At 68.4% G+C, this 42,792-nt stretch carries 60 protein-coding genes; 5 read left to right on the top strand and 55 right to left on the bottom strand.

The features are described from left to right. The first annotated feature begins 92 nt into the window (after positions 1–92). The 3 genes from G6028_RS01460 to G6028_RS01450 are packed head-to-tail and all read left to right on the top strand — an operon-like array spanning position 93 to position 1,883. Complete coding sequence (locus tag G6028_RS01460; RefSeq protein ID WP_182657825.1) at positions 93–362, top strand: hypothetical protein; 270 nt, start codon at positions 93–95, stop codon at positions 360–362. A 56-nt stretch (positions 363–418) separates the two neighbouring features. Then, complete coding sequence (locus G6028_RS01455; protein WP_241730456.1) at positions 419–1,273, top strand: tyrosine-type recombinase/integrase; 855 nt, start codon at positions 419–421, stop codon at positions 1,271–1,273. A 49-nt stretch (positions 1,274–1,322) separates the two neighbouring features. Further along, entirely contained in the window at positions 1,323–1,883 is a 561-nt protein-coding gene (locus G6028_RS01450; protein ID WP_182657823.1) for an Ltp family lipoprotein, read from the top strand. A gap of 56 nt (positions 1,884–1,939) precedes the next feature. Here G6028_RS01450 and G6028_RS01445 read toward each other — a convergent pair whose 3' ends face one another. The 7 genes from G6028_RS01445 to G6028_RS01415 all read right to left on the bottom strand — a co-directional run bounded on the left by G6028_RS01445 (position 1,940) and on the right by G6028_RS01415 (position 6,156). Continuing rightward, the gene (locus tag G6028_RS01445; RefSeq protein ID WP_182657822.1) at positions 1,940–2,812 is read right to left on the bottom strand and encodes a tyrosine-type recombinase/integrase; all 873 of its coding nucleotides are present in this window, start codon (positions 2,810–2,812) and stop codon (positions 1,940–1,942) included. Between the two features lie 258 nt (positions 2,813–3,070). Continuing rightward, positions 3,071–3,466, bottom strand: coding sequence for a DUF3450 domain-containing protein (locus G6028_RS01440; RefSeq protein WP_182657821.1), 396 nt, complete (start codon positions 3,464–3,466; stop codon positions 3,071–3,073). Further along, a complete protein-coding gene (locus G6028_RS01435; protein WP_182657820.1) occupies positions 3,463–3,891 on the bottom strand; it encodes a hypothetical protein in 429 nt (142 codons plus the stop codon). Before G6028_RS01435 ends, G6028_RS01440 begins: the two co-directional genes overlap by 4 nt. Next, complete coding sequence (locus G6028_RS01430; protein ID WP_182657819.1) at positions 3,891–4,130, bottom strand: holin; 240 nt, start codon at positions 4,128–4,130, stop codon at positions 3,891–3,893. The genes G6028_RS01435 and G6028_RS01430 overlap by 1 nt, the downstream gene beginning before the upstream one ends. A 2-nt stretch (positions 4,131–4,132) precedes the next feature. Then, entirely contained in the window at positions 4,133–4,894 is a 762-nt protein-coding gene (locus tag G6028_RS17540) for a peptidoglycan recognition protein family protein (RefSeq protein ID WP_241730455.1), read from the bottom strand. 134 nt (positions 4,895–5,028) lie between these two features. After that, positions 5,029–5,817, bottom strand: coding sequence for a cutinase family protein (locus G6028_RS01420; protein WP_182657818.1), 789 nt, complete (start codon positions 5,815–5,817; stop codon positions 5,029–5,031). Between the two features lie 78 nt (positions 5,818–5,895). After that, the gene (locus G6028_RS01415) at positions 5,896–6,156 is read right to left on the bottom strand and encodes a hypothetical protein (RefSeq protein ID WP_182657817.1); all 261 of its coding nucleotides are present in this window, start codon (positions 6,154–6,156) and stop codon (positions 5,896–5,898) included. Between the two features lie 134 nt (positions 6,157–6,290). Between G6028_RS01415 and G6028_RS01410 the strand changes: the two genes are divergently transcribed. Then, on the top strand, positions 6,291–6,983 hold the full coding sequence (locus G6028_RS01410; RefSeq protein ID WP_182657816.1) for an SGNH/GDSL hydrolase family protein: 693 nt from the start codon (positions 6,291–6,293) through the stop codon (positions 6,981–6,983). On the opposite strand, the gene G6028_RS01405 is transcribed toward G6028_RS01410, so the two are convergent. The 48 genes from G6028_RS01405 to G6028_RS18000 all read right to left on the bottom strand — a co-directional run bounded on the left by G6028_RS01405 (position 6,984) and on the right by G6028_RS18000 (position 42,373). After that, positions 6,984–9,014 carry a GDSL-type esterase/lipase family protein gene (locus G6028_RS01405; protein WP_182657815.1) on the bottom strand — a complete coding sequence of 677 codons (2,031 nt, stop codon included), beginning with the start codon at positions 9,012–9,014 and terminating at the stop codon, positions 6,984–6,986. A gap of 70 nt (positions 9,015–9,084) precedes the next feature. Beyond that, entirely contained in the window at positions 9,085–9,735 is a 651-nt protein-coding gene (locus tag G6028_RS01400; RefSeq protein WP_182657814.1) for a hypothetical protein, read from the bottom strand. A gap of 209 nt (positions 9,736–9,944) precedes the next feature. Further along, positions 9,945–10,526 carry an NUMOD4 motif-containing HNH endonuclease gene (locus tag G6028_RS01395; RefSeq protein ID WP_182657813.1) on the bottom strand — a complete coding sequence of 194 codons (582 nt, stop codon included), beginning with the start codon at positions 10,524–10,526 and terminating at the stop codon, positions 9,945–9,947. Positions 10,527–10,638: 112 nt separating this feature from the next. After that, the gene (locus tag G6028_RS01390; RefSeq protein WP_182657812.1) at positions 10,639–11,028 is read right to left on the bottom strand and encodes a hypothetical protein; all 390 of its coding nucleotides are present in this window, start codon (positions 11,026–11,028) and stop codon (positions 10,639–10,641) included. Positions 11,029–11,037: 9 nt separating this feature from the next. Next, positions 11,038–12,657, bottom strand: a complete 1,620-nt coding sequence (locus G6028_RS01385; protein WP_182657811.1) for a Gp37-like protein — start codon at positions 12,655–12,657, stop codon at positions 11,038–11,040. A gap of 3 nt (positions 12,658–12,660) precedes the next feature. Next, complete coding sequence (locus tag G6028_RS01380) at positions 12,661–13,464, bottom strand: hypothetical protein (protein ID WP_182657810.1); 804 nt, start codon at positions 13,462–13,464, stop codon at positions 12,661–12,663. Between the two features lie 19 nt (positions 13,465–13,483). Next, positions 13,484–17,728, bottom strand: coding sequence for an aggregation-promoting factor C-terminal-like domain-containing protein (locus G6028_RS01375; protein WP_182657809.1), 4,245 nt, complete (start codon positions 17,726–17,728; stop codon positions 13,484–13,486). A 16-nt stretch (positions 17,729–17,744) separates the two neighbouring features. After that, positions 17,745–18,074, bottom strand: coding sequence for a hypothetical protein (locus G6028_RS01370; RefSeq protein ID WP_182657808.1), 330 nt, complete (start codon positions 18,072–18,074; stop codon positions 17,745–17,747). A 65-nt stretch (positions 18,075–18,139) separates the two neighbouring features. Next, entirely contained in the window at positions 18,140–18,526 is a 387-nt protein-coding gene (locus tag G6028_RS01365) for a hypothetical protein (protein WP_182657807.1), read from the bottom strand. Between the two features lie 123 nt (positions 18,527–18,649). Further along, a complete protein-coding gene (locus G6028_RS01360) occupies positions 18,650–19,243 on the bottom strand; it encodes a phage tail tube protein (RefSeq protein ID WP_182657806.1) in 594 nt (197 codons plus the stop codon). 65 nt (positions 19,244–19,308) lie between these two features. Next, positions 19,309–19,692 (bottom strand): hypothetical protein, encoded by a 384-nt coding sequence (locus tag G6028_RS01355; protein WP_182657805.1) that lies wholly within the window; start codon positions 19,690–19,692, stop codon positions 19,309–19,311. Between the two features lie 3 nt (positions 19,693–19,695). Next, entirely contained in the window at positions 19,696–20,037 is a 342-nt protein-coding gene (locus tag G6028_RS01350; RefSeq protein WP_182657804.1) for a hypothetical protein, read from the bottom strand. 2 nt (positions 20,038–20,039) lie between these two features. After that, a complete protein-coding gene (locus G6028_RS01345) occupies positions 20,040–20,306 on the bottom strand; it encodes a hypothetical protein (protein ID WP_069388564.1) in 267 nt (88 codons plus the stop codon). Further along, a complete protein-coding gene (locus G6028_RS01340) occupies positions 20,306–20,659 on the bottom strand; it encodes a hypothetical protein (protein ID WP_182657803.1) in 354 nt (117 codons plus the stop codon). The genes G6028_RS01345 and G6028_RS01340 overlap by 1 nt, the downstream gene beginning before the upstream one ends. Further along, a complete protein-coding gene (locus G6028_RS01335; RefSeq protein ID WP_182657802.1) occupies positions 20,656–21,024 on the bottom strand; it encodes a hypothetical protein in 369 nt (122 codons plus the stop codon). Before G6028_RS01335 ends, G6028_RS01340 begins: the two co-directional genes overlap by 4 nt. 69 nt (positions 21,025–21,093) lie before the next feature. After that, positions 21,094–21,543: a hypothetical protein gene (locus G6028_RS01330; protein WP_182657801.1), complete on the bottom strand. Its 450-nt coding sequence runs from the start codon at positions 21,541–21,543 to the stop codon at positions 21,094–21,096. Positions 21,544–21,547: 4 nt separating this feature from the next. Next, positions 21,548–22,486: a phage major capsid protein gene (locus G6028_RS01325; protein WP_182657800.1), complete on the bottom strand. Its 939-nt coding sequence runs from the start codon at positions 22,484–22,486 to the stop codon at positions 21,548–21,550. 22 nt (positions 22,487–22,508) lie between these two features. Beyond that, complete coding sequence (locus G6028_RS01320) at positions 22,509–22,940, bottom strand: hypothetical protein (RefSeq protein WP_182657799.1); 432 nt, start codon at positions 22,938–22,940, stop codon at positions 22,509–22,511. Then, a complete protein-coding gene (locus G6028_RS01315) occupies positions 22,940–24,334 on the bottom strand; it encodes a phage protease (protein WP_182657827.1) in 1,395 nt (464 codons plus the stop codon). Before G6028_RS01315 ends, G6028_RS01320 begins: the two co-directional genes overlap by 1 nt. After that, positions 24,327–25,649, bottom strand: a complete 1,323-nt coding sequence (locus G6028_RS01310; protein ID WP_182657798.1) for a phage portal protein family protein — start codon at positions 25,647–25,649, stop codon at positions 24,327–24,329. Before G6028_RS01310 ends, G6028_RS01315 begins: the two co-directional genes overlap by 8 nt. Positions 25,650–25,667: 18 nt before the next feature. Further along, positions 25,668–27,293 (bottom strand): hypothetical protein, encoded by a 1,626-nt coding sequence (locus G6028_RS01305; protein WP_182657797.1) that lies wholly within the window; start codon positions 27,291–27,293, stop codon positions 25,668–25,670. Beyond that, the gene (locus G6028_RS01300) at positions 27,244–27,591 is read right to left on the bottom strand and encodes a hypothetical protein (RefSeq protein WP_069388580.1); all 348 of its coding nucleotides are present in this window, start codon (positions 27,589–27,591) and stop codon (positions 27,244–27,246) included. The genes G6028_RS01305 and G6028_RS01300 overlap by 50 nt, the downstream gene beginning before the upstream one ends. A gap of 108 nt (positions 27,592–27,699) precedes the next feature. Next, the gene (locus G6028_RS01295; protein ID WP_182657796.1) at positions 27,700–28,068 is read right to left on the bottom strand and encodes a hypothetical protein; all 369 of its coding nucleotides are present in this window, start codon (positions 28,066–28,068) and stop codon (positions 27,700–27,702) included. Further along, entirely contained in the window at positions 28,068–28,295 is a 228-nt protein-coding gene (locus G6028_RS01290) for a hypothetical protein (RefSeq protein ID WP_182657795.1), read from the bottom strand. Before G6028_RS01290 ends, G6028_RS01295 begins: the two co-directional genes overlap by 1 nt. A 190-nt stretch (positions 28,296–28,485) precedes the next feature. Next, the gene (locus G6028_RS01285) at positions 28,486–29,133 is read right to left on the bottom strand and encodes a hypothetical protein (protein ID WP_182657794.1); all 648 of its coding nucleotides are present in this window, start codon (positions 29,131–29,133) and stop codon (positions 28,486–28,488) included. 49 nt (positions 29,134–29,182) lie between these two features. Next, the gene (locus G6028_RS18010) at positions 29,183–30,352 is read right to left on the bottom strand and encodes an HNH endonuclease (RefSeq protein ID WP_338404118.1); all 1,170 of its coding nucleotides are present in this window, start codon (positions 30,350–30,352) and stop codon (positions 29,183–29,185) included. A 241-nt stretch (positions 30,353–30,593) separates the two neighbouring features. Next, complete coding sequence (locus G6028_RS01280) at positions 30,594–31,769, bottom strand: RtcB family protein (RefSeq protein WP_182657793.1); 1,176 nt, start codon at positions 31,767–31,769, stop codon at positions 30,594–30,596. Next, complete coding sequence (locus tag G6028_RS17875) at positions 31,766–31,897, bottom strand: hypothetical protein (protein WP_277817553.1); 132 nt, start codon at positions 31,895–31,897, stop codon at positions 31,766–31,768. The genes G6028_RS01280 and G6028_RS17875 overlap by 4 nt, the downstream gene beginning before the upstream one ends. Further along, positions 31,887–32,303, bottom strand: a complete 417-nt coding sequence (locus G6028_RS01275) for a hypothetical protein (protein WP_182657792.1) — start codon at positions 32,301–32,303, stop codon at positions 31,887–31,889. Before G6028_RS01275 ends, G6028_RS17875 begins: the two co-directional genes overlap by 11 nt. 130 nt (positions 32,304–32,433) lie before the next feature. After that, on the bottom strand, positions 32,434–32,739 hold the full coding sequence (locus G6028_RS01270; RefSeq protein ID WP_182657791.1) for a hypothetical protein: 306 nt from the start codon (positions 32,737–32,739) through the stop codon (positions 32,434–32,436). Between the two features lie 181 nt (positions 32,740–32,920). Further along, entirely contained in the window at positions 32,921–33,268 is a 348-nt protein-coding gene (locus G6028_RS01265) for a hypothetical protein (protein WP_182657790.1), read from the bottom strand. A 38-nt stretch (positions 33,269–33,306) separates the two neighbouring features. Further along, a complete protein-coding gene (locus G6028_RS01260; protein ID WP_182657789.1) occupies positions 33,307–33,627 on the bottom strand; it encodes a hypothetical protein in 321 nt (106 codons plus the stop codon). After that, a complete protein-coding gene (locus tag G6028_RS01255) occupies positions 33,624–34,352 on the bottom strand; it encodes a hypothetical protein (RefSeq protein ID WP_182657788.1) in 729 nt (242 codons plus the stop codon). Before G6028_RS01255 ends, G6028_RS01260 begins: the two co-directional genes overlap by 4 nt. A gap of 246 nt (positions 34,353–34,598) precedes the next feature. Continuing rightward, a complete protein-coding gene (locus G6028_RS01250) occupies positions 34,599–34,736 on the bottom strand; it encodes a hypothetical protein (RefSeq protein WP_182657787.1) in 138 nt (45 codons plus the stop codon). Positions 34,737–34,788: 52 nt separating this feature from the next. Continuing rightward, positions 34,789–35,343: a 3'-5' exonuclease gene (locus G6028_RS01245; RefSeq protein WP_182657786.1), complete on the bottom strand. Its 555-nt coding sequence runs from the start codon at positions 35,341–35,343 to the stop codon at positions 34,789–34,791. Then, the gene (locus G6028_RS01240; RefSeq protein WP_182657785.1) at positions 35,340–36,350 is read right to left on the bottom strand and encodes a DNA translocase FtsK; all 1,011 of its coding nucleotides are present in this window, start codon (positions 36,348–36,350) and stop codon (positions 35,340–35,342) included. Before G6028_RS01240 ends, G6028_RS01245 begins: the two co-directional genes overlap by 4 nt. Further along, positions 36,347–36,925, bottom strand: a complete 579-nt coding sequence (locus G6028_RS01235; protein WP_182657784.1) for a hypothetical protein — start codon at positions 36,923–36,925, stop codon at positions 36,347–36,349. Before G6028_RS01235 ends, G6028_RS01240 begins: the two co-directional genes overlap by 4 nt. After that, entirely contained in the window at positions 36,922–37,089 is a 168-nt protein-coding gene (locus G6028_RS01230) for a hypothetical protein (protein WP_182657783.1), read from the bottom strand. Before G6028_RS01230 ends, G6028_RS01235 begins: the two co-directional genes overlap by 4 nt. Further along, positions 37,079–38,506, bottom strand: coding sequence for a ParB/RepB/Spo0J family partition protein (locus tag G6028_RS01225; protein ID WP_182657782.1), 1,428 nt, complete (start codon positions 38,504–38,506; stop codon positions 37,079–37,081). Before G6028_RS01225 ends, G6028_RS01230 begins: the two co-directional genes overlap by 11 nt. Before the next feature lie 301 nt (positions 38,507–38,807). Next, positions 38,808–39,047: a hypothetical protein gene (locus G6028_RS01220; RefSeq protein WP_182657781.1), complete on the bottom strand. Its 240-nt coding sequence runs from the start codon at positions 39,045–39,047 to the stop codon at positions 38,808–38,810. A 349-nt stretch (positions 39,048–39,396) separates the two neighbouring features. Further along, positions 39,397–39,651 carry a hypothetical protein gene (locus G6028_RS01215; protein WP_182657780.1) on the bottom strand — a complete coding sequence of 85 codons (255 nt, stop codon included), beginning with the start codon at positions 39,649–39,651 and terminating at the stop codon, positions 39,397–39,399. Beyond that, a complete protein-coding gene (locus tag G6028_RS01210; protein ID WP_241730454.1) occupies positions 39,648–39,992 on the bottom strand; it encodes a hypothetical protein in 345 nt (114 codons plus the stop codon). The genes G6028_RS01215 and G6028_RS01210 overlap by 4 nt, the downstream gene beginning before the upstream one ends. A gap of 8 nt (positions 39,993–40,000) precedes the next feature. Beyond that, the gene (locus G6028_RS01205; RefSeq protein WP_182657779.1) at positions 40,001–40,225 is read right to left on the bottom strand and encodes a hypothetical protein; all 225 of its coding nucleotides are present in this window, start codon (positions 40,223–40,225) and stop codon (positions 40,001–40,003) included. After that, positions 40,222–40,485 (bottom strand): hypothetical protein, encoded by a 264-nt coding sequence (locus G6028_RS01200; protein ID WP_182657778.1) that lies wholly within the window; start codon positions 40,483–40,485, stop codon positions 40,222–40,224. Before G6028_RS01200 ends, G6028_RS01205 begins: the two co-directional genes overlap by 4 nt. Before the next feature lie 223 nt (positions 40,486–40,708). Next, the gene (locus G6028_RS01195; RefSeq protein WP_182657777.1) at positions 40,709–41,098 is read right to left on the bottom strand and encodes a hypothetical protein; all 390 of its coding nucleotides are present in this window, start codon (positions 41,096–41,098) and stop codon (positions 40,709–40,711) included. After that, on the bottom strand, positions 41,095–41,370 hold the full coding sequence (locus G6028_RS01190; RefSeq protein WP_182657776.1) for a hypothetical protein: 276 nt from the start codon (positions 41,368–41,370) through the stop codon (positions 41,095–41,097). The genes G6028_RS01195 and G6028_RS01190 overlap by 4 nt, the downstream gene beginning before the upstream one ends. Continuing rightward, positions 41,367–42,122, bottom strand: a complete 756-nt coding sequence (locus tag G6028_RS18005; protein WP_182657775.1) for a BRO family protein — start codon at positions 42,120–42,122, stop codon at positions 41,367–41,369. Before G6028_RS18005 ends, G6028_RS01190 begins: the two co-directional genes overlap by 4 nt. Positions 42,123–42,178: 56 nt before the next feature. Continuing rightward, positions 42,179–42,373, bottom strand: a complete 195-nt coding sequence (locus G6028_RS18000; RefSeq protein WP_182657774.1) for a helix-turn-helix domain-containing protein — start codon at positions 42,371–42,373, stop codon at positions 42,179–42,181. Positions 42,374–42,478: 105 nt separating this feature from the next. Between G6028_RS18000 and G6028_RS01175 the strand changes: the two genes are divergently transcribed. Then, positions 42,479–42,792: helix-turn-helix domain-containing protein (locus G6028_RS01175; protein WP_182657773.1), on the top strand; the 314-nt coding region annotated here is incomplete at its 3' end.

Raw genomic sequence — 42,792 nt, 5'->3', positions numbered from 1 at the left:
GGATTAAAAGTCCGTAGCTCTACCAAACTGAGCTATAGGGGCGTGATCGAGGATAGCAACGTGGTCCCGATGCGCCGTCAGGCGGTGGCGGCATGAGTGCGCCGCTCAGTGAACCCACCCGGGACGCCGCGATCCAGGCCAAGGTCGACCGCGAGTTCGCCGGACACGACCTACGCCACGCGCACAACGAACTCGACCGACTCCTGGTGGAGATGCGCCGCGATGCCGAGTTCCTCGACGAGCGCGGCAACTACGCCGGGGCTTCGCTGATGCGACACAAGGCCAACTGCATCACCGAGGCCTTGGGGCGAGTCCGGGACGCTGAGGCGATCCTGAATCACACACCTGTAGTACAACAATGACATCACGCGGAGGCAACACCGGCCCCACTCTCGTGGCGGTTCGTGACGATGCTGACATGCCCCCCATTCCTCTGGTCCACCTCGACGACTTCGAGCTGTGGCAAGTGTCGAGCCGCCTGTCTGAGCGCACCATCACCGAACGACGCCGCATCCTCGCCCAGTTCTACCGCGAAACCGGCATACAACCAGCCCACGCCCAACCCATCGACATCACCCGATGGATCGCCTCACACGACACCTGGTCCGACTCCACCATTGTCAACTACGTCGCCTGCCTCACAGCCTTCTACAAGTGGCTGAACGTCCAAGACCGGCGCGTCGACAACCCGATGACCAAGGTCGGCCGACCCCGCGCCCCGAAGCGACTACCCCGCCCGGTGTCCGCCCGCGACGTGCAGATGCTCCTGTCCGCACCGACGCGCATGACCACCCACGCCATGATCCTGCTCGCCGCCCTCCAAGGTCTGCGAGTCCACGAGATCGCGAAACTGCGAGGCGAAGACATCAACCGCGACAGACAAGTCCTGTACGTGAAGGGCAAGGGCAAGAAACCCGCCGAGCTCCCCCTGCACCCGATGGTGGCGGACTGGTCCCGCCGGATGCCCGACCGCGGCTGGTGGTTCCCGTCCCGCCAGTTCCCGTCCGATCCCGTTCAGGCCAAAAGCGTGTCCCGCACCATCTCCGACCACATGCGCCGGTGCGGGGTCGCCGGCACCCCGCACCGGCTCCGCCACTACTTCGCGACGCAGCTCCTCGCCGACGGCGCCGACATCTACCTCGTACGGGATCTACTGCGGCACGAGAACGTCGCCACCACCGCGATCTACACCCAGCTGCCCGATGCGATGCGGCGGGAAGCGATCGACCGACTCGACCCGTGGGGCGCGCCACCTCAGCCCAATGCGGCGTGAGTGTCGTTCACACCTGATAAGAATATGTGAACCCGACGGAAGGCTCGACGTGACGAACCCGCAGTACCAGCCCCAGCAGCCCGGCCAGCCCTACCCGCCCCAGGACCAGCCGAAGAAGAAGCGGGGCGGCTGCATGAAGTGGGGCGCGATCATCGTCGGCGCCCTGATCCTCATCGCGCTCATCGCCAGCATCGCCGGCGGTGGCGACGACGAGGAAGGCGTGGCGCCCGCGGAGACGACCACGACGCAACCCGCCGCAGACACGGCGGCGCCCACCGATGAGCAGCAGCCCGAGCCGGAGCCCGAGCCCGCAGAGCCAGAGGTACCGCGGGAGCACCAGAACGCCCTCCGCGCCGCCGAGCGCTACCTGAGCGTGTCCGCGTTCTCCCAGCAGGGCCTAGCCGAGCAGCTCCAATTCGAGGAGTACAGCCCCGAGGCCGCTCAGTACGCCGTCGAGAACGTCGATGCCGACTGGAACGAGCAAGCCGCGAAGAAGGCAGAGCAGTACATGGAGATGACCCCGATGTCCCGCCAGGGCCTGGTCGACCAACTGCAGTTCGAGAAGTTCACCCCGGAGCAGGCCGAGTACGGCGCCACCCAGGCGTACTGACCGCCCCAACGACGAGAACCGCCCCCGACCGTGCAGGTCGGGGGCGGTTCTCTTTCTCAGGCCGCGAGGTACGAGGCGAGGATGTAAGCGCCGTGCCGGTCGATGTCCCGCCGGCCACGGTCGTAGATCTCCGTCGTCCGCGGGTCAGCGTGGCGGGCCATCGTCTGCACGTCCCGCAACGGGATCCCCGAGTCGAGCGCGCACGTGATCGCCGCGGCACGCAGGTCGTGCGGACTGATGTGCTTGTCGATCCCGGCGGCCTTGGCTGCCGCTGTGACGACGCGGGCCGCCGAGCGGCGGGTCATGCGGGAGCCGTCGCGGCGGAGCAGCAGCGGACCGGTGGGGCGGTCGCCGCGGGCGGTGTCGATGCGGCGGCCGACGGGGACCGGGACGGGGATGCCGGTGACGGTGGCGCCCTTGCCGTGGGCGGTGAGGATGCGGTGGCCGCGCTCGTGACGGTCGGCGCAGTCGACGTCCAGGGCGCACGCCTCCGAGACCCGCAGACCGAGGACGCCCATGAGTGAGACCAGTGCGCCGGCCGTGGGGCTGATGTCGTCGGCCGCGACGAGCAGCGTGGACAGTTCCCCGCGGGTGATGTGCGTGTACTGGGTGCGGTCGCGGCGGATCTTGGGCAGGCGGGCGTACTCGGCGGGTGAGACGAGGATCCGGCCGTCGGCGGCCATCGTGCGGTAGAACGACCGCAGGCACACCAGCCGACGGTGCACCGAGGCCGGGGAGTTGCCGCGCGCGGTCTCGAGCCAGCGGGCGAACAGCTCGACGTGGGCCCGCTCGACGGCGAGGACGTCCAGGCCCTGCTCATCGCACCACGAGCGCCACAGGGCGAGGTCGCCGGCGTAGGCGGTGCGGGTGGACTCCGACGAGAAGCGGGCCACGAACCCTTCGACCAACAGATCGAGGGTGTCGAACACGGGGGGAATAGGCGCGCGCACAGGGCGCGCAGCGGTAGCCTGCTGCACAGGTCATCACTCCAGATCAGGTGGTGTGGTGGCTCAGACCCTCGACCGGTGTTGGTAGCACCGTCGGGGGTCGACCGCTTTCTGCGGCCCCTCAAGATATACCTGTCAACTTGTCCGCCCCGCCACACCTTCCCCGCCCATAACGACGAAAGGCCGCCCCCACCAGTGAGGTGGAGGCGGCTGATTCGTGCGATGTGAGGCAGTGGGGCCTCACAGGTCCGGGCTGATCTCATCCGGCGGGGTCTCGATGTCCTCCGGGTCGACGTGCTGCTGCAGCTTGCGGACCAGGCGACGGATGTAGGCGATCGCCAGCCGGTACTTGCGCTCCAGCGCGTCGAAGCGTTCCTGGAGTGACCCAACGCGCTGCTCGAGGCGTTCGATCCGGCGATCGCGTTCGGCTAGCCGAGCCTCCAGCCACTTGCGCTCCTCAGCCCGCTCCGCACGCTGTTCCTGCACGAACGTCGACCAGTCCGCCGTCCGCGCCTGCGCCGCCTGCGTGTCGTTGGCCTCCTTCCCGGTCTTCCGGGTGAACCGAGCCGTGATCCACGTCCCCACCACGAGCAGGATCGCCGCGAGGGCGTTGACCGCGATCTGCCCCCACGTCACCCGTCGCCCCCACGGTTGAGAATCACCGGCTCCCGTGGCGGGCCCGCGGTGTCCGCGAGGGCCGCGATGATGATCATGGTCCCCGCCAGCGTGAGCATCAGTGAGCCAGTCACCCAGCCCCTGGATGCATCGCCCGCGATCGTGGCCCACATGTAGGACAGACCCCAGACTCCCCACAGCATCGCTGTGAACGACAGCGCGTACCTGGCGACAATGCGATGCCACACCCCAGCGACGAGGCATGCCCCAGCCGCGATCCAGACTATGGCCCACACGTGCAGGGGCACGACGGCGTCAACGAAGTGAGTCAGCCGGCCGGTGTCAGGCTGGTCGAGGTATGCCATTCCGCGAGCTACGGCACCGGCGGCGGCGATGACCAGGGCGGCGATCCGCAGTTTGGGGTGGTGTGGCTCGAACGCTCGCATCAGCCGGCGCGATGCTGGCCGACGTACTCGAGCGCGGACGCCGACTCGTGATCACCTCGACCGGACGAGGCGATCGACGTCAGCAGGGACAGCACCGTCGCGGTGGCGGTGATGCCGAGTCCGGCGGTCCAGTCGACCTCCCATATCGGGGTGCCGATGATGAGCACACCGCCGGCGGTCTGGGCGGCGGTCTTGACGGCCCGCTCGGACGCGTCCTTCCAGAATGCTGCGGTCCACATGGTCACTTCTCCTTCGTGTGGCCCTGCTTGCGGCGCGAGTCGGCCACCGCGTCCACGAGGGTGAGGTTCTGGCCCTTGTCGTTCTGCCCGAGCTGGGCCCAGGGGCCGAGTTGGGCGTGGATGTCGCGGGTCTTGGTGAGCAGTTCGCGCTGCTCGGCGTCGGACAGTGCCATGAGAAACCCCTCCTCAGGGATCGGTGCGGGCGCCGGGATTGGCGCCACTGTCGGTGGGATGCCGGACGGGTTCGCGGTCATCCAGTCGAAGTGCTCCTGGGCGATGCGCATCCACGTGCTGTGGTACTTGCCGCCGTTGGCGAGATGGTGGGGGCAGGAGGTCTGCCCGAACTCGCGGTGGTCTCGGACGTTGCGGCCGAATTGGGGGCGGCCGAGCTTGTAGAACCAGCACAGGGCGGCCGCCAGGCGTGCGCCTTCGCGGATGACGGTGTCGTTGATCGGCCAGTCGGCCGCCGCGCCTCCTGAGTTGGAGTGCTCGATTGCGATGGACCGCTGGTTGGATGCGAGGTTGGCGTTCGACCAGGCGGTGTCGCGGTCCCACACGAGCTGCCCGATGCGGCCTGAGTTCTCCACCACGTAGTGCGCGGACGCCTGCCGGGTCTGCCACACCTGCCACGTCTGCTCGGTGGTGAGGATCCCGGCGAGGTGGTGGCGGGTGATGTACTCGATCCGTTGACCGCCACGCCCTGGGGTGAAGTGCTTGTTCATGATGCGGGTGACGTCGGGTTCGACGGTGAACCAGTTCTTCATGCTGTCTCCTCAGATGATCTGTCGTCGGTCACCGCAGCGGCATCGGGCGACCGTCCCCACCGGGGCGTCGTAGGGGCGGCCCAGGGTGACGAGGTGACCGCGAGCGAGATGCCAGACGGCCCAGGCGAGGCCGGTCACCGGACGGCCCACGCGACCGTGTCCGCCAGGCGGTGGGCGAGCGAGAGCCCTCCCGCGTGGGGGCGGGTGTAGGCCAGGGTGTGCGCGCCGGTGAGGTAGCCCTCGATGTCACGGCGGGCGCGGTCCAGGCGCGGGCCCAGGCCGCGCAGGTAGGCGAGCGGGTCGCGCCGCCACAGCTGCATGGCGTTGGCGAGCTGCCAGTCGCCGCGCCGCAGGTGCCCCGCGAGGTCCACGAGCAGAGCGCCGGGGATCTGGTCGGACAGGTCCGCCGCGGTGCGGAGCGGGGAATCAGGCGGGCAGGAGGAGATCACGTCACCGGGCGCCGAGGTCCAGAAGGTGCGGCCTCCGAGCGGTCCGACGCGGCTACCGGCGATGCCTGAGCCGCCGGGGTTCGGCAGTCCGCCCTTCCAGTTGTCCTGCCACCGGGTGGCTGGTCGGTAAGGGTCGGACATCAGGCCGACGGCCGCCACACGGTGGTGCTCCTGGGGGCGGGTGTCGAGCCAGTCGTGGATCACGCGACAGCCGCCCGAGTAGCCGAGCAGCACGAGCGTCTCGTTCGGGTTCTCGGCTGCGATGCGATCGAGGTCCAGCACGCCGATGTGGGCGGACACGGCCCACGATGTACGGCCGCCGATGCCGACCATCGCCGCCGGCCAGTGCACCGGCACGACCTGGTGACGCGCGGTCTTCTGGGCAAGGCGGGCGGTGACGTTGCCGATGATCGACCGGGAGTCCCCGGGCACGATGCCGGCCGATCCGATCCCGTCCGCGGTGACGATGAGCATGGGGCCTCCTGCGGGAATGGAGAAGGCCCCCGTCGATCGGCGGGGGCCGGAGTTGTTCCGAGTTGTTGGCGAGTTGTTTCAGGCGGGCTCGTACATCAGGTCGAACACCTCGGCCGCGCAGATCAGCAGCTCCCCGCTGCGGGCGCGCAGGAGCCAGTCGCCCGGGCGGGCGGTGGTGGTGCCGCCCGACGGCGGGATCTCCAGGACGCCGGACGGGTCGCACTGGCCGGGCGGGTGAACCTCGTGGCCGATGAACTCGCCGACCTCCGCGCAGTTGACGCCGGGCTGGTACTGCACCGCCTCGAAGGCGGGGCGGCGCTGGTGAACCGTGATCGGCAACGAAACCTCCTCAGATAGAGCGGGGCATAATCGGGCAGTATCGGACCTTCTTCGCAATTCTTAACACTTCGTGAGCGCCGTCAACTAACCTTCCGCTTATGCCTTCTCCCTGCCCCCGCCCTATCGCTGCGATATTGCTCGCGGTAGCCACGGTTTTCGTCGTCACCTCCCCGGCCGCCCAAGCCCAGTCGCTCGGCTCGTCTACCCCTGACGTCGAGCCTCCCGTGGTGATCGACCCAGGCCCGGCCCCCACCCCGCCCGAGGAACGCCCGACCTTGGCGGCATTCGTCGGCGACTCCTTCACCGCTCCCGCACAGGTGGGCACCCCGGTCGACAACTGGGCCGAGCACGTCGCATCCTCCAACTGTTGGGCTCCGACCTACCTCGGAAAGCACGGATCCGGGTACGTCAACCCCGCGGGAAGCGCCTGGCAGTACGTCAATCGAGTACCCCAGGTGACCGCCTCGGCCCCGGACCTCGTTGTCGTTCAGGGCTCGACCAATGACCTCTACCTCATCGGAGTGCGGGAGGCAGCCGTGGGGACGCTCGCGCTGATCCGGGCACAGAACCCTTACGCAACGGTCGTCGTGGTGGGCCCGGTGAAGGCCCCCCGCTATGACCTTGTGAGACTGACTGCTCTACGTGACGAACTAGCTGCGGCGGCAGCGGTCACGGGCGCACTGTTCGTGGACCCTCTCGACGGCGACTGGCTGGGCGATGACGACTTTGCTGACGGCCTGCATCTGACAACCGAAGGTAATGCCCGGTTCGGTGCCAAGGTTGTTGACAGGCTCGACACAGTGGGCGTGTCGACGAGTTGCACCTGATTATCCGGCGCGAGTCATGACCGCATGAACCCGCGACCCCGTGACCGTCACGCCCGTCTTGTCGGCGGAGGTCAGCCGCACTCGCAGGCTGACGGTGGCCGCGCGATCCACCCACCTCGTCGTACTCAGTGGGGTAGATCGCTGTTGCCCGGTCGGGCCGGGCAGGAGCGTCTCGTACGTGTAGTCAGAATCGTTCGTGGGCTTGGCGGTGGAGACCTGACAGAGGAGGCGAACGTCGCGGACGGTGGTCGTGTCGGCGGCGGTCGTCAACTGGACGCGTCCAACGATGGTCAGGTTGGCCGACTGCCACCCGGCAGGCAGCGAGACAGGGATCGCGTTCGCCAGGATGAGGTCAGTACCCCCCTCGGGGAGTGCTAGCGCTGTGCCGGTGGAGGAAATGAGGGTGATCTGATCGTGGGGTTCAGTGGACGTTGCGGCGGCGAGCACCGCCGATGCGAAGTGGCGCAGCGTCCCGGACACGAGCCGGATCACGACTGTGTGAGCGGCAGGGGTGAGCCCGACCGCCAGGGGGAGCCAGTAGTCGCCGCGCAGGCCACGGTCCGCGAGATGAACGTCATCCCCGATCACGACCCCGTCCACCAGTACGTCCACGACCGCGTTGTTGGCGAGGGCGGTAGACACCTGCGCGAGCACTTCCGTCCCTACCCCGGCGATTGTGACCGTATCCCCAGGAGTAGAGGTAGCGCCACTAGCCCATCCGGCACCCCCGTAGGTGACCGTGGTACCGGTCTTGGTTCCCGCACCGGAGACGACCACCCAACCATGCTCACCAACCTGGGCGACGTTGGACATTGCCCACAGCCCGTCCTTCGGGGGGGCGGCCAGTGCGACCGGGGCGAACTCCTTATCGGTGAGATGCCCGAGGATCGTCTGCGCGTACAGGTCGTTTCCTGCCGGATTCTGGTGGGTTCCGTCGTACATGAGGTGGGCCCAGTTTCCCAACGCCTCGAACGCGGCGTAGGCGTCCACGAACTCGGCACCCCATGCGGCTGCCACCGCCCGCAGTCGGGTCTCATACTCGACCAAGTCGACGTTCGCGGCGGTGTCCGGCGCGTACGGCCCTTCCCCAATAATGACCAGATCAGTACGGGGGGAGTCTCGGCGGACCGTGGCACAGATGCGTTCAATCTGTGCGAGGGAGGCGTCCATTGGGTAGCCGTTGGCGGCGAACGGTCCGATGGTCTGGGAGTTGATGTCATTCTTACCGAATGAGATGAACAGTACGTCGGCCTTTTCAGCAATAGCCGAGGTGACCCTGCCCATGAGAGCCGACCGTGCCGCCGTATAGCCGGACTGGGCATGGTTGGCGGTGGTGACCTCGATACCGAACCTTGACGCGACGAGGGTGGCTGTCTTTTCCATCGGCCCACCGCCGGCGTTGCCGGGGGTGGTGGTGTCGAAGATGGAGTCACCGACGCAGGTGAAGTGGAGGTTCTGCCCTGCCCGAGCGCGGGACATGGCCCGTGCCACCCCTGCGCCCTTCGCACCGTAGGTGGCCTTAAGGGCGGTTTCAGTGAGGTACGGCGCGACGTTGGTCTGCGCCGCCTCGTCCAGGAGATCGCGGATCGAATCGACGTGGGTGCGGTGCCCCTCGGCGACCGCTGCCGCGCCCTCGGCGTCGGACTTCGCAGTTTGCGCCTCGCTCGCCGCGGTGACCGTGGCAGCGCGCAGCTGCACCATCTGCGACTCCACCCACGACCGGGTCGGAGAGGACTCCTGCAGCGCCTCGGTCAGCAGGGTCATGTCGGCGGTGACGCCGAGCTCGTACACGTCGCGCAGGCCCTCGCCCTCCACGAGCATGACCGCCGGCCCCGGCTCGAGCTCCACGGAAATCTCCCCGGTGGGGGAGACCTCCACGGGGACCGGGACGGAGGCCACGAGGCGCGCCTGCTCGGTCAGCGACGAGCGGCGCGAAGGGGCGCGGACCGTGACACGCAGCGTGGCCAGCGAGACCCGATCGGGCAGCGGGGAGCCCGTAACGTCGTCGATGGTGCCGGTAAGGATGGGCACAAGAGCCTCCAGAGGTTTCAGGGCCCGGTACGAGCGGGCGAGGAAGGAGAGGGCCAGGCAGGGCGGCTGGTCAGGCGGTGTCGTCGATAGTGCCGCCGGGATCGTCACTGGTATCGGTGTTGGCGATGTCGTCGGACCACTGCACCACCGAGAACTGGGACAGGCGGGCGCCACCCTTGACCGTGCGAATGCCGACCAGCACGTTGAACCGCCACCGCACCTGCACGTAGTAACCCGGCGCCGGGGTGACGAAGAACTTCGACAGAGACACCGGCACACCGACGTTGACGTCGGTGACGGTGCCGCCGTCGGCGTGCGGCCGCGGGGCAGGCAGAGTCGTGTACGAGTACGGGGTCAGGTCCGGCTTGAGCACCACGATCTCGCCCTGCGCACGGTCGAATCCGTCCCCGGCGTGAACGAACGACGCGTTGGCGTGCCACAACCCAGCACGGTCCAGGCGGATGCACCACTCGCTGAGGACGGTCGACGGGTTGGTCGCCTCCGGGTGAGGACGGGACACCTGCACCAACTCGGCGTCGTTGTTCGGGCCGATCTGCGAATCGAACGGCAACGCCCGGTTGCGGCCCGGGCCCAGCCGCAGATTGTTGTACATGTACGCCGCGCAGTACGCGGAGGTACCCAGCAACTCGAACCGCTCGTTCAACTCGAGCTGCCCATCGACCAGCGCCGGAATGTCACCGTCGTAGCGGCCCAGGACCATGTCGACGATCCCCGAGATGATGCCGTTCAGCCCGTTGGCGAGCGCCTCACCGATCCCGCCTACGGATTCGACGGCGTCCCGGATCGCCTGCAGGATCCCGCCCGGCGCGCCCGGCGTCGTCGGGACATTGCCGCTTAGATTGATTCCCGTGACTACTGCCCTCCTAAATGGCGGAACCCCCGGCGTTCAACCGGGGGCCCTGGGGTCGATTACCCTCTCACGCGCTTGTTGTAGGTGCGCATGTATTCACGGTTCGCAGCGCGCACCTTCTCGCGGTTCGCGTCCTTCCACGCCTTCCCTCGGAGGCGATGGCACTCTCCGCAGTAGCGGCGATTCCCCGGCTGCATGTACCGAGTGTTGGCCTCGTCGTACAGGTGGCCCCCTGGGCAACGGGTCAGGTTCGCCTGGTGATGCGTCCCGTTCCGAACGGAGTCATGACGATTGTCGGCGTGAGTCCCGAGCGCCAGGTTCTCTAGCCGGTTGTCCGTCTTTACGTCATTCAGGTGCCGGACAATCGCCCCCTCGGGGATCGGCCCAACGAATGCCTCAAAGATGAGCCTATGCACTTTGACGGTCCGATTGCGCCCGCCTTGCGACAAGGTCACGCAGCAATAGCCAGAGTCCCCCACGCGGACGACCTTCTCGCCGCCACGCCTCAGATAGGTGTGCCCGACGCTGTCGGTGATGACTCTGTCGAGTGCCCGAACTCGACCATCAATCATGATCTCGTAGATGCCCTCGTACCCGACTACGGGTCGCCACTCTTCGGGGGTAGGCTGATCGTCAGCCATAACGCACGCTCCAATCGTGTCGTTGTGGTCAGGCCCCGGATGGTGTTAGCGCACCTTCGGGGCCGTCTTGTTGCACCCATTCTAGCAGTGCAGACAGGACTCCGAGGGGCGGTCACGCCTCCTTCGCGGTGCCGGCACGCTTGGCCACCAAGGCGGCCTTCGCGTGGGTGATGTACTCAGCGAGCTCCGCTTCGTCCATCTCGGTGAGATCCTTCTCCGGGGTCGTCACCTGGACCGTCATCCGGTCGTCCTCGGCCTTGATCCACACCCCGAACTCGTGCGGAGCCCCGGACCCGCCGAGAGCGTCGTACTTCACCGTCGGCGGCGCCGCCGTGCCTGGGCCGGCGCAACCGAGATGGTCGAACACCCACTTCGCCATCGCGTGCGCGCCGTCGGCGTCCACCGCGAGGTGCGGCATGTTGAAGAACAAGCACGCCAACGGGTGAAACTTCGGGTCGCGCGGATACGGGTACAGCTCGTCGAGCACCTTGTCGTCGGGCATGGTCTCTCCTCACATGATGAAGGTCTTGACGCGGTCGACCGAGTTCTGGATCGTCTTGATCGACCGGGCGAACAGGGCGGTCGGGTTCTCCCGGACACGCGGGTCGCCGAGCTCGATCGCCGAGCGGAGCCGCTTGTCGCCCTTCTTCTGACTGATCACCGTCTTGGAGGCGTAAGTGGCGAAGATGATCCCGCGGTGCACCACGCCCATCTGGTCGCCGCTGCGGTAGTCTTCGCCCCAACGGAACGGGGCGCCGCCGTCGACGGTGAATCCGATCGAGATGCCGCCGGCGCCCTGGGCGAGCATCTGGTACGCCTGCTGGTACGCCTCGATCGTCCAGCCGTCACCGGCCCCGACCGAGTCGCGGTTCGCGAACCGGCCGTGCCACTCCTTGCGCTTGAGGTCAGCAGCCTCGGACCAAGCGAACAGCTTGTCCTTGAGGCCCTCGCCGACGACGTCGCCAAGGAAGTCCGCCGCGGCGACGATGACCGGGCCGAACACCGGGATCGCCATCGCCAGCGCCGCACCCAGCCCGCCGAAGATCGCCTTCGCGCCGAGACCGAGCATGTTGTTGATCGCCTCGGGCGAGCGGCCACCGACCGTGACGTGCCAGACGTCCGACTTGGCGATCGTCAGCTCGGACGTCACGGCCTCCATGTGCTCGGGCTGCCACAGCACCCACGCCGGCACTCCGGCCGCGGTGGACGGGGTGTCGGCCAGGCCGATGCGCGGGGCGTTGGCCTCGGTGTCGAACGTGCGGATGAGGCCCTTGAGCAGGTCCCCGGCATGTCCGGTGGTGGAGGTGTCCCACTGTCGGGGCACGATGTCGAGGACGATGGTCGGCTTGGTCAGGATCGTGTGATCCGGGAACGGTTGCGGATCGCCCTCGAGCCACACGTCCAGGGTCAGCAACAGGCCGGCGGCGTCGAGGGTCTCCTTCACCGCCGCGAGGCCGGAGTCGAACCGCATGTCGAGAATCGTCATGGCGGTGGTGACCGGGGCGTTGATCGGGTTGACGATGCACGCCCATTGGTCGGCCACGACGTTCTCCCACGACTCGGGGGCCCACAGGTCCCAGCCGTCGATCGCGCCCGGCTGGAACTCGCGCATCGTGTTGACCAGGAAGTACTCCTTGATCACCTTCAAGCTCTGCCCGGCGCGGATGTCGCGGTACTTCGGCTGGGCGATGATCGGGAATCCGGGACTAGCCTGGAAGGTGATGTGCGCGGCGTAGCGATGCAGGCTGACGGCCTCGATCTTCACCCGCGCGCGCTTGGAGCCGTGGCCGTCGGTGATCCGCATGACCCGGTAGAACAGCCGATGCGGCTTGCCCGTGACGGGATCCTGCCCGGTCTCGATGAGCACCCACTGCGCCGCGTGGATCAGCTCGGTCCACGTGTCCTCCGGCTTGGAGGGGTCCAGTGACCCGAGCGGGATGAGCGTGTCGACCACGGGGTGGTTCACCGGATAGGAGCCGACGAACGTCGCCTCCTCGTTCGGCACCTCCGGGCCCTCCCACTCGAAGAACCCGTGCAGATCGTCGACCGGTTCGATGTGCCGGTCGAGGAGCTTCATCACCACGCCACCCGCGGCGGTGGTGGCCAGACGTTCAGCGGACCAGTCCGACACGACTCACCTCCCCCACGGGTTGAGGAACAACGGCTGCACCACTGCGGTGCAGCCGGTGAACGTCCACGGCGCGGTCGTGCCGGGCTCGATCGGGACCGGGGCGACCCGGCCGCGCATCTGCTGGCGCAGCGCCGTGGCGGGCTGGCCGTCGATCGTCACCATCCCGCCGGTCGCGGGATCGGTGTCCCAGACCGCCGGCACCGCAGTGGTCGGCAGAGTGAACTCCGGGATCCCCGGACCGGCCACCGTCGCGCCGGCCCCGGCCCACTCGATACGTGGGTAGTCATCCAGGTCCCCGGCGTTGTACACCTGCACGGCGCCGGTGTACGGCGCCGACTGCGGGCCGATCCACAGCCCGTCGAGGCACTGCACCGACAGCGACAGCGCCACCCGCCGCACCGGCTGCCCCGGCGCCCGCTCGGTCGGGGACCGATCAGGCATCGGGAACCCACCCGAGGCGAGCCGCGCCCGCGTGCGCATCAACACGCCGCGGTCCGAGACCCACGTCAGCTCCCCGTCGACGAGCGGCGACCACGCGAGAGCGAGCGCGTCGAAGATCTCGTCCAGCTCACGAGTCTCGCCGTCGACCAACTGCGAGGACACCGTCAGGTCGAGGGTGCCGGTCATCGGCGGCACCGTGAACCCCGACACCACATGCCCGGTGCGGGCAGGGCGCGCCTCCACCGTCGTGTCGGGGGAGGCGATGAAGCCGGACACCTTCGCCGCCTCCGCGCCCTGCGCGCCCTGCCTCTCACCGACGAGAGTCCATTCCGAGGAGTCGACTCCCGCGTATGCCAGGGTGATCACAGGCAGCCCCCTTCCACGGTCAGACGATCCCGGACACGCCCGCACCGAGCGGAGCGGGAGCGTTGTCGGAATCGGTCACACGGATTTCCAGGTCGTCGACGCGCTGGTCGAGCTCGTCGAGCATCTGCTTGACCTCCTCGTCCGTGTACGCCGTCTTGCCGGCGGGCAGCGCCACGGTCACCGAGGTGCCCGCGGGTAGCTGCTCGGCCGAGATGTCGGCCTCACCGTCGACCGACGGCACCACCGGCGCCGACATGTCGAGGCCGCTGAGGTCGTCCGGCACGGCGGCGGCGGGGTCGTCGAGCTTCGTGCCGATGACCCGGCCGTCGTCGTCGAGGAGTGCGGCCTCGCCGCCGATCGGTCCGTCGATGATCGCGTGCAGCAGGTTCCGGGTGGAGTCGTTGAGCTGACCGCCCAGGATCCCGCCGAGACCGACCATGCCCAGGGCACTGTCGGCCACGTCGAGACCGAGTGCGGTGCCGAAGTGCTGCGCGAACTCCTCCGGCGACCCCATGCGGCCCTGTTCGGTGGTCGCGGCCGCCCACGCGGTGAACCCCTTCTCGGCCGCGTTGGCGAACCGCTCGAGCTCGGCGAGGCCTTCGTCGACCCACCGCTTCATCTCGGGGGTCAGGAACTGCAGCTCGTGCACCAGCGCGGAGACGTCCCGCCACTGCTGGTTGGTCAGGATCGCCTCCGGCTTACCGGACTCGTTGTGAGCCACGGTGATGCCCTCGGCGAGGACACCGCCCTGGTCGTACCAGTTGTTCGCGTCGTGGAACGCGACCGCCGCAGACGGGGTGCCGTACCGCTGCTGGATGTAGCGGATGCCGTACTCGATCTGCTTGGCGGGGTCGGAGGTCTTGGGCCCGTACGGGGCCCACGTGGAGTCGAGGAACTGTGCGATGCCGTACGCAGTCGAGGTCGGGTTCTGGGCGTTGTTGTTCCAGCCCGACTCCCGCGTCCACAACTCCTTGAGCGCGGCCCACTCGCCGCCCGTCCAGCCGACCATCTCGGCCGCGGCCTGCCCGATCGTCAGGTTGTCCCCGGCGATCCCAGACAGGTCCAGCGACGAGCCGCCACCGAACACGCCGGCCAGCGACCCCAGGTGCTCTTTCGCACCGTCTACGAGTTTGCCGATCAGCGCGCCCGGCATCTCGCCCCACAGCCCGCCACCGAAGTCGGGCATCGCCTCGAGGATCGGGTCGATGATCGTCGAGAACGCCCGCGACACCATCGCCCGCACCATCGACAGACCGCCGCCGCCGGCACCGTTCCCGCCAGGCCCGTCGTGCGAGATCACCTCGCCTGTGTACGGGTCGGCGATCTCGGCCATCGCCCAGTGGACGTGGTCGGAGTGCCCACCGATCGCGCCAGTCGGGGCGCCGTTCTTAAGGTTCGGCCCCGGATCCCAGAACAACTCGATCGTGTTCGGGTACTCCCGAGCGATCCACGCCGCGAGAGCTCCCGATGGACCGAAGTCGACCGCCCGCTGCGCCATGTGGTTGTCGTAGCCCGACCCCACGTCCTCGTAGCGGGTGCCCGAGGTGATGACCTGATTCGGGAACGCCGCCCCGACCGCGCGCGCCATTGCGAACTGGATAGGGCTGGTCAGCTTCTCCCAGCCCGGCAGGGTGCCGCCGTCGGCGAACCCACCGAGATTGCCGCTACGCGCGGCCCGGTTCTGCCGGGCAACCTCGGCCGGTCCGCCGATCGCCCTAGTCCACTCCGGCACCATGATCGACTCGCCGCCCGACAGGTCAATGGTCATACCCGTCGACGGTTCGACGAACTGGTACACGTCGTGTCCCGGTGTGTAGCCGGGCAGGACACCGCCGGCTGCGTATGCGCCGAGAGTCTCGGGCATCGGCATCTTCCCGAGTTCCTCTAGACCGAGCCAGCCGGCGACCTTGTTCCACACCTCACGGATGCCGTTGTTGTAGACGTCCTCGATGACGAACTTCACCGGCTTGGCGGTGATGCCCTTGATGCGGTCCCACATCTGGCCGATGAAGTCGACCGCCTTCTGGAACGCGGTCTCCACGAATCCGAGTCCGGTCTTGAGGCCATCGAACACGGGGTGCACGACGTTGTCAGCGACCCAGGCGATACCGGCGCCGAGGGCGTCCCAGGTGGGCTTGATGACGCTGTTCCACACCCAGGAGAAGAAGTCACCGACCGCGCCGAGGGCCCACTTGAGCGCGTCCCAGTTGGGGCGGATGACGTTCTCCCACACCCACGCGATCCCCGCACCGAGCGCGTCCCAGGTCGGCTTGATGACTGAGGTCCACACCCAGCCGAAGAACGCGCCGACCGCGCCGAGCGCGGCCTTCAGTGCGTCCCAGGCGGGCCGGATAATCGCGTTCCAGACCCACGCGATCCCGGCGCCCAAGGCGTCCCACGCGGGCTTGATCAGGGAGGTCCACACCCAGCCGAAGAAGGCGCCCAGAGCGGAGAAGGCGGCCTTCATCGCATCCCACACGGGCTTGATGACGTTCTGCCACGCCCAGGCCGCCGCGTTCTTGATCGAGTCCCACAGGCCGATCCAGAAGCCGCGGAAGGCCTCGGACTTGTTCCACAGGATGACGAACGCGGCGACCAGTCCGGCGATGGCCAGAACTACCCACGTCCACGGGTTCGCGAGCATCGCGGAGTTGAGTAGCCACTGCGCAATCGTCAGGTTCCGGACCCATGTCAGGAGCGAACCGGCAGTGAGGATGCCGGAGGCGATCGCTACCCCGCCGAGCGCGATGGCGGTCACTCCGAGGACGATGCCCAGGTTCTTCAGCAGGTCGATGTTCTCTGACACCCAGCCGATGAAGCCGCCCGCACTGTCGATGGCGAACTGCTGCGCCGACCGCTTGAACTCTTCGAGTCGCGTCGCCGCGTTGTCGTTGAGGGTGTTGCCCATCTCCTCGGCCGCGCCGCCAACGTCCCCGAGTGCTTGGACCGCTGTAGACGGGTCCAGATCGAACAGGGCCCCGCCCAGGTCCTCAGCCTGGGTGCCGAACAGTCCGACCGCGGCGGCGTTGCGCTCGACTGGGTCTTCCATGGCCCGCAGGCCGTCGAGGACCTGATCGAGGCCCTCGCGGGCCCCCTCGCCGCCGGCGGCGATCTTCGCGGTCATCTCCTCGGCGTTGAGACCGATGGTCCCGTACGCCTCCGCCGAGGCCTTCGATCCGTCGATCGCGCGGATCTGGAACTCCTTGAGGGCATCCGCGACGAGGTCGGCGCTACGAGCACCGCCGGCCATGCCCTGCGCGATGAGGCCCGTCGCGGTCTGCCCGTCGATCCCGAGCGCCTGGAACAGCGCCGGGTACTCCGTCATGGTGTCGAGGAGGTCGCCCGCCTTATCGGCCCCCTGCTGGAAGCCGCGTGTGAGGATGTCCATGGCCGCGTCGGCATCGGGCGCGAGCCCGGTCTTGAGCATGGTGCCGATCGCGCCCGTGGCGCCCGCGAGATCCTGATCGAACGCCGTGGTCAGGTCCAGCACCTTGGCGGTGATCGACTCGATCTGAGCGTTCGTCGCGTCCTCGTCGACCAACCCCTGTTGCCACACGCCGCGCAGTGCGTCGTTGACGTCCTCGAATGAATCGCCGTACGCCTGCGCGTACAGGCTGCCCGCCATGTCGCCGAACTCTGCGGCCATCTCAGGGGTCGCCCCGAGCTGCGCTGCGAGCTTGTCGCCCAGGCGGTCCTGGTCGAGGCCTTCCATCATCGCGTCGGCGGAGGCGACGATGCCGCCGAGACCGGCAGCGAGGCCGCCGAGCTTGCCGACGAGCCCGTCGATACCGCCGCCGAAGCTCGCCATCGAGCCTTCGCCCATTTCGAGGGCGTCCGCGTTCTCACGGGCCGCCTGGGCCGAGTCGTCAGTCGCCCGGGCCAGCTTGTCCCGCTTCGACGTCAGGGACTTATCCGCGTTCTCAGCCGCGGTCGTCGCCTCGGACACGCGTCGCTGGGCAGTCGCCAGCTGTTCCTGGGCACGGGCGATCTTCAGCGTGTCGCCAGAATCGCGGGCCCGGGCAAGCTGCTCCTCGGCGATGCGCACCTTGCCTGCTGCGTCCGCAACCTTGTTGTGGGCCTTCTCCGCGACCTCAGAGGCCTTGTCGACCGCGGCCTTCGATCGCTCGACACCGGAAGCGATCTCCTTGCCGACGCGCTCGCCGACCTTGGTGCCCGCGCCCTTGGTGCCCTTGTCGAGCTCCTTCGCGAAGTCCGACAGGGAGGGCAGCGTCGGAACCCATACGACGTCACTGTCCACAGCCACCAACGCCACCCCCTTGCTAGTCGGTTGAAACCTTCACGCCCGCCGCCGGGGCATTACGCCCGGCGCCGCCGCCGGGGCGTAGCGACCGCAGCACTTCGAGTGCCTTGCTGGCCGATTTGCCGCCGAGGTTGCCGAGCTTCTTCTCGTCCTTCGACCACGGGTACGGACGGAACTTCGGCATCTTCGGCTTCTTGCGCTTCTGCCAGACCAGGCGCTGGTCGATCACCTTGAGCAGGTGGATCTGCTGCCACTGCAGCGCCTCGTTCCACGTCCACAACTGGCCGTCGTTCTGAGCCCGATGCAGCGCCGACGTAGGTGGCAGGCCATTGATCAGAGAGACGAGCATCCGCACGGTGATCTCGCCGCGCCAGAAGGCGGCGACGGGATCACCGAGCGACGGATACTGAGCGATCAGCGCCGCTTCACACGCCTCCGGGTAGCGCGCGAGGACCTCCGGGTAGGGTCCGCCTGCGTATCCGCGTAGGCCTCGAGAGCGGCGTTGATGTGCTTCATCTGGCCGCCTGCAGCGCGGAACTTCTCGCCCTGCTCGTCGCCGAGGTACAGGTCAATCAGCGCGGTCCGGAACTCCGAGGAATCGATCTCCCCGTCGTCCAGATCGTCGCGCAGATCCTCCAGGTCGTACTGGAGAGAGTCGTCCGCGAGACGCGGGTCGATGCACCACCACGTCTCACCGAGGGCGATGAACGGGAACCGGTCGGCGCTTCCGACGACCTCCTCGCGCTTGGCGAGCATCGCGTCGATGTCGATGGGCTTGTCGGAGAACTTGTCCATGGCCACGGTGGGCCTCCTTCATGTCGGGCTGTCGGGCATGAGGTGGCCCCGGTCGCGCGTGCCCGACAAGGCGCACGACCGGGGCCGTCAGTGGGGCCGCCCGAGGGCGGCCGAATGGGGGAGGACGGATCAGGGGGTGGCCGGGGTGGGCAGGTCCCAGCCCTCGAGGAACTTGCGCTTGCAGGACCAGCCCTGCGCCGTGAGGTAGCCCTTGATCGTGATGGGGTACCCGATCAGCGAGCCCTTCGTGTACGTCTGGCCACCGCGCTCGGAAATGCCGCCGTTGGGGATCTCGATGCGGCGCCGGTACGGGTCGTCGATGACGTCGATGCCGAAGAACACGCGGTGCTTCTTCGGGATGTTGCCGTCGACGAACTCGATCGAGCCGTCCGCGTTGCGGGTCATGTCCGCTTCCTGCTTGCGGAAGTACAGCGCGACCGTGTCGTACGACGTGGTCCACAGGGTGGTCTCCCACGTGATCAGCACGCTGGTGATGTCCTCGCGGACCTCTGCCGTGGCCTGCCAGGGGGTGAAACCCTCGGAGGACTCGTCGACCGACTCGGTGATCCCCTCGTCGGAGATCCAGCCCAGGTCGATGAACTCCTCGGCCCACTCGGCCATCCCGTCGGGGGCGATCGTGCCCAGGGGTGCGTACATCAGCTGCCCGGTCACGCCCATGCGGACCAGTTCGTCGTCGTAGTTGTCGCCAATCGGGGTGCTCATAGCGTTCCTTCCTGAAATGCGTGAAGCCCCCGAGGATTCGGGGGCTTCGTCGGTGGTGGGTCCCGCTACGAGCGGGCGAGGAAACTCACGGCCGCGCCGTAGCGGCGGACGTTCTCGTTCCTGTCGGGGCGGGGTGTCAGGGCCGGACGACGGCTAATCGTCGCCGCGCGCGAGGCCAGCGGCACCGCCAGTCGCGCTCGCACGGCCTGGCCCACGTCCCGGGCCGTGACCTTCTTGGCCGCGTAGACGTCGACGTCGGCGTCCAGGCGGTCGAGGGACAGCCGCCCGTCCCATGACTGGAGCTCCTGGGTAGCCGGCAGCGCGGTCACCTGAATGAACGGGAGCGGACTGTCCGGGCGCATCTCGGGGCCCACCCCGGCCGCTCCCAGCTCATCGAGGACCGGCTTGAGGTGGGCGACGAGCTCGGACTCGATGTCGACGTCAGCCATGGCCTACCGCTTCCGGGGAGCCTTCGCGGCCGGCTGCGAGGAGTCGGCCGCGGCGACCGCGTCATCCAGGGCCGCCCCATCAGCGTCAGTGTCGGCGGCGGTCTGCGGCCGCTCGGTCGGGGCGGCCTCGTCGCCGTCCTTGCTCTTGGCCTTCTCCAGTGATGCCGCGCGCGTGTGCATCGACGGCCGGGCCGGAGGTACGTCCTTCTCGCTGACGTACTGCGCCTGCCCGGTGCGGACCGCGGCGCGTGCCTCCCGCGGCCGCAGTTCCTCGGTCTTGCCGACCTTGCTCGGGTCCGAGTGGGCCGCCCACTTGACCTTGATCGTCTCTTCCTTCGTTGCCATGGTCATGCCTCTCTGATTGCGCGCCCCAGGGCGCGGATTCTGGGGGTCGACTCCGAGCCGTACTCCTCGATGGGGGAGTCCGACACGATGTTCACGTAAGCGCGGCCACCGGGCCGGATGCCCGACTTGACCGTGATGCGGGCCTTGCCGCCCTCGGCGTTGGTGATCGCCTGAGCGCGGGCCGCCTTCGCCCGCGCCACCTTCATCAGGTGGGCGCGGACCTGCCGGTTGCGGTTGATCTGGTCGAACATCTTCTTCGACATCGCCATCAGCCGGACACCCTCTCGAGCATCGCCTCGACGTGATGGACACCGTCCGGCTTCATCGGATGGGGGAACCGCAGGATGTCGCCGATGACCGCGAACACGAGCCCCGAGGGGATGCGGATCCGGTCGATCGGCCGCAGCGGCAGATCCCTGCCGGGTGGCGATATGAGCTGCCACCCGGTGACGACCTGCGGCCGCTCCGCGGGCCCCTCGGACGAGCTGAGCGGCTGCACCGACACCATGAAGTCGACCGGCACCGGCTCCGGTTCGGACCAGTCCAGCACGTCCGTCCCGAATTCGTCCTCCGCGACCGTCGGCCGCAGGATCGTGATCGTCGTGGTGAACCCCGGCCTCATCCGACCTCATCTCCAAAGTGCCACGACGGGGAGAGCGCACTGGGCGCCCCGAACATGGCCAGATGCCAGTCCAGGAGCCGCAGCGCGCCCGCCGTGGCGACGAGCGTGCCAGAGCCCGCGAGGGCCCCGTTGCGCCACGAGTAGGACTGGTGGCCCCGGTACTCGCCCGGGGCGAGCGCCTCGGCCACCATGTCGACCACGACGATCTTCGCGAGACCCATCTGCTCGGGGTCCGCACGGTCGATCGTCACGTACTGATCCAGTAGCCGCGACGCCGCGACGATCAGGGACCCGGCCCGGTGGGTGTCCACATCCGAGAACGGGCGCTCCACCTCGTACCCGACGTCATGCGCCTCGGCGTACATGCGCGGCTCCTTCCTGTGCCAGCCTCCGGCGCACCACTACGAGGTGATGCGCCGGAGGGGCGCCCGGGGTCACCCGTACAGGGCGATCAGATCGGCGCGAGTGGCGTCGGCCGCCTCGTCGGGGTCGTGCCCCTGGGCGACGGCGTACTCGCGCCAGGCGGCCACGGGGCCGGTCTTGGCCGGCTTCTCGACCGTCTCCTTAGTGGAGTCGTCGGGATTCTGGTCGCCGGTCTCGTCGTCCGGGTTCTGGTCCCCCTGGCCGTCACCGTTGTCGCCGCCTCCGTCGCCGTTGCCCTCGTCGGTCTTCGGCTTCTCCGGGGGCGGCTTCTGCTCGGTCTTGGTCGACTTCGCAGCCGCGCGCTTGATCGGCTCGACGGCCCCGATGCGCTGGAGCCGGGCCTCGTCCGCTCCGGTGATCTCGACGGTGGCCCCCTTGCGGTGCCGGACGAACCGGAACTGCTCGGTGGGCTTGGAGAGCACCTGGTCCCACTGGTCAGCGAGGAGCTTGTACTTCGCCATCGGATCAGCCCCCCTGCACGCCGGTGATCCAGCACGCCGCGAGCGGCTGGTCGACGCCCTTGACCCGCTTGCGGGAGGTGTCCGAGCGCCACGACTCGGTCGGGCCGCCGTTGGGTCCGCCGCCCTCGGGGTACATGTTCGTCGACTGCAGCACGCGGGTGTCGGAGTAGAACCCGACCGTGCGGCGCTCGACGACCAGGACCCGGTCCAGCGGCCACGAACGCGACTGCAGCGCAGCCATGCCCATGATCTGGTTGGGGAGCTTGCCGGTGTACCGGATGTCCTCGGCGGCGAGGGTGTCCTTGTACACGTCGATGAACTTGTCGTTGTCCATCAGGACCGGGGTGATCGAGGCCGGCAGCACGACGGTGTCGGCCACGAACCCCATGGTGTCGTCCCCGTCGGTGTCGCCGGACAGGGACGCCGAGCCGATCTTCTCCATCGCCGCGGCGATGTCGTGCCGCGGGTTGCCGGCACCGTCGGTCCACGCCGCCGACGCGGGGATCTCGGGAATAGCCGAGTTCGACAGCAGGTGACGCAGCGCCCGGTCGTCGTTGCGGATGAACGTGTTGACGAGCTGCGTGATCTGCATCTGCGCCAGATCGAGCCGACCCTCGTCGATCATCTCCTTCGACACGCGGATGCCGCGCGCGATCTTCTGCGAGACCGCGATCTTGGGCAGGCCGATCGCGCCGGCGGTCACCGGGATCTCGGCGAACTCGGCGACCGGCTCCGGGCCCTCCTCGAGGTACAGCGGCGTGGACTCGTTGTACGAGACCAGGCCGTTGACGTTGGGGCCCGCATCGCGCAGCAGCGACTCGGAGAGGAACTGGTTGGCGAGCAGTTCGATGATCTTCGTCGGGACCAGCTTGGGGTTCCCGACGAGATCGTTGATCGTGATGCGGGGACCGTCGTTGACGCTCACCACTCCTGTGGGTGCCATGATGGCGATTCCTTTCTGGGGGTCAGAGGGTCCGGACGAGCCCGGACTGATCGGCCGCCGTGACACCAGCGGGTTCAGTGACGTAGCCGAGGATCCGGCCGGTGGGGGACGCGCCAGCGGGCTTGACCTTGCCGTCACCGGCGGAGACCACCGCCTCGCCAAACGCTGCGGCCGCGGAGAACACGCACCGCACTTCGATGCCGCCGTAGGCCACGGCCGTGTACTCGGGAACCGAGACGGCCGAGACGAGCGGGTTGCCGAACGCGTCAGCGCTCGAGGCGGAGCTCGGCGGGGCGGCATCGCCAATCGACACACCGAGGACGGTGCCCGAGTCGGCAGCGGCGACACCGATCTTGCCGCCAGTGCGCGCCTCGACGACCTGCCCGCCGCGGACGGTCTCGGTGACGTGGAAGGTCTTGGGGCCGTGCTTGGTGACCATGGGGATCGCGGACATCAGAAGCTCCAGTTCTTGAAGAGGTCGGACTCGGTGACGTCGGCAGAGGCGCCGACCTCGTCGCCGTTGTGGCCGATCTCAGCGACCGGCACCATGTTGTCGGGCAGGGACGCCAGAACATCGGCCATGCCGGCGTCGTGCTCGATGACCGAGCACCAGTGGTCCTTGCGCGAGGGCGGGATCTTCCCGGCGCGAATGGCGGCAGCTACCTTGCCTTCGCGGTCCTGGAGCTCGAGCTTCTTCTGCGCGGCGGCACCCGCCGCGGCCTGAGCCTTGATGCTCTCCAGCGTGGAGGCGTCGACCATGGTGAGACCCTTCTTTTCGGCTGCTGCGCGGATCTGCTCGACCCCCAGAGCGGCGGCGGAGACCGGCGCGGCGTCTTCGCCCTCGCCGGCGGCCGCCGCGGTGGAGGTGTCCACGAGCGCGGTGAGCGCCTCGAGGACATCCTGAGCGGTTGCTCCTTCTCCCAGGCTGAGCAGGCTGAGCAGCTCCGCGGCCTGGGTGTCGTCGAATTCCATCGACGTTCCTTCCTCTTCGGTATCACCGACCGCGGCGGTCGGAGCTTCGGGGCGGGACTCCTCACGGGAGGCCCACGCAATGGCGGGGGTCCGGCCGGACGCTGCGACGTACTCGCGCTTGACCAGCTCGGCTTCCCCCCACGTGATGCCGGTGTCGGCAGCGGTGAACGGGACCCGGTACAGGTCCCCGGTCTCGTCGTCGACCGCGATGACTTCGCCCGGGTCGACGTAGATCTCTTCGATCCACCACCAGTTGCTGGCGGCGGGTCCCTCGTAGAAGCTGCGCCGCACGTCCTCCACCGACTGCGACGCGGCGACCTTGATCGCCTGTGGCATGGGGGTTCCTTCCCTCGTGACCGGCATGGTGAACTCCGCCCCGGTCGGATCGGCGGATTCTGCGGCGGACACCCCGTACAGGGCCGCGATGTCCTGGAGACTGCCGAGCGTGCCGACGCCCGGCGCCGTCACTCCCAGCAGGGCTACGGCGGTCAGGACGAACGGGTGCTCGCGTCCGGTCTGATCGGTGAACCCGTACTGGCCCTCGATGGACCGGTCGGGGAACGCGGATGCCAGGACCGTGGCCAGCCACTCGGGGACGCCCTTGTAGTCACCGACGAGAGTCGATCCGTCATCGGAGACCCGCATGTTGTCGACCCACCCGACCGCAGGTTCGCCGTCGAACCGCGAGTCACTGTGGCCCAGCTTGAGCACCGGCCGGCGGATCGCCGGGGACTCGAGCGCGGACACCGCGGCGTACAGGTCGTCGGAGGTGACCGTCCATATCCCTGTCGAGATCGGCCACGTGCCGACCTTGATGAGCTCGACGTTCGGGATCGTCTTGAGCACCGGCCGCGGTGGCACCACCACCTCAACCATCGCCGTCACCCCCGTCCGTCTCGCTCGCCCCGGACCGAGAGCCCGGGTCGGGTGCGCCGAGCGCCCGGCGCAGCCACACCTCGAGGTCGTCGTCGACTGTGATCGCGCCCGAGTCGATGAGCGTGCGGACCGCCTGAGCGACCGCCATGTCGGTAGAGCCGATCGTGTCGAACGTCAGCGTCGGGGCGAGCACGTCGGTGCCGAACTGCCAGTCGACGAGATCGTCGATCACGTGCTGGTTCGTCGTGTCGGCGACCATCTGTGCGATCGCGTTCAGCGACGTGATGAACAGATCCGCTTGCGTGGAGGCCAGCGCGTACGAGCCGCCCTTGCCGTCGAGGTTCAGGAAGTGCGCGAGCGCGGTGCGGGCGATCTGCGCGTCGTGGTACTCGATGACGGTCCGCGCCGGGACCAGCATGCCGTTCACGCCCTTGAGGTCCAGCTTGGCGCCGAACGGCAGGCCCGCACCGGCGGTGTCTCCGGCGCGGTACTCGTTGGCCATCTTGCGGCCCTTGGCGATGTCCTCGGAGCTCGCCCCGTCGGGTGCGGTGTAGACCGGCACGCCGACGCCGTTGCGGCGCACCGAGATCGCCTCGATGCGCAACAGCTGGTCCTTGAGGAGCCAGTGCTTGTAGGCGCCCCGTAGGAGCGAGGTGCCTGCCCAGTCCGCGCCCTCCCGCTCGTTGACGTACGCGACCAGGCGGTCGACCGGGATGAACCGCCGGCCGCCGTCGCGGGCTTTGACGGTCCGGCCCGCGGGGGATGCCTGTTCGATGCCGACCAGGCCGCCGTCGTCGGCGACCTTGATGTCGGTCAGCGTGGAGGGCATCCGGGGGGCCAGCTTGCGCAGCTCGACGTCACCGGTGACGGGGTCCACGGTGACGACCTGTTCGAAGAACATGTGTCCCAGCGGCAGCGACAGCAGCGCGAGCCGCAGGTGCTCGGTCCAGGAGAACCGCGACTTCCGGCGCCGGGGGGCCGGGTTGTCGCCCGTGGTGAGCGGTAGCCCGAGCTGCTCGGCAACGTACGCGGCCACCTCGGGTTCGGCGTCGCCCGGGTCGATCCGCCACTTCGTGGACCGGATCGGCAGCGTGACGGCCTTGAGCACCGAGATCGTCTGAGCATCCGCTCGGCGCATCCGGTTGAACACCGTGACCGACTGGGGCCACCGCAGCTCGGGGACTTCCTCGATGTCGGCGTCGATGGACCAGTAGCTTCCCGGACCCGTGAGCATCGGCGACTGGGCCGACACGACGTACCCGACTTCGCCCACGGGCGCCGCAGCGGGCGCGGCGGCCTTCACAGTCTCGGTCATCAGCGCCCCCTTCCTCGTCTAGAAATTCGCGGTCATGAAGTCGATGCCCTCGCCCGGGCCCGACGCAGAGTCCGCCGACGTCGGCACGTGCTCGGGTGCCGGCGGCGGCGCATCGGCCGCGACGTCGAACTTGTCCAGCCCCCAGGCCGCGTTCGTCAGCACGATCAGCGGAGAAATGTCGTCGTTCTTCAGCCGCTCCCATGCCGCCCCGCCGGACTGCCCCACGTCGCGCAGCTGCGCGTGTTCGAGCAGCGGCGCGACGCGCGGGTCGCCGTCGTGGGTGAGCGTCTGGTTGTCGACCGCCTGGAGGAACCCGTTGGTCGCCTCGGAGAGCTGACCGGACTTGACGAACTCCGGCTCGATCTCCAGATCGGTGAGCGGCTTGGTCAGCAGGTCCTTGGCGATGCTCTTGTCGTCGAGCACGACCGCGACCGGATCGTTGGCCGCGACGGCCGCTGCGACCTTCGCCGCGATCTCGGTGGGCGAACCCGGGCCGCGGTAGCCGATCTGAACGTGCTTTCCGGTCGCGGTGCGTACCGCCGCGCCGATCGTCCACCGCCGCGACTTGCGCATCGCCGGGTCTCGGATCGGTTCGCACTCCACCGCAAGGCACGACGCGCCGGTCGCGACCGCAGTGAGGTCTCTGAGGTCGCCCCAGGCGTCGGGGTCGATCACCGGGGGCAGCTCCTCCGGCCCGTCGGTGGGCCAGTCGCCGAGCCCCATGTACTCGCAGCCGAACGACTTCCGGCCGGCCTCGGTCTTGCGGAACGTGCGCCACTCCGCGCCGAGCTTGGCCTCGGTCTGGATCACCCCATACGACGGATTCCCGACTCTCCACGACTCGGGGTCGTCCATGGCCGAACCGTCCGGTGACCGCCACTCCGCGTAAAAAAGCCCCTCTTCGCGTTCCTGCCCTCGAGCGCGCACCGACGCCAACTGCATCCCGTTCGGGTGTTGGTCGACGTTCACCGCGCTCGAGGTGTAGATCTTCTGCGGATCTTTCGCCGCCATCTGCGTAGGAGACAGCGCCGCGAGGTCAGCGAGGTCCAGGTCGTACGCCTCGTCGTAGATCGTGAGGTCGACGACGTCTAGACCACGGCCGGCGTTCGGCGATCGGGTGGTGAACACGACCTGCGCGCCGGTGGTGAGTACGATCGTGCCGCGCCCTTGCGAGCAGGTGTGCGACTCGTGGAACGCCATGAGGTCCGGCTGTGACCGGACCAGGTTCCACGTGCGCTTCCACAGCGACTTCGCGGTCTCCCACTGCTGCGCCGAGAAGATGATGTTCTCCCCGAGCACGAACATCCGGTAGATCACCAGCAGCGACAGGATCAGCGACTTGCCGTTCTGCCGAGGGACGATTAGGCAGCACTCCGGATGCGTCCAGGTCCCGTCCGGGTCCTTGGCCATGATGTGCTCGATCGACCACGTCTGCCACGGCATCGGGCGGACCTTCATCCGCCGCGCGAGCTTGACGACCTTTTCACCATGCGCCGAGTCGCCGACCGTGAACGACTGCGCCCACGGCGTCTGCCGGCCGGTGAGTTTCGGCCACTCCGCCGCGATGATCTCCGCGAAGATCTCGTCGACGTCCTCAGAGGTCGTCGAGGAGACCGCCGAGCTTCCCAGAGAAGGTGCCTCCATCACGCCTCCTCCGGATCTCCGCGAGCGTCTGCCTGAACACCGTCGTGAGCTGACGTGCTTCCTGCATCACCGAGTCGACCCGGATCTCGAGCACCTTGCCGCTGCGCCCCTCGGTCAGCTGCGCCCACAAGTCGGTGTCGCCGCGCAGGATCGCGTCGAGCTGGTCGAGGCGATCCTTCGTCCGGCCGGCCTCCTCGATCAGCGCCACCAGGTCCGCCGGGTCGTCGTCCTCGGCCAGCGCCGCACGCAGTCGATCGCCGCCCGACCGTTCGTCGGCGGCCTGGTCCTCGTCGGCCACCGCCGCCACCTCCTGCACGTGAGTTTCGAGCCCGGCAAAAACTCCTGACTGGCACCGGCGCAGGGAGTCAGGAGGGCGGGGGTCCAGATATTTTCGGGGTGGGGGGTCCTATCCCCAGTCCAGGACGTGGGCGCGCGGCTCCGGCGGCCCGGTCAGCGCCACCGTGGCCACCGCGGCAGCGGGCGACGGGGGCGGCCACACCCCGGTCAGCGCCGGGCGGAGCTCGTCCTTCGATCCATCCCCACGCTGACGGTTGCACGTCGAATGCATCAGCCGGTCAGCCTTGCGGCCGCCACGACTGCGGGCCTCCGAGTGGTCGCCCTCTAAGGTCTTGCCATCGAAGTTGCGAGCGGGATCCTTGAACATCGGACGCTCACACCACCAGCACGCGGTTCCTTCCACGTGACGACGACGCAGGCTCTCGACGTCCTGCTGGTGCCTCCACCCGAGACCACGCTCGGTCGTCGAGCCGGGCATCAGGTGAGCCGGTCGAGGATCTGTGCCTTCGCGAGGTCCAGCATCCCGAGCATCGTCGTGGCGGCGAGGTCGTCGTCCGCCTCGACGAGGACATACTCGGTGCCGCCGTCGGTCGACAGGGTGATGGTCAAGGCTGCGAGATGCAGCCCGTCGGGTGCGGCGTCCATGATGGCCTCCCGGTGGTTGTACCCGGCCGTGCGCCACGCGGGGGATGCGCGCCCTCGCATCGAAGCGGGGCCAGTTGGGAGATGCGCGCGGGCGACTACGGCCGGGAGATTAGATCCACGCTCGATGCCGCGGCGTGGGCTCACGGGTTCCACACGCCGACCACAGGGCGGGAACGACGAAGCGTCGGCGGTCCTGTGGACCCACCGCGCTCGCAAGGCGAAGCCTAGCACGTCGTGTTGGACAAGCCAGTCACATCTTCCGTTTCGCGTGTCGCACGTGATCGAGCACCTCGCTCACCGCGTACATGCGGCAGCGGGGCGGCCCGTACACCGACACCTTCCCTCGCTGGCCCCACTTGCGGATCTGCTCGGCCGTCGGCTGGTACTGGCCTTCGGTGTACTCGTCGACCAGCTGCGCGCACATCTCGGCCGACACCTGCGCAGTCGCGAGCCCCTGGGCGCGCTCGGCGGTGGAGTACTCGTCCAGGCGCCGAGCTGGCGGCGGGGTGGTGATCCCGAGGATCGTGGCGGCCCACGTGCCGATCTCATCCGCGCAATCCTGGCCCCACGCCTGCTGCGCAATCCGATGAGCATGTACCCGGAGGTGGAGTGCGAGCGACCGGTCGTCGTCGTGGTCGGGGAGATGCACGCCAGTGTTGTCGCGCAGGTTCACCGACCACGACATCAGGCAGGTGTGCATCTCGATAGAGGCCGACAGTGCGGTCAGGTTGAGGGGCGGCCGGGAGTCGGGCACACGCGGATTGCGTGCAGTCCGACCACCGGGCGGGCTGGTCTCCAGCCGAGCGATGCGCAGCAACTCGGCGGACGAATCGGCGATGATCTTGCAGTCGGTCGCCAGCGTGCGCACCGACTGCCGGTCGAGGAACGTCTCGGTCACGAAGTCTCCTGGGATGCGGGGTCGGACAGGTCGAGCAGGAGCAGCGGCATCAGCCCGCCTCGCTCTCGGTCACGCACTTGCGGCACGGCTCGGGCAGCCCATGCCGATCACAGTCGGTATCGGTCACAGTCGACGGGGCGCCCTTCCACTCGGCCCACGGGGATCCGATGCGGCCAGGGACATACACCTCGGGAGGTTGGCCGGCAGCACCCACAGGCCGAGCGGCAGGACCCGGAGCACCACCAGACGACGAGGGCCCGGCACCACGACCACGCCCCCGCCTCCGACGCCGCTTCCTGCCACCAGCCGGGCCCTGACCCTGACCGTGACCCGGCCCCTCACCCCGACCAGAACCCTGTCCCTTACCCAGCCCTGACCCTGACCCTGACCCTGACCCTGACCTGCGCGCGTCGGCACGCGTGCGTGCGAGGACAGCGTTCCGGGCTGATTCCACGTCTGGTTCCAGAGTGGTTTCCGAGTGGTCGGGCGGTGCTGGTCGCTCCTGGGCGGTCGGAGACGGCGAGCCGGGTGTCTGCGGTCGACCGGCCGGCGATCCTGCATCAGCGGCGGCCTGGCCCGGCGAGACGGTGGTCTCAGCGGCGGGCGTGGCCGGCGACGCGGGATCTGCGACGGCGGTCGGCGACACTCGGGGCTCTGCGTCGTCTGGACGCGGCCCGTTGTGAGCGGGAGGGGGGCGGAGCTGCAGCTCGGTCTGCGAGAGCTGCCGCTGGCCCTTGTGGCTGTTGCAGCCGCCGCAGGCGATCACGATGTTCGTCGAGCCGATCGCGAGGGTCGGGTCGACGTGATCGAGATGCGCCCGGTCTTCGGGCGCGCTGCGGTTGTCCTTCTGGCGTACTCGCTTACCGCAGTACCGGCAATCCGCCTCACGAGGACGGTCAGGGCTCACGCAGTCCCGGGCCCACACCTCGGCGCGGATCCGGGGCTCCTTGAGCTCCTTGGCCTTGCGGTCCTTGAGCTGTTTCTCCTCGCGGGTGGCATAGCCGTAGTCGGACCAGTCGTGGAACACGAACGCCCCCGGCGGGGGCTGCGCGCAGCGCGCACACGAGTGGCCGGCGGAGTGCCAGAGCCCAGCGGCGACCAGGAGGCCTGCGAGCTCATCGACCTTCGCCGGGTTCAAGGTGACCCGCACGAGACCCGCACGGGACACGATCCCGTCCAACGTCGACTGATTGATGTCTGACCCGGCCGACACCCACATCCCGAGTGCCGCGAGACCGCGATCATCACGCTCGAGGGAGAGATCGAGCAGCTTGCGGACCTTCGGGTTAGTCGTGAACTTGTCATCGACCTGGAACCACGGCATCAGCGCTCACCACCGGAACGGGGCTGCGCGACACGAGATCGAGACACGGGACACCAACTTTCAGACGAGACCAGACGCAGGACGAGGCAGCGGCGGATGGCGGCGAGCGAGGTCGCCGGGCTGGGCGGGGCACGGCCTACGTGCCCTTGACGTTCATCACCTGGCGCAGCTCGTGCACGACCTCGACCAGATCGGCCGCGTCCTCCATCACCTGGTCGATGTCCTTGTAGGCGGCCGGGATCTCGTCGACCCACTCGTCACCAGGCCGGTACACGATGCCGCGCATAGCCTCGTCCAGGTCGGCCGCGGTGAACCGCTTGCGGGCCTGCGTGCGGGACATGGCCCGGCCCGCGCCGTGCGGTGCGGAGAACAGCGCCGACGGATTGCCCTTGCCGCGCACGATGTACGAGCGGGTACCCATGCTTCCGGGGATGCACCCCATCCGGCCCTCGGTGGCGTCGATGGCGCCCTTGCGGGTCAGCCACACCTTCCGGCCGCCGACCTGGACGGTCTCGGTGTAGTTGTGGTGGCAGTTGACCCGCTCAGTCTCGCCGGCGTCGTCGTCGCCGAACAGGCGGGCGAGCTGGTCCAGGAACCGGTCCATCATCTCGTCCCGGTTCAGCCGCGCGAACGTCTGCGCCCAGTGCAGCTCCGTCAAGTACCGGGTGAACTCCGGAGTGCCCTGCGGGAGGTAGGCGTGGTCCCGGTCGGCGAGCTGGATGTGCCACCGCTTGCACAAGGCTTGGGCGATCTTGATGTGCTTCTGCGCGATCTTGTTGCCGACGCCCCGCGACCCGGAATGCAGGAAGCACCAGACGGCGCCCGTCTCGTCGAGGCACAGCTCGATGAAGTGGTTGCCCCCGCCGAGGGAGCCGAGCTGCTCACGCCACTTCGGAGAGTGAGACAGGTCGACCTCGTTCCTCTCTGCGAGCGCTTCGAGCTCGGCGACCCGATCATGGGTGTGGTCGTGGTGCACGCGGCTGTTGTAGTTGCCCGGCGACAACGGGATGGCGCGCTCGACCTGGTCCCGCAGCTCGGACAGGTCGATGCGCTCGAGGTCGGCCTCGGTGTATCGGGTTCGAGCCGCGATCATGCCGCACCCAATGTCGACGCCGACCGCGGCGGGGATGACCGCGCCCTCGGTCGGGATGACGGTGCCGACGGCGGAGCCCTTACCGGCGTGGGCGTCGGGCATGAGCGCGATGTGCGGGTGGATGAACGGCAGACCAGCGAGGGCCACCGCCTGGTCAATGGTGGTCTGGTCAATGTGGGTTGCCCACGAGAGGACGTTCGGGGCGAGCTGAGTGGTCACGATGTCTCCTTGATGGTTGCGAGTACGGCGTGCACGAGGCCACGCAGTAGTTCCGGAGTGGGGTCTGCGGCACCCCACGCGTCGAGCAGGGACTGCTCGGCCGCCGCCTTGTGCTCGTCACTGGTCATCACGGACCTCCGTCTGTGCTGTCTCGGCGATGGCGCGGGCCCAGGGCTTGGGTGAGATCGGCGGCACCCACCTAGTTATGGCGATCTTGAGGTCCGCCTCTTCGAGGATCTGGCGAATCAGCGGATCGTCCGCCAGCGGCCGGAAGCGGCGGCGTACAGCGTCTTTCAACGCGGTATCGCTGAGCCAGTCCTTGAGGTACCGGCGGTAGGGGTCGCGCATCGCTTCACGGTCGATGCGAGGCGGCTGGGTCAGCTGCGGCCAGTCAGGGAGCTCCCACCCCGGATACAGTTCGGTCCAGCTCGCGTCGAAGATGCGGCGCACGATCGCGGTGTGAACCGCTGCGCTGACCGCTTTTCTCGCGAGGCTCATCGGCTCGGGGGGCGGGAACTGCATCGGCTCGGTCACTGGAACTCTTTCCATCCGTGGACGGGGCATCGGGGGTCGATCCACCAGGGCCAGTCGGGGGCGTGGCGGTGGTCCTGTTGGGGGCAGGGGCAGCCCTTGGCGCGGGCCTCCTTAGAGCCGGGCGGCGGGGTCACGACGTCCACGTCTGACACCGCAGCTCTAGGTCGGCGGGCGCGTACAGCCGCACGTCCTCCCACCTGATGCGGGTCACCGCGACCACCTCGTCGGACAGGGGATTGTCCTGGTAGCACCAGCCGTCCGCCTCAGACACCGTGTCGTCCCGGTCGAGGATCCGGCGGCGATTCGCGGTCGTGACCACGAGTCCGTACCCGCGGTACCAGTCGACCCCGGTGTCGTCGCGGAACCCGTGCTCCACGAGCTGCAGGAGGTCACCGGCGATCGGTCCGCCGTCACGCTGACGATCCGGGGCGGTCACCACAGGGCCCCTTCCCGCTCCGCTGCCCGTTCGGCGGACCTTGTCCACCGGGCCGCGTAATGGCGGCAGTCCGCAGCCTCCCGGGGGTGTCCGTGCTCGGCATACATCGCGGCCTGCCGGGCCATCTCGTCGGCCCACGCTCGACATTCCATGGACGATTCCGGTTCCAGCACCTGGCCGATCACCCCTCGGCCCTCCCGTCGCCCTCGGCATCGTCCATGTCGGCGGGCAGCCAGTCGGACACGAAGCGGTGGACCGCCTCCACCCCGCGCTCCCCGCCAGGGTCCGCGTGCTCTCGACTCTCGGCTTTCATCACCCGGACCTCGCCGGACCGCCGCACCCACCTCTGAGCCCACTCCTCGCGCACCTGGTCCGCGGGGATCATCACCCACTCCTGGGAGGCGCTGACGTCTTCGACGCCCTCGAGGGGGTCGGGGGCGAGGAGGCCAGCCTCGGCCAGTGCGCGGGCGTAGTCGCGGAACATCGCGGCCATGATCGGGTACCGGTCCGGGTTGAAGTTCTTGTCCATCACCCCAGCCGCTTGTTCTATGGCGTGCTCCATGCCGGTCACAGGTCGGCCCCGCGCATCCCCGGCTTCTTGACCCGCTCATAGAGAGCGTCGAAGTCGGCCTTCTTCGCCCATACGACGACCTTGTTCGTCTCTCGCTCCCGGCCCAACACCGGGCCTTCGTGGGTGATCAGGAGACGATGGACCTCCTCGACAGTCGGCACGACGATCCACTTGGCCACGTCGGTCGGATCGCTGGACTTGGCTTCCTCATGGATCTCGCAACCGAACTCGCGAGCGGCAGCGGAAGCGTTTTCCCGCGTCACCTGATAGGCGTACACGCGCTGTCCACGGGGCTGGTATTCGTCCATCACGGTCACTGGTCCGCCTCCTGCCCGAGGAGGTCGGCGGGGAGCCACTTGCCGGCGCGATTCATCCGCCACTCGCTGCCGTCGGCCTCGTTCACCAGCCGGTAGTGCTCGGGGTGGCGCGTGGTCACCCTGGCCTCGACCGGGTCCACGGACTGCTCAGCCTGGATGTCGACCGCCTCGCGCACGGCGTCGACCGCAGACGGGATGTGGATGATGGCGAAGCCCTGGCTATCCGGGCCGCTCGTGTTCCAGCGACGCGACAGGATCGCCTTCTCGATGTCGGCGCGGGACACCGCAGGGGCAGTGGCGGGGACGAGGGGCACGAGGTTGCGGACCTTGTCGTCTGCCATCCAGAACGATCCGTAGACGACGTCAATCAGCCACGTGTTGCCGTCGCGGGCGTCGGGGGAGCGGCGGCGGCCGGACTCGAATCGGATCCACTCGGTGTCGGCGAAGTTGCGGCACTCGCCGGTGTAAACGGTGGTGCGGTCGCAGTCGGCGGGGTTGATGGGGGCATCGCCGACATAGCCGGTGACGGTGATCCCGTGAACGGGCCTGCCCTCCACGATCGGGGTCCGCTCCGGGGCGAGGGCCGCGGCGAGCTTCGCGCGCTGCTCTGCGGTGAGTCGGGCCCAGATTGACGACGGCTCGGCGGGGTTGGGGTTGGTGGCGTCGATGCCGAGGTGGCACACCTCGAGCTCGACGCCGTTGTCGGCTGTGATCTTCGTGCTCATGGTCGGAGGACCCTTCCGGTCTGGTAGTTCCATGTGCGGTTGAGGTGGTCGCGCTCCCGGTCCACGGCCTGTTGTTTTCGGCGGAGGGCTCGGGAGACGCGGAGTAAGCGAACGGCGCCCACGACCAGGAGGACGACCGCGGCGAGGAGCGATCCGACTACCACTGGGCACCTCCACGAGCGAGGCGCCGCATGGTCGCCCAGCCGGACCACGCGGGCAGGCGGGGGACGAGTGCGAGCCAATGCGTCATGCCGGTTCCTTTCGTGTGGTGGCCGCGTCTGCGGCGGCCTGGAGGCGGTTGCGGATCTCGTCCCGGACCGCTGGCAAGAGTGGGGAGTCGGGGCCGAGGACGCCGATCGCGTCGGTCAAGTCGGTGTCGCTCATGTCGGCGGCAGCCTCGGCGCACCCCTTGCACGCCTTCTCGGCACCCACTGCGCTACCTGCCCGCCAGGGAGAGGGCACGGAGCTTGGTGAACGCCTCCGCAGTCGCCCGCGCGTCACCGAGAGCCGAGTGCGCTTCCTGATTCGTGATGCCCAGGGCGGCGAAGATCTCGCCCGACGAAGTGGGCTCGGCCGGGTCAGTACGCAGGACCCCGGCGGCATACGTGGCGAGATCCCGGAGCCTGTAGCTACGGCGGCACTCCACCTCGTGCTTCTCCATCGCGTAGTCGATGAACCGCGCGTCGAACGCCGGGTTCACTGCCGCGAGGATGTTGCCGTCGAGCATCGTGGCGAGCGCCTCCCACCGCTGCCGGGTGGTCTGGACGTCGACCTGCTCGGCGTAGACGCCGCGCTCGAAATAGCGGTTGACCTTCATGGCTGCCGGATGTGCCCGCTCGAGCCAGTTGCCCATGATCGGGGTGGGCACGAAGTACAGTTCCTCGCCCGTGGCCAGGTCCACGGCCGCGACCTCGAGGACGTCATGGTCGAGCGGGTCGGTGCCGGAGGTCTCGACGTCGACGACGATCAGGTGGGGCAGGGTGCTACTCATGCGGCTTCTCCTCGAGGTGTGGCGTCCTCGGCCCGGGCGGCGTCGAGGATCTGGTCGCAGATGATGTCGACGGCGTCGGGCGCCTCGACGAGCTCTGCGTGGACGGGGCGGATCAGGTTGCCCGCGGTGCCGCCGATGACGTCGAACCGGTCGAGCAAGTCGACCAAGCGGGCCGCGTCGCCGAACCCGATGCGCAGCCGCCGCTGGATCACCGAGACCGAGCAGGTGCCGGCGGATGTGACGATGCGGACCGCGGAGATCAGGTTGTCGAGGTCGTCGCCGATCCGGCCGTCATGGACCCGGATCCCGCGGGGTGTAGAGGCGGGGTCGGGCAGGAGTGCGGCCCACTCGGCGGCTCGTTTGGTCGTGTACTGCTGGGAGTTCTCGGGCTCGAACCGGGCCAGGGTGCCCGCGAACCATGCCCCGACCGACACGAAGGCGTCGTCGGAGCCCTCCCGCTCGGTCAGGACGATCTGCTCGTCGTAGCTGCGGGTGGCGGCGGCGAACCGGCCGAGATCCGAGGAGTCCAACCACTGCGACGGCTTCGAGGCCGGCGGCCGGTCGATGTGGGAGGCGAGCAGGAACGGCACGTCCGGGAACCGGTCGGAAGTACGCGCGGGCAAGGGGACGGTGATCTCCTGGCCCGCGAACAATCCGGAGGTGTCCTCGATCTGGATCAACCGCTCGCGCGGCTGGGTGATCGTCAGTACCCGCTCCGGGGCGACAATCGAATCCCTCACCTCGGGGAACATCGTCAGGATCTTCTTGACGATGCCCGGCTCCAGCTCGAGCAGCGCCGACTCATCCGACGGGGACAGCAACGGCGTGCGGGCGACGGCCGACGTCACGAGGTTGGTGGCCCACACCAGCGCGACGTCCGAGCCCGCGGTGACGTCGAGCCGGACCCGGCTTAGCGCCTCGGAGGAGTCCTTGCGGTCGACGTGCGGCAGGACCGATGTCAGCGCGCGGCGCAGCCCCTCCCACGAGGTGGCGAACGAGACGGTCATGACGCCTTCTTTCCAGTGGTGCCGTACACCTTCTCGACCTCGTCACGGACAGCTCCGGCGGCGATGCGAAGGACGTCCGCCCTTGGCTTCGGTTGAGTTCTCGCCTGCTCGTCCATGCGGCGAGCGAGCTCGGTGAACGCGTCCCGATCCTTGGCCCGGGTCGAGTTGCCGTGCAGCGGCTTCACCGTGGCCGGAGCAGGTTGGGTTCGCAGCTTGGTCAGCTCGCGACGGTTCTCGGTCAGCTCCTCGCGTACCCTTTCGAGCTCGGCGCGGCCGCCCTCGAGCTCGCGTGAGGTCTGCGCGAGATCCGACTCGGCGGCGACCAGCTTGGCGGTCGTCTCGTCGTGAGCCTCCCGCTCGGCCGCGAGCTTCGCAGTCGACTGGGCGAGCAGATACTGGGTCTGGCTGATGTCCTGCTCCAGATCCGCGATGCGCCTCTCAGCAGCGAGGAGCGCCTCGCGATCACGGACACGGTCGTTAGTGGCCGGACGGCCGGGCTTAGAGGAACGGAACGGGCCCAGCAGTTCGGCGACTTGGTCACACACCGCGGGGTCGTTGACAACGAAAGTGGTCATGGTCGGGTCCCTAGGTAGTCGAGAAGGTCGGTCTGCCCGGCGACGGGCGGGTGGTCGAGGGAGGCCTCACGGCCGGCAATCCAGCGGTGGATCTGCACCCGGCGGGAGTCGTCCAGGGAGTCCCACCACGCAGCAGCCAGCCGGGCCGCGGGATCAGTCGTCACCATCAGAGGCGACATGGGCGTAGTAGGTGTCCAGGAGCGCGTCCTCGATGTCAGACAGCTCGTAGTCGAGCACCTCGCGGAGCAGTTCGAGGTACTTGGCGGTCTCGGGTTCCCAGAAGCCGGGGATGTAGTTGGAGAGCTCGCGCTCGCCCATCGCGGCCCAGCGGCACCACCACACGGTGAACTGCAGACGTAGCGACGACCACTCGGCCGGATCCAGTCGGGGGTCGCCGTCGCGCAGCTCGGGAATGTCGTCGCCGTCACCGTGGGTGAGGATGACGCCGAGCTCGGTGAGCGGCTCCCATTCGTACCCGCGCTCCGCCACCGCCATTCGCAGCAAGTCCAGGACACTGGCAGCCCACACTGGATCCTCGACGGCGAAGTCGACGTCCCACAGTTGGCGGAGGAAGGCGCGGCGACGATTCGCCGCCGTCTTTCGCTCCTCGGCTTCGACCCTGCGCTGCTCGTTGATCGCGGCGAGGTCTGGGCCGGCATGGGCCGACGTCGGGTTTCCTGGTGCCGGGTCGGCGGAACCATCTGACGGGCCGCTGGCGGGCTCGTCCTGCACGGTGACGAGGCGGTAGTAGCGGATCGTCGGCGGCCAGTGCTCAAGGTTCGCCGAGGTGACCGTGAACCGGATCGTGGCGTCCCCATCTTCCGGGGCGGTCGAACCGAGCCATTCGAGCTGGAACCCGCCGACTGGCTTGTGCATCGCCGACAGTTCGCGCTCGCTGGCCTCCGTGAAGCCGGACGCCTGGGCGTCGGCGCGTAGCTTCTCCTGGACCTGGGTGTGGCGGCGGATCGTGTTGGCGCGCTCGAGTTCGTACTCGAACCTCGGGGTGCCGATCGCGCCCTCGACGCGGGCGTACAGCTCGTGATCGTCGGTGAACTCAGCGAGAGCGATCGCGTGCGACAGGGTCAACTGCTTGTCGTCGACCGCGCGCCGGATCCGGTCGGACTGCGAGGCGATCGTGACGCGGTCCGTGACCTGCTTGCGAGAGCGCCCGGCCCGCTTTCCAACAGCAGCGGCCGACAAGTCCAGGTCCAGGAGCCGCTGGAACGCGTCGCCCTCCTCAGTAATGGTGAGGTCGTTGCGGGCGCAGTTCTCGGCGAGCATCGCCGAGAGGACCTTCTCTTCGGTGTCGAGGTCGTCGCGGATGATGCAGGGGATGGTCTCCCAGCCGAGCTGAGCGCACGCAGCGTGACGGGAGTTCCCCATCACGATCAGGTACTCCTCGTCGTCCACGTGATCGCCGACGGTGCCGGCACTGGCCGGGGCCACGATGATCGGCTGATGCAGGCCCTCGGCCTTGATCGAGGCGGCCAGTTCATCGATGCCGCGCAGCTCGCGGCGCACGTTCTGCGGGTGTGGGTAGACATCATGGATGGGAAGATCTGTGATCTGCAGAGTGGTCATCGGGTGGTCTCCGTTGGGTGTGGTCGGCGGGCCGAGCAGGTCGCAAAATGCGGGACCCACAAGCGGCTCTCTCGGTCAGCGGGATAGCGGCGGGCCCGGTCCCGGGCCTCGGTCAGGTCATGTCCGGACAGCTGCACCACAGTCGAGGTGCGGCGCCCGGTCGAATCAGTGATGAAGCGGCGGTGATAGATGCCCAGCTCCGGGTCCGGCGACACATCGAGCGGCACGGCCTTCCCCGAAGGGATGAGCGTGGCCCACGCGATCTCGTGTCGGCACTCGCGGCACCAGGCTGGGCGGCCCATCACGCGCCGCCGGTAACCAGGGCGGGATGCTTGGGCCACCACGCCTGGACGGGGAATTCGATGGTGCTGTTGTCGCAGATCCCGCCCATGCCGGCCCAGTACACGCCGCCAGCGAGGGCGGACGACTGACGTTGGGCGAGGGTGCCGATATGTCCGCGAGCGTCCGAGATGACCGTGTGCGGCGGACACTCCCGCAGCGCGGCCAGATCCGCGACAGCGCGGATCTCCCCGGCGATCATGACGCCACCCCGCTCGGCACGGGAGTGATGCCGCCGTTGTCGTCCAGCAACACCCACCTGCGGTACCGGAACACCGGCACCACCGCCGGGTCGACACCCTGACGGACCAACCACCCCATATCGCGGGCCTCATCACGATTCGACTCCGCGTGGGCATGGCAGGGAAGGCACACGGACAGAGCGTTCGCCGCACCGCCCGAACGCGGATCCCTCGACCCGCCCATGCCGCGAGCACGCCGGTGATGAAGCTGCGAACCCTCATCCCAACACCCAGCGGCCCGGACCTCACAGAACCCGCCAGAGCGAGTCATCACCCGCGCCTTCACCACGTCAGAGAACTGGGACACGCTCATGACGCGTCCCCGAGCAGAGGCAGTTGGTCCGACTCGGCGAGGGCGTCGCGGCGTGCGTCGAGCTCCTCATACAGCTCGTGCAGGGTGTCGTTGACCTCCTGGTAGGAAGTGACCGGCCGCCACTCCTGGCCGTCGATATGCAGCTCGACCGTTTCGCCCCGGTCGAGCGCTCCGCGGGCGACGTACTCAAGGAACGAGATGTCGCCGTTGCCGATGGTGAGCCCGGACCCGGAACGGCGTAGGTAGATCATCGGACGTCCCTCCCGGCGAGCACAGCGAGCTGCTGGGCGGTCTCCTCGGCGAGCTGCTCGACGTCGATCACCGCGAGGACCCGGCGGGCCTCGCCGACAGTCCGGGCGTACGACGGGGCAGCGGAGATCGGCGTGGGGACCGCGACGGCCGGCATCCCCTCGGAACGCCGGCACCGTGCGGGGCGGCGCACCGTCCCGGCCGTCGCGGAGCTCTGGAGGGCTTCGGCGGCGGCTGCCAACAGCGCGGAGCGCAAGCGGGCCTCGCGCGGCGTGGTGCCCGCGGGTGCGATCAGCGCGTCCGTGTTGGCAGACCGGACGTCACCCGCGGCATCGATGTACACGGCGACCATCACAGGCCCCCGTTCAGATGCCAGGCGATGGCCAGCATCACGAGCAGGTACCCGACGAGGCAGCCGATGACGATCCAGAGGGTGCGCTCGTCCTCCCTCATCAGCGGTCCGCCCGGGTTCACGGGCTCAGCCGGCCGCGGGGCCGGGGCCTCACCGCGGCCCGCCTGCGAGGCGTACGGAAGCGGGGCCGGCAACGGCCGGTCAGGGCGTGTGGTGGTTCTCATCGGGTCCTCCGTGGCAGATGGCGAGACGGCTTGACGCCCGTCGCGCGTTCGATCTCGTGGTGCTTGTGGCCCGCCGCGAGCAAGGCCGGGATGTAGTCGACGATGGAGTCGGAGCCGAAGATGTCGTCCGGGACCGGGAGGTCAGCGACGATCAGGTCACGGATCCGGCCCAGGACCACCCAGTCGGGCACTCGGGCCTCCGGATCCCACGAGATCGCGTGAGACGGCGCGAGGCTCGTCGCCGTGGTGGCGGTTGTCATGACGCCCGCCCCGGATGCGTGATGATCTCCGACAGCGCCACCTGGACAAGCTGGTGACGGCCCAGACCGAGAGGGCTCGCCACCCACACCCAGGCCGACGGCTCACGCGTCGCGAGATGACCGAACCGGTCGATTCCTCGAACGAGACGCTTACGCCGACCGGTATGCGCCACCGCATGAACACCGGCGGTGATCTCCGCCGCCGGGCGAGTGTCGGGGACCATCACTCCTCACCCGCCTTCGGCTCCAACGCGGACTCAGCGACGCACGAGTGCCACGACCCGGCCCGGACCGTGGCCACCGGGTGCTTGTCGTCTCCGTTGTGGAACCGCAGCTCACTCCCCTCCGGGCGGGCGTAGGTGATGTGCCACTCCGCGAGCACACGAAGGTTGCCGCCGGAAGTCTGCTTGACGACCCAGATCGTCGGCTTCGGGCCGTCCCCGCCCGCGGGCTGCGGCTTCGGCCGCGGACCGAACAGGTCGTCCAGGGTCGGTCCCACCCCCGGCGTACGCGTCATCGGCCCGCCAGCGAACTCCTCCGCCTCCACGACCGCCCGGAGATGCTCAGTGTGAGCCGCCGCGTCGAACTGGTCAGTGACCTCCAACCTGCTCATGACGCCACCGCCAGAAGCCGGGCCAGCTGGCGACGGATCTCGCGGCAATCACTGTCCGCGAGGTCGTCGTCAGCCAGAAGCGACGCGACCGCAGTGATCAGCCCGACCGCCTTGACCGCAGTGGGCGCGTGGCCACCGAGGACGACCTTGAGGCCCTTGCCGGACTTGGTCCCGCACGGACAGCCCGCGGGATGATCCCCCTCCGGCATGTCTTCGAGCGTGGCGACGAGCACGATCGGGTGCTCCGCCGTGTCGAGCAGTTCGTACATCATGACGCCACCTCGAGATCGAGAGACTGCTCCAGGCCCGCGAGCTTGCGGCGGAAGAAAGGGATGGCGGACGGCCGCGCGTACGGGCGGTGGGTCGGCATCGTCTCGCCCGTCTTCGGATGCCTGTAGGTGCCGAGCTTCACCTCGAAGTGGTGCGCGTACCGCTGGTACGGCAGCCGGTTCGACTGCAGCACCCCGAGACGGCGGAGATCACGGAACAGGATGTTCGGACCCCAACCCAGCGCCTTGGCCAGCTCCTGGAGACTGAGCAGGCCGGTCGCGTCCATCAGCTCGTCCGCCACCGCCGCCCGCGGCGCGAGCTCGCGAATGTGCGCCTCCTTCTCCTCGAGCGCGGCAGTCGCCTCGAGCACAGCGCGCGCCAGCAGCTCGGTCCGATCGACCGGCAAGGCCGGCGCGGGGGAGTAGGAGCCAGTGCGGCGGATCTCCGGGAGCACCGTGCCGGTGATCCAGCGACGGAACGCGGCGGCTTCCGGCTTGTCGGAGCGGATGACGACCTCGTACATGCCCGACTCGGACACGATGGTCGCGTTCTGCAAGCGACCGAGGGCATCCCGGATGGGGTGCGTCTGGCGCACCCCATCGTCAAGGCGGGAGGCGAGACGGCTCACGTCGCTGATTTCCAGCACGCGGGCGAGGTCGGCGAGCACGAACCACGGTTCGCTTTCGACGGTGACGACGCGCACCTGCACGTCGCCGTAGTTGAACGGGACGAGAGTCCCGGTATGATCTGACACGACAGACCTACTTTCTGTTCATGGCCCCGGACGGTTGCTGCCGTCGCGGGGCCGCTTTATGCGGCAGGGTGAGAGAGCAGAGCTTCGACGTCCGCACGTCGGTAACGTCGGTGCCCCCCAGGTGTGCGGAGGGGCGCGATCTTCCCGGCCCCTTCGGCGCGGAGAAGGGTCGACTTTGAGATGTGCGCAACGGCGATGGCCTGCGCCGGGGTGAGGAGTTCGTCTCCTGAGTACGTATCCGTATCGGCCATGTGCATACCGTGGCATACGCATCCGTATCGGGTCAAGCCGACACGCGTACGTTTCCATACGCGGTAGGGATTGACACGGTTTGAATAGCTTTATAGGGTGGGGACATGAACACCGAACTGAGCGGGGACTTCATCCCACACATGACTACGGGCGACCGTCTGCGCCGGATTCGGCGCGACCTCAAACTCACGCAGCACGAGTTCGCCGTGGAACTCGGCGTGAAGGAGTCCACCTACAACGCGTGGGAGACCGGTCGCAACGCCGTCGCCGATGAGGTGGCGATCGCTAAGCGCGTGCAGTTGCGATGGAAAGTGCCCGCCTGGTGGACCCTCGGCCTAGAAAGCAACGGCCCCCACCAGGGCGGGCCGAGCGGGGGCAACAACGGGGACTATGGATTAAAAGTCCGTAGCTCTACCAA

It is taken from the genome of Dietzia cercidiphylli (assembly GCF_014145145.1).
GTDB classification, from domain to species: domain Bacteria; phylum Actinomycetota; class Actinomycetes; order Mycobacteriales; family Mycobacteriaceae; genus Dietzia; species Dietzia natronolimnaea.
This window is presented reverse-complemented; position numbering and strand designations above follow the sequence as displayed.

What these genes read in the sequence shown, in the direction of transcription:
- G6028_RS01460 (WP_182657825.1), top strand. Translation starts at nt 93, where the DNA reads ATGAGTGCGCCGCTCAGTGAACCCACCCGGGACGCCGCGATCCAGGCC.
- G6028_RS01455 (WP_241730456.1), top strand. Translation starts at nt 419, where the DNA reads ATGCCCCCCATTCCTCTGGTCCACCTCGACGACTTCGAGCTGTGGCAA.
- G6028_RS01435 (WP_182657820.1), bottom strand. Translation starts at nt 3,891, where the DNA reads ATGCGAGCGTTCGAGCCACACCACCCCAAACTGCGGATCGCCGCCCTG.
- G6028_RS01430 (WP_182657819.1), bottom strand. Translation starts at nt 4,130, where the DNA reads ATGTGGACCGCAGCATTCTGGAAGGACGCGTCCGAGCGGGCCGTCAAG.
- G6028_RS17540 (WP_241730455.1), bottom strand. Translation starts at nt 4,894, where the DNA reads ATGAAGAACTGGTTCACCGTCGAACCCGACGTCACCCGCATCATGAAC.
- G6028_RS01420 (WP_182657818.1), bottom strand. Translation starts at nt 5,817, where the DNA reads ATGCTCATCGTCACCGCGGACGGGATCGGATCGGCCGGCATCGTGCCC.
- G6028_RS01400 (WP_182657814.1), bottom strand. Translation starts at nt 9,735, where the DNA reads ATGGTCCTGGGCCGCTACGACGGTGACATTCCGGCGCTGGTCGATGGG.
- G6028_RS01395 (WP_182657813.1), bottom strand. Translation starts at nt 10,526, where the DNA reads ATGGCTGACGATCAGCCTACCCCCGAAGAGTGGCGACCCGTAGTCGGG.
- G6028_RS01390 (WP_182657812.1), bottom strand. Translation starts at nt 11,028, where the DNA reads ATGCCCGACGACAAGGTGCTCGACGAGCTGTACCCGTATCCGCGCGAC.
- G6028_RS01370 (WP_182657808.1), bottom strand. Translation starts at nt 18,074, where the DNA reads ATGCTCGTCTCTCTGATCAATGGCCTGCCACCTACGTCGGCGCTGCAT.
- G6028_RS01360 (WP_182657806.1), bottom strand. Translation starts at nt 19,243, where the DNA reads ATGAGCACCCCGATTGGCGACAACTACGACGACGAACTGGTCCGCATG.
- G6028_RS01355 (WP_182657805.1), bottom strand. Translation starts at nt 19,692, where the DNA reads ATGGCTGACGTCGACATCGAGTCCGAGCTCGTCGCCCACCTCAAGCCG.
- G6028_RS01350 (WP_182657804.1), bottom strand. Translation starts at nt 20,037, where the DNA reads ATGGCAACGAAGGAAGAGACGATCAAGGTCAAGTGGGCGGCCCACTCG.
- G6028_RS01345 (WP_069388564.1), bottom strand. Translation starts at nt 20,306, where the DNA reads ATGGCGATGTCGAAGAAGATGTTCGACCAGATCAACCGCAACCGGCAG.
- G6028_RS01340 (WP_182657803.1), bottom strand. Translation starts at nt 20,659, where the DNA reads ATGAGGCCGGGGTTCACCACGACGATCACGATCCTGCGGCCGACGGTC.
- G6028_RS01335 (WP_182657802.1), bottom strand. Translation starts at nt 21,024, where the DNA reads ATGTACGCCGAGGCGCATGACGTCGGGTACGAGGTGGAGCGCCCGTTC.
- G6028_RS01330 (WP_182657801.1), bottom strand. Translation starts at nt 21,543, where the DNA reads ATGGCGAAGTACAAGCTCCTCGCTGACCAGTGGGACCAGGTGCTCTCC.
- G6028_RS01325 (WP_182657800.1), bottom strand. Translation starts at nt 22,486, where the DNA reads ATGGCACCCACAGGAGTGGTGAGCGTCAACGACGGTCCCCGCATCACG.
- G6028_RS01320 (WP_182657799.1), bottom strand. Translation starts at nt 22,940, where the DNA reads ATGTCCGCGATCCCCATGGTCACCAAGCACGGCCCCAAGACCTTCCAC.
- G6028_RS01315 (WP_182657827.1), bottom strand. Translation starts at nt 24,334, where the DNA reads ATGGTTGAGGTGGTGGTGCCACCGCGGCCGGTGCTCAAGACGATCCCG.
- G6028_RS01310 (WP_182657798.1), bottom strand. Translation starts at nt 25,649, where the DNA reads ATGACCGAGACTGTGAAGGCCGCCGCGCCCGCTGCGGCGCCCGTGGGC.
- G6028_RS01305 (WP_182657797.1), bottom strand. Translation starts at nt 27,293, where the DNA reads ATGGAGGCACCTTCTCTGGGAAGCTCGGCGGTCTCCTCGACGACCTCT.
- G6028_RS01295 (WP_182657796.1), bottom strand. Translation starts at nt 28,068, where the DNA reads ATGCCCGGCTCGACGACCGAGCGTGGTCTCGGGTGGAGGCACCAGCAG.
- G6028_RS01290 (WP_182657795.1), bottom strand. Translation starts at nt 28,295, where the DNA reads ATGCGAGGGCGCGCATCCCCCGCGTGGCGCACGGCCGGGTACAACCAC.
- G6028_RS18010 (WP_338404118.1), bottom strand. Translation starts at nt 30,352, where the DNA reads ATGTGGGTGTCGGCCGGGTCAGACATCAATCAGTCGACGTTGGACGGG.
- G6028_RS17875 (WP_277817553.1), bottom strand. Translation starts at nt 31,897, where the DNA reads ATGACCAGTGACGAGCACAAGGCGGCGGCCGAGCAGTCCCTGCTCGAC.
- G6028_RS01265 (WP_182657790.1), bottom strand. Translation starts at nt 33,268, where the DNA reads ATGGACAAGAACTTCAACCCGGACCGGTACCCGATCATGGCCGCGATG.
- G6028_RS01255 (WP_182657788.1), bottom strand. Translation starts at nt 34,352, where the DNA reads ATGAGCACGAAGATCACAGCCGACAACGGCGTCGAGCTCGAGGTGTGC.
- G6028_RS01250 (WP_182657787.1), bottom strand. Translation starts at nt 34,736, where the DNA reads ATGAGCGACACCGACTTGACCGACGCGATCGGCGTCCTCGGCCCCGAC.
- G6028_RS01245 (WP_182657786.1), bottom strand. Translation starts at nt 35,343, where the DNA reads ATGAGTAGCACCCTGCCCCACCTGATCGTCGTCGACGTCGAGACCTCC.
- G6028_RS01240 (WP_182657785.1), bottom strand. Translation starts at nt 36,350, where the DNA reads ATGACCGTCTCGTTCGCCACCTCGTGGGAGGGGCTGCGCCGCGCGCTG.
- G6028_RS01235 (WP_182657784.1), bottom strand. Translation starts at nt 36,925, where the DNA reads ATGACCACTTTCGTTGTCAACGACCCCGCGGTGTGTGACCAAGTCGCC.
- G6028_RS01225 (WP_182657782.1), bottom strand. Translation starts at nt 38,506, where the DNA reads ATGACCACTCTGCAGATCACAGATCTTCCCATCCATGATGTCTACCCA.
- G6028_RS01220 (WP_182657781.1), bottom strand. Translation starts at nt 39,047, where the DNA reads ATGATCGCCGGGGAGATCCGCGCTGTCGCGGATCTGGCCGCGCTGCGG.
- G6028_RS01215 (WP_182657780.1), bottom strand. Translation starts at nt 39,651, where the DNA reads ATGATCTACCTACGCCGTTCCGGGTCCGGGCTCACCATCGGCAACGGC.
- G6028_RS01205 (WP_182657779.1), bottom strand. Translation starts at nt 40,225, where the DNA reads ATGAGAACCACCACACGCCCTGACCGGCCGTTGCCGGCCCCGCTTCCG.
- G6028_RS01200 (WP_182657778.1), bottom strand. Translation starts at nt 40,485, where the DNA reads ATGACAACCGCCACCACGGCGACGAGCCTCGCGCCGTCTCACGCGATC.
- G6028_RS01195 (WP_182657777.1), bottom strand. Translation starts at nt 41,098, where the DNA reads ATGAGCAGGTTGGAGGTCACTGACCAGTTCGACGCGGCGGCTCACACT.
- G6028_RS01190 (WP_182657776.1), bottom strand. Translation starts at nt 41,370, where the DNA reads ATGATGTACGAACTGCTCGACACGGCGGAGCACCCGATCGTGCTCGTC.
- G6028_RS18000 (WP_182657774.1), bottom strand. Translation starts at nt 42,373, where the DNA reads ATGGCCGATACGGATACGTACTCAGGAGACGAACTCCTCACCCCGGCG.